Source organism: Candidatus Paceibacterota bacterium (genome assembly GCA_035438625.1).
Lineage (GTDB): Bacteria > Patescibacteriota > Minisyncoccia > Phycocordibacterales > DAORIS01 > DAORIS01.
The window spans coordinates 1-57,671 of sequence record DAORIS010000001.1; the positions used below are offsets into that span (position 1 = coordinate 1).

The 57,671-nt window shown below is 40.9% G+C and carries 61 protein-coding genes (1 of these 61 running past the window's edge); 51 read left to right on the top strand and 10 right to left on the bottom strand.

All coding sequences use genetic code 11. From position 1 onward, the window contains the following. The first annotated feature begins 307 nt into the window (after positions 1-307). Genes PLF31_00005 through PLF31_00020 form a run of 4 tightly spaced genes read left to right on the top strand, consistent with a single transcriptional unit; the run spans position 308 to position 6,506 of the window. Complete coding sequence (locus PLF31_00005; protein ID HRH25845.1) at positions 308-2,383, top strand: sodium:proton antiporter; 2,076 nt, start codon at positions 308-310, stop codon at positions 2,381-2,383. A 37-nt stretch (positions 2,384-2,420) separates the two neighbouring features. Then, positions 2,421-3,980 carry an NAD(P)/FAD-dependent oxidoreductase gene (locus tag PLF31_00010; protein HRH25846.1) on the top strand — a complete coding sequence of 520 codons (1,560 nt, stop codon included), beginning with the start codon at positions 2,421-2,423 and terminating at the stop codon, positions 3,978-3,980. Continuing rightward, positions 3,964-5,658: a hypothetical protein gene (locus PLF31_00015; GenBank protein ID HRH25847.1), complete on the top strand. Its 1,695-nt coding sequence runs from the start codon at positions 3,964-3,966 to the stop codon at positions 5,656-5,658. Before PLF31_00010 ends, PLF31_00015 begins: the two co-directional genes overlap by 17 nt. Further along, complete coding sequence (locus tag PLF31_00020) at positions 5,655-6,506, top strand: ROK family protein (protein HRH25848.1); 852 nt, start codon at positions 5,655-5,657, stop codon at positions 6,504-6,506. Before PLF31_00015 ends, PLF31_00020 begins: the two co-directional genes overlap by 4 nt. Here PLF31_00020 and PLF31_00025 read toward each other — a convergent pair. Next, complete coding sequence (locus tag PLF31_00025; protein ID HRH25849.1) at positions 6,480-8,117, bottom strand: alpha-amylase family glycosyl hydrolase; 1,638 nt, start codon at positions 8,115-8,117, stop codon at positions 6,480-6,482. The genes PLF31_00020 and PLF31_00025 overlap by 27 nt on opposite strands. 29 nt (positions 8,118-8,146) lie before the next feature. Between PLF31_00025 and PLF31_00030 the strand changes: the two genes are divergently transcribed. Beyond that, a complete protein-coding gene (locus PLF31_00030) occupies positions 8,147-8,851 on the top strand; it encodes a glycosyltransferase (GenBank protein HRH25850.1) in 705 nt (234 codons plus the stop codon). Here PLF31_00030 and PLF31_00035 read toward each other — a convergent pair. The 4 genes from PLF31_00035 to PLF31_00050 are packed head-to-tail and all read right to left on the bottom strand — an operon-like array spanning position 8,848 to position 13,293. Then, positions 8,848-9,939, bottom strand: a complete 1,092-nt coding sequence (locus PLF31_00035) for a glycosyltransferase family 4 protein (GenBank protein ID HRH25851.1) — start codon at positions 9,937-9,939, stop codon at positions 8,848-8,850. The two genes, PLF31_00030 and PLF31_00035, sit on opposite strands and share 4 nt — an antisense overlap. Further along, positions 9,926-11,119, bottom strand: coding sequence for a hypothetical protein (locus PLF31_00040; GenBank protein HRH25852.1), 1,194 nt, complete (start codon positions 11,117-11,119; stop codon positions 9,926-9,928). Before PLF31_00040 ends, PLF31_00035 begins: the two co-directional genes overlap by 14 nt. A 3-nt stretch (positions 11,120-11,122) precedes the next feature. Beyond that, complete coding sequence (locus PLF31_00045) at positions 11,123-12,619, bottom strand: glycogen/starch synthase (protein HRH25853.1); 1,497 nt, start codon at positions 12,617-12,619, stop codon at positions 11,123-11,125. A gap of 41 nt (positions 12,620-12,660) precedes the next feature. Then, positions 12,661-13,293: a glucose-6-phosphate isomerase family protein gene (locus PLF31_00050; protein ID HRH25854.1), complete on the bottom strand. Its 633-nt coding sequence runs from the start codon at positions 13,291-13,293 to the stop codon at positions 12,661-12,663. A gap of 360 nt (positions 13,294-13,653) precedes the next feature. Between PLF31_00050 and PLF31_00055 the strand changes: the two genes are divergently transcribed. Beyond that, positions 13,654-14,931, top strand: coding sequence for a hypothetical protein (locus PLF31_00055; GenBank protein HRH25855.1), 1,278 nt, complete (start codon positions 13,654-13,656; stop codon positions 14,929-14,931). A gap of 24 nt (positions 14,932-14,955) precedes the next feature. Next, a complete protein-coding gene (locus PLF31_00060) occupies positions 14,956-15,180 on the top strand; it encodes a hypothetical protein (protein HRH25856.1) in 225 nt (74 codons plus the stop codon). Here the strand turns inward: PLF31_00060 and PLF31_00065 are convergent. From PLF31_00065 to PLF31_00075, 3 genes are read right to left on the bottom strand one after another with little or no spacing between them, the layout of a single operon-like run. After that, the gene (locus PLF31_00065; protein HRH25857.1) at positions 15,177-15,878 is read right to left on the bottom strand and encodes an FAD-binding oxidoreductase; all 702 of its coding nucleotides are present in this window, start codon (positions 15,876-15,878) and stop codon (positions 15,177-15,179) included. The two genes, PLF31_00060 and PLF31_00065, sit on opposite strands and share 4 nt — an antisense overlap. Beyond that, on the bottom strand, positions 15,875-16,495 hold the full coding sequence (locus tag PLF31_00070) for a hypothetical protein (protein HRH25858.1): 621 nt from the start codon (positions 16,493-16,495) through the stop codon (positions 15,875-15,877). Before PLF31_00070 ends, PLF31_00065 begins: the two co-directional genes overlap by 4 nt. A gap of 7 nt (positions 16,496-16,502) precedes the next feature. Next, the gene (locus PLF31_00075; protein ID HRH25859.1) at positions 16,503-17,405 is read right to left on the bottom strand and encodes an FAD:protein FMN transferase; all 903 of its coding nucleotides are present in this window, start codon (positions 17,403-17,405) and stop codon (positions 16,503-16,505) included. 58 nt (positions 17,406-17,463) lie between these two features. On the opposite strand from PLF31_00075, the gene PLF31_00080 reads away from it, so the two are divergent. The 16 genes from PLF31_00080 to PLF31_00155 all read left to right on the top strand — a co-directional run bounded on the left by PLF31_00080 (position 17,464) and on the right by PLF31_00155 (position 33,929). Further along, a complete protein-coding gene (locus PLF31_00080; GenBank protein ID HRH25860.1) occupies positions 17,464-18,132 on the top strand; it encodes a response regulator transcription factor in 669 nt (222 codons plus the stop codon). Then, complete coding sequence (locus PLF31_00085) at positions 18,077-19,090, top strand: ATP-binding protein (GenBank protein ID HRH25861.1); 1,014 nt, start codon at positions 18,077-18,079, stop codon at positions 19,088-19,090. The genes PLF31_00080 and PLF31_00085 overlap by 56 nt, the downstream gene beginning before the upstream one ends. Positions 19,091-19,132: 42 nt before the next feature. After that, positions 19,133-19,303, top strand: coding sequence for a rubredoxin (locus PLF31_00090; protein ID HRH25862.1), 171 nt, complete (start codon positions 19,133-19,135; stop codon positions 19,301-19,303). A 6-nt stretch (positions 19,304-19,309) separates the two neighbouring features. After that, positions 19,310-19,768, top strand: a complete 459-nt coding sequence (locus PLF31_00095; protein HRH25863.1) for a hypothetical protein — start codon at positions 19,310-19,312, stop codon at positions 19,766-19,768. 40 nt (positions 19,769-19,808) lie between these two features. After that, entirely contained in the window at positions 19,809-20,909 is a 1,101-nt protein-coding gene (gene ychF / locus PLF31_00100; GenBank protein HRH25864.1) for a redox-regulated ATPase YchF, read from the top strand. A gap of 23 nt (positions 20,910-20,932) precedes the next feature. Further along, on the top strand, positions 20,933-21,361 hold the full coding sequence (locus PLF31_00105; protein HRH25865.1) for an NUDIX domain-containing protein: 429 nt from the start codon (positions 20,933-20,935) through the stop codon (positions 21,359-21,361). A 538-nt stretch (positions 21,362-21,899) separates the two neighbouring features. Further along, the gene (locus PLF31_00110) at positions 21,900-23,675 is read left to right on the top strand and encodes a M3 family oligoendopeptidase (GenBank protein HRH25866.1); all 1,776 of its coding nucleotides are present in this window, start codon (positions 21,900-21,902) and stop codon (positions 23,673-23,675) included. A gap of 10 nt (positions 23,676-23,685) precedes the next feature. After that, the gene (locus PLF31_00115; protein HRH25867.1) at positions 23,686-24,672 is read left to right on the top strand and encodes a DUF5671 domain-containing protein; all 987 of its coding nucleotides are present in this window, start codon (positions 23,686-23,688) and stop codon (positions 24,670-24,672) included. Further along, positions 24,656-27,214, top strand: coding sequence for a leucine--tRNA ligase (gene leuS / locus PLF31_00120; GenBank protein ID HRH25868.1), 2,559 nt, complete (start codon positions 24,656-24,658; stop codon positions 27,212-27,214). The genes PLF31_00115 and leuS overlap by 17 nt, the downstream gene beginning before the upstream one ends. Positions 27,215-27,294: 80 nt before the next feature. Further along, positions 27,295-28,332, top strand: coding sequence for a sigma factor-like helix-turn-helix DNA-binding protein (locus PLF31_00125; protein HRH25869.1), 1,038 nt, complete (start codon positions 27,295-27,297; stop codon positions 28,330-28,332). A gap of 62 nt (positions 28,333-28,394) precedes the next feature. Next, complete coding sequence (locus PLF31_00130; protein ID HRH25870.1) at positions 28,395-29,630, top strand: hypothetical protein; 1,236 nt, start codon at positions 28,395-28,397, stop codon at positions 29,628-29,630. Between the two features lies 1 nt (position 29,631). After that, positions 29,632-30,582 carry an endolytic transglycosylase MltG gene (gene mltG, locus PLF31_00135; protein HRH25871.1) on the top strand — a complete coding sequence of 317 codons (951 nt, stop codon included), beginning with the start codon at positions 29,632-29,634 and terminating at the stop codon, positions 30,580-30,582. Between the two features lie 9 nt (positions 30,583-30,591). Beyond that, positions 30,592-31,656: a tRNA 2-thiouridine(34) synthase MnmA gene (mnmA, locus tag PLF31_00140; protein ID HRH25872.1), complete on the top strand. Its 1,065-nt coding sequence runs from the start codon at positions 30,592-30,594 to the stop codon at positions 31,654-31,656. Beyond that, positions 31,644-32,483 (top strand): YraN family protein, encoded by an 840-nt coding sequence (locus PLF31_00145; protein ID HRH25873.1) that lies wholly within the window; start codon positions 31,644-31,646, stop codon positions 32,481-32,483. The genes mnmA and PLF31_00145 overlap by 13 nt, the downstream gene beginning before the upstream one ends. 28 nt (positions 32,484-32,511) lie before the next feature. Continuing rightward, positions 32,512-33,036 carry a hypothetical protein gene (locus PLF31_00150; protein ID HRH25874.1) on the top strand — a complete coding sequence of 175 codons (525 nt, stop codon included), beginning with the start codon at positions 32,512-32,514 and terminating at the stop codon, positions 33,034-33,036. 20 nt (positions 33,037-33,056) lie between these two features. Then, positions 33,057-33,929 (top strand): PD-(D/E)XK nuclease family protein, encoded by an 873-nt coding sequence (locus PLF31_00155; protein HRH25875.1) that lies wholly within the window; start codon positions 33,057-33,059, stop codon positions 33,927-33,929. Positions 33,930-33,985: 56 nt separating this feature from the next. Here PLF31_00155 and PLF31_00160 read toward each other — a convergent pair whose 3' ends face one another. After that, complete coding sequence (locus tag PLF31_00160) at positions 33,986-34,225, bottom strand: hypothetical protein (protein HRH25876.1); 240 nt, start codon at positions 34,223-34,225, stop codon at positions 33,986-33,988. Positions 34,226-34,359: 134 nt separating this feature from the next. Between PLF31_00160 and PLF31_00165 the strand changes: the two genes are divergently transcribed. The 23 genes from PLF31_00165 to aspS all read left to right on the top strand — a co-directional run bounded on the left by PLF31_00165 (position 34,360) and on the right by aspS (position 52,876). Next, positions 34,360-34,962, top strand: a complete 603-nt coding sequence (locus tag PLF31_00165) for a uracil-DNA glycosylase (protein ID HRH25877.1) — start codon at positions 34,360-34,362, stop codon at positions 34,960-34,962. A 56-nt stretch (positions 34,963-35,018) separates the two neighbouring features. After that, positions 35,019-35,465, top strand: a complete 447-nt coding sequence (locus tag PLF31_00170) for a hypothetical protein (protein HRH25878.1) — start codon at positions 35,019-35,021, stop codon at positions 35,463-35,465. 87 nt (positions 35,466-35,552) lie between these two features. After that, the gene (locus tag PLF31_00175; protein ID HRH25879.1) at positions 35,553-37,328 is read left to right on the top strand and encodes an alanine--tRNA ligase; all 1,776 of its coding nucleotides are present in this window, start codon (positions 35,553-35,555) and stop codon (positions 37,326-37,328) included. 39 nt (positions 37,329-37,367) lie between these two features. Beyond that, the gene (locus PLF31_00180) at positions 37,368-38,516 is read left to right on the top strand and encodes a hypothetical protein (GenBank protein ID HRH25880.1); all 1,149 of its coding nucleotides are present in this window, start codon (positions 37,368-37,370) and stop codon (positions 38,514-38,516) included. A gap of 37 nt (positions 38,517-38,553) precedes the next feature. After that, positions 38,554-39,987, top strand: a complete 1,434-nt coding sequence (locus PLF31_00185; GenBank protein ID HRH25881.1) for a hypothetical protein — start codon at positions 38,554-38,556, stop codon at positions 39,985-39,987. A 60-nt stretch (positions 39,988-40,047) separates the two neighbouring features. Then, positions 40,048-40,281, top strand: coding sequence for a translation initiation factor IF-1 (infA, locus tag PLF31_00190; protein HRH25882.1), 234 nt, complete (start codon positions 40,048-40,050; stop codon positions 40,279-40,281). A gap of 14 nt (positions 40,282-40,295) precedes the next feature. Then, a complete protein-coding gene (gene rpmJ, locus PLF31_00195; GenBank protein HRH25883.1) occupies positions 40,296-40,412 on the top strand; it encodes a 50S ribosomal protein L36 in 117 nt (38 codons plus the stop codon). A 36-nt stretch (positions 40,413-40,448) separates the two neighbouring features. Continuing rightward, positions 40,449-40,826: a 30S ribosomal protein S13 gene (gene rpsM, locus PLF31_00200; protein HRH25884.1), complete on the top strand. Its 378-nt coding sequence runs from the start codon at positions 40,449-40,451 to the stop codon at positions 40,824-40,826. A gap of 19 nt (positions 40,827-40,845) precedes the next feature. Beyond that, on the top strand, positions 40,846-41,295 hold the full coding sequence (gene rpsK, locus PLF31_00205; GenBank protein ID HRH25885.1) for a 30S ribosomal protein S11: 450 nt from the start codon (positions 40,846-40,848) through the stop codon (positions 41,293-41,295). 35 nt (positions 41,296-41,330) lie between these two features. After that, positions 41,331-41,933 carry a 30S ribosomal protein S4 gene (gene rpsD, locus PLF31_00210; GenBank protein ID HRH25886.1) on the top strand — a complete coding sequence of 201 codons (603 nt, stop codon included), beginning with the start codon at positions 41,331-41,333 and terminating at the stop codon, positions 41,931-41,933. A 56-nt stretch (positions 41,934-41,989) separates the two neighbouring features. Continuing rightward, entirely contained in the window at positions 41,990-42,958 is a 969-nt protein-coding gene (locus PLF31_00215; protein HRH25887.1) for a DNA-directed RNA polymerase subunit alpha, read from the top strand. Between the two features lies 1 nt (position 42,959). Further along, positions 42,960-43,310 carry a 50S ribosomal protein L17 gene (gene rplQ, locus PLF31_00220; protein ID HRH25888.1) on the top strand — a complete coding sequence of 117 codons (351 nt, stop codon included), beginning with the start codon at positions 42,960-42,962 and terminating at the stop codon, positions 43,308-43,310. 9 nt (positions 43,311-43,319) lie between these two features. Then, complete coding sequence (locus PLF31_00225) at positions 43,320-43,667, top strand: uL13 family ribosomal protein (GenBank protein HRH25889.1); 348 nt, start codon at positions 43,320-43,322, stop codon at positions 43,665-43,667. A 9-nt stretch (positions 43,668-43,676) separates the two neighbouring features. Continuing rightward, entirely contained in the window at positions 43,677-44,075 is a 399-nt protein-coding gene (gene rpsI, locus PLF31_00230) for a 30S ribosomal protein S9 (protein ID HRH25890.1), read from the top strand. Positions 44,076-44,162: 87 nt separating this feature from the next. Next, on the top strand, positions 44,163-44,930 hold the full coding sequence (locus PLF31_00235) for a hypothetical protein (protein ID HRH25891.1): 768 nt from the start codon (positions 44,163-44,165) through the stop codon (positions 44,928-44,930). Between the two features lie 155 nt (positions 44,931-45,085). Next, entirely contained in the window at positions 45,086-45,412 is a 327-nt protein-coding gene (locus tag PLF31_00240) for a hypothetical protein (protein ID HRH25892.1), read from the top strand. Between the two features lie 149 nt (positions 45,413-45,561). After that, positions 45,562-46,188, top strand: a complete 627-nt coding sequence (locus PLF31_00245) for a nucleotide exchange factor GrpE (protein HRH25893.1) — start codon at positions 45,562-45,564, stop codon at positions 46,186-46,188. Between the two features lie 24 nt (positions 46,189-46,212). Further along, positions 46,213-46,557: a hypothetical protein gene (locus PLF31_00250; GenBank protein ID HRH25894.1), complete on the top strand. Its 345-nt coding sequence runs from the start codon at positions 46,213-46,215 to the stop codon at positions 46,555-46,557. Between the two features lie 73 nt (positions 46,558-46,630). After that, the gene (gene dnaK, locus PLF31_00255; GenBank protein HRH25895.1) at positions 46,631-48,517 is read left to right on the top strand and encodes a molecular chaperone DnaK; all 1,887 of its coding nucleotides are present in this window, start codon (positions 46,631-46,633) and stop codon (positions 48,515-48,517) included. Positions 48,518-48,738: 221 nt separating this feature from the next. After that, positions 48,739-49,794 carry a molecular chaperone DnaJ gene (gene dnaJ / locus PLF31_00260; GenBank protein HRH25896.1) on the top strand — a complete coding sequence of 352 codons (1,056 nt, stop codon included), beginning with the start codon at positions 48,739-48,741 and terminating at the stop codon, positions 49,792-49,794. 71 nt (positions 49,795-49,865) lie between these two features. Then, entirely contained in the window at positions 49,866-50,630 is a 765-nt protein-coding gene (locus PLF31_00265; GenBank protein ID HRH25897.1) for a YHYH domain-containing protein, read from the top strand. Between the two features lie 44 nt (positions 50,631-50,674). Continuing rightward, positions 50,675-51,136 (top strand): hypothetical protein, encoded by a 462-nt coding sequence (locus PLF31_00270; GenBank protein ID HRH25898.1) that lies wholly within the window; start codon positions 50,675-50,677, stop codon positions 51,134-51,136. Between the two features lie 411 nt (positions 51,137-51,547). Continuing rightward, positions 51,548-52,876: an aspartate--tRNA(Asn) ligase gene (aspS, locus tag PLF31_00275; protein ID HRH25899.1), complete on the top strand. Its 1,329-nt coding sequence runs from the start codon at positions 51,548-51,550 to the stop codon at positions 52,874-52,876. 107 nt (positions 52,877-52,983) lie between these two features. Here the strand turns inward: aspS and PLF31_00280 are convergent, their stop codons facing one another. After that, on the bottom strand, positions 52,984-53,196 hold the full coding sequence (locus PLF31_00280; GenBank protein HRH25900.1) for a hypothetical protein: 213 nt from the start codon (positions 53,194-53,196) through the stop codon (positions 52,984-52,986). A gap of 711 nt (positions 53,197-53,907) precedes the next feature. Here PLF31_00280 and PLF31_00285 point away from each other — a divergent pair. From PLF31_00285 to PLF31_00305, 5 genes are all read left to right on the top strand, one after another. Continuing rightward, the gene (locus PLF31_00285; protein ID HRH25901.1) at positions 53,908-54,111 is read left to right on the top strand and encodes a hypothetical protein; all 204 of its coding nucleotides are present in this window, start codon (positions 53,908-53,910) and stop codon (positions 54,109-54,111) included. Positions 54,112-54,253: 142 nt separating this feature from the next. Next, positions 54,254-55,099: a bifunctional 5,10-methylenetetrahydrofolate dehydrogenase/5,10-methenyltetrahydrofolate cyclohydrolase gene (locus PLF31_00290; GenBank protein HRH25902.1), complete on the top strand. Its 846-nt coding sequence runs from the start codon at positions 54,254-54,256 to the stop codon at positions 55,097-55,099. Between the two features lie 26 nt (positions 55,100-55,125). Then, positions 55,126-55,503, top strand: coding sequence for a hypothetical protein (locus PLF31_00295; GenBank protein ID HRH25903.1), 378 nt, complete (start codon positions 55,126-55,128; stop codon positions 55,501-55,503). Positions 55,504-55,754: 251 nt separating this feature from the next. After that, on the top strand, positions 55,755-56,684 hold the full coding sequence (locus PLF31_00300; GenBank protein ID HRH25904.1) for an EamA family transporter: 930 nt from the start codon (positions 55,755-55,757) through the stop codon (positions 56,682-56,684). A gap of 49 nt (positions 56,685-56,733) precedes the next feature. Then, on the top strand, positions 56,734-57,671 hold the 5' portion of the coding sequence (locus PLF31_00305; protein ID HRH25905.1) for a hypothetical protein. Its footprint extends 427 nt past the window's final position; the window shows 938 of its 1,365 coding nt (coding positions 1-938); the start codon lies at positions 56,734-56,736; the stop codon falls past the right edge of the window.

Genomic DNA, 57,671 nt, shown 5'->3' on the forward strand with positions numbered 1-57,671 from the left:
GTCCACAATGTTGACAGTAGGACAGAAAAATATATAGTTAATTTTGGTAAGGTTTGAGATCAGAAAACACCGGCTTAAACGCCGGTGTTTTCGTTTGAAAGAAAATTCATACTCACTTTCATATACTCATCTACGGTATGAAATGGTAACTCATATCGAGGGCACGCTAGTGATCTAGATCTCAAACCTTACCATTTTGGGATTGCGGGTTTGATTCCCGTCGTGTCCACAGTTTATGATAAAAGTGGATATCTTTTTGACACTTTTTAAAATCGTTGTACTATTGCAATTTCGTACGTAAATATTTATGGAAATCTCAATTGAGTCCGTACTCGCGCTTTTTTCGTTCCTCACAGTATCTAGCGGGGTGTATTTATTGTCTCGAAAGATAAAGATCCCGTATTCAGTCTTGCTTGTTATTGCTGGACTTTTGCTTGTTCCACTTTCTCAAATTGGAGCTTTTTCATTTATTAGAGAATTTAGTCTTACGCCTGAACTTCTTTTCTATATCATTCTTCCAATCCTCATCTTTGAGTCTGGGTATGGGATGAATGCTCGAAAGATTTTTGAAAACATCACCTCGATCTCATTACTTTCAATCGTAGGTTTTTTGGTATCAGCTGCTTTGGTTGCTCTTGGAATATGGTGGGTACTTGGGTTGATCGGATATGGAATTCCATTTATGTTCGCACTTCTGTTTGGTGCGCTGATTTCTTCAACGGATCCTGTTGCTGTACTTGCACTATTTAAAGAATACGGCGCTCCACGACGCCTGGCACTTATCTTTGAAGGAGAATCTCTTTTTAATGACGGTACTTCATATGCATTGTTTTTGATTGTACTTGGAGTTGCACTTGAAGGATTTAATGGAAGCCTGTCAATCATTGAAGGAATACTAATGTTTGCAACTATGATTGCTGGTGGTTGCTTGATTGGACTCTTTACAGGGTGGCTCTTTGCAAAGTTGATTGGTTTTGCCCGGGCAAGTGATGCGGTAAGTATTACATTGACAATTGCACTGGCACACTTAACGTTTATCGGAAGTGAGCTCATTTCTTCGCACCTTCATCTCTTTGGTCAGGATATTAAGATTTCGTCCATCATTGCTACATCGGTTGCCTCAATTGTTATGGGTAATTACGGACGATACAAATTGTCACCAAAAATTACTGAATTTGTGGAGCAGTTTTGGGGTCAGTTTGCCTTTCTTGCTAACTCGCTTGTGTTTCTCCTGCTTGGACTTTTGTTTGTTCAAATTGAAATTTCATTGTGGGTATTTATTCTTCCAATTCTTGCTGCGATCGCGGTGGTGATGATTGCACGTTCACTTTCAATATATCCAATTGTCGCGCTTCTTAATGTTATTAAAATTGAAGAGAACATTCCTCGTCCGTGGCAACATTTACTCGCGTGGGGAAGTCTTCGGGGTGCACTCGCGATTACAATGGTGTTGCTCATTCCAGACTCTCTGTATTTTGAAGGATGGCAGTATGCCTTTACTCCAAAAGATTTTCTCTTAGCCCTCACTATTGGCTGTATTTTCTTCACTTTGTTTGTAAAGGCACTAACTATTGGCCCACTCATAAGGCGCCTCAAGATTGACCGTTTTTCGGCCCTAGAAGAGCTTGAGAAGGCAGAAACACTCGTACTTATTTACACGACTGTTTTAAAGCGTATAAAGGGATTGAATGAAAAAGGGTACATTGATGCCGATACATATACTGAGTTAGATACAAAATATACTTTACTCCTCACCGACTCTCTTTCTGAATGTGGAACATTACATAAACACACTGACCCAAGATTATTTGCACGAATTTTACGCCTCTACGCAATTGGAATTGAAAAGTATTTCCTACGCCAATTGTATTCGTACGGTGAAATTAGCGAGCGTGCGATGCGTCGTGTGTCTATTAAACTAGAGTTACAACGAGAACAAGCTGAGCGTGGATCAGAAGAACAAGCAATTCGACTCGCCGACCTTCCGATGGGACTTCAAGTGTTTCATAGAATTCAGGAGAAGTTAGTTCCTGGTGTAGAGATTGGTGAGCGATATATGTACTACCGAGCACAAGCAATCATCGCTCGAAAAGTTGTCAAAGAATTAATGACGCTGTTGGAAAGTGAACACAAGGAAATATTTAACGCTGAGGCAATTAATAAGACGATTGCATTGTATAAAGAGTTTCGTGAAGGTTCACTGGCAAAAATGAATGAGGTATTAGAAGCCAACCCCGAGCTTGTTAAAAAAATCAATAAAGATTTGGCACTTCGAAGTGTACTAACCGTTGAGTCAGTAATGCTCCATAAATTTGCTGACGAGGAGTTCATTACCCCTAAGGTAAATGTCTCATTGCGCGACATGTTTGAGCAGATTTCATAGATAAAAAAAGCCTCTACCACTATGGTACAGTTATACAGTGAAAAAAACGGCCATAATTATAGGCGCAGGACCAGCAGGCCTTACAGCTGCGTATGAACTTCTCCATAGTTCGGCAGATATAACGCCTATCATTATTGAGGCTTCAAATATGGTTGGTGGAATATCCCGAACCGAAGATTATAAGGGTCATAAAATTGATATTGGAGGGCATCGATTCTTTTCAAAATCAGAGAAAGTTCTTTCGTGGTGGAATAATATTTTACCCCTTCAAGCAGTTCACACAATTGATGAAGATATCAGTATTTCATACCAAGGAAAGAAACATACAATCTCACTTCCTGAAATTGGACCCGATCCGGACCTACATGATGAGGTGATGCTCATTAGAAAACGTAAGTCCAGGATATTTTTTGCTGGAAATTTTTTCGATTACCCACTATCACTTTCGTTCGAGACATTGCGAAAGTTAGGATTTGTACGAACTATTCGTGTTGGCTGGAGTTACCTGCTTGCAAAATTGTTTAAGCGAAAAGAAAAAACTCTAGAGGACTTCTTTATCAATAGATTTGGAAAAGAGTTGTACGAAACATTTTTTAAAGAATACACAGAAAAAGTATGGGGTATGAAGTGTACAGAAATTAAACCTGATTGGGGTCACCAGCGTGTAAAGGCATTATCGCTCGGTGCTGCTATTGGTAGTGCACTTCGTTCTTGGTGGCATAAAGTGTTTAGGTTCTATAAAGCAAAGGAAACACACACGAGTCTCATAGAACATTTTATGTACCCAAAGTATGGGCCGGGACATCTATGGGAGACAGTTGCGAAACGGGTAGTTGAAAAAGGTGGACAAATTCATTTTGGAAAAGAAGTGTATGAAATTCATACAGACGGTGATGTGGTCACAGGAGTGAAAGTAAAAGACGCGTCAGGTATAACCGAAACACTACCGGCACAAGTGGTAATTTCATCGATGCCAATTAAACATCTCGTTAAGGCACTTGGAAGTCATGCACCACAAGAAGTACATACAATTGCTTCGGGGTTACCGTACCGAGACTTTTTAACCGTCGGCATTCTGGCTCGAAAAGGTGATACTACAGAAATTCCGGATGATACATGGATGTATGTACAGGAAAAAGGAATGCATGCGGGAAGAGTACAACTCTTTAATAACTGGAGTCCGTATCTCAATCCTCACGACGATAAGATATGGATTGGTGTTGAATATTTTTGTAGAGAAGGAGATTCTCTGTGGAGTATGAATGATGAATCGCTGAGAGAACTTGCAGTGAAAGAATTGGCTCTGATGGGATTAGTTACAGAAGAACATGTATTAGACGGTACAGTAATACGACAACCAAAGGCATATCCTGCATATACGGGAACATATGAGCGATTCGATGAATTACGTACGTATGTTGATACAATAAAAAATCTATATTTAGTGGGTAGAAATGGAATGCATAAGTACAACAACCAAGATCACTCAATGTTAACTGCAATGGCAGCGGTAGAAAACATAGTCTCTGGTAATTCAAACAAAGATCACATTTGGGCAATCAATACTGACCAGGAATATCATGAATCCAGAAGTTAGTTCAAAAACAGGAAAGTTTCACCTCGTCACCGCAATTCTATTATTCTTATTGTATTTCGGCTTGTCATTGAATGTTATACAACCAAAGATCTCTGAAATAGATTTTCATAACATTGATGAGTACCTGCACTCAGCGATTTCTGCAAACATCTTGCGAGACCCGTTTCCACCACAAGTCAGAATAAATGCACTCGATAGCGATGATACCAGGTGGACAGAGAATCAATACTGGCAACACATCCCACCGTTTTATACGTACATTCCTGTCCCGGTATTTCTGCTTGATGGGGAACCCAATGCAGATGCAAGAAGAATTACATATGCTGCATTGCTTGGTATAGGAGGAATGTTGTTTATTTTCATCGTCTGGTTCTATGAGCGGAATCGTTTTTCAACATATGCCGCGGGAATTGCTGCGTGTATATGGATCATTACTCCCTTTACACGAGATTTGATAACTGGACATGCGTTTAATCATTCAGATGTGTTACTCGCTCTGCTTATTATTTGTAGTTTCGGAGCAATACTCTGGTATCAAAAAGATATTCATCAAGAAAGAAAATTATACTCACTCTGGAAAATTTCTCTTATTGCTTTCGTTGTGACCCTGCCGGTAGTTGCAAAAAGTGCCCTTGGAGCAATTCCACTGGCAACATTTGTACTCTTACTTATTCGCGACCACATGCGAATTAACACTCGCGTAATTTGCGGGTTTAGTACTGCTTTTGTACTACTTCTTCTTTCTTACGGTATGTTATTTCTCAGTCACCCGGATACATTTATCAGAGAGATTTGGACACCATTCCTTCACTTTGATAACTACGAAGGGTGGTCACGCCCGTGGCATTATTTCGTAACTGGATACTTACCCGAACAGTATCTTCCGCACGTATGGACACTATATTTTGCTGGACTTGTAACTGGAATTGTATTTTTTGTTCGATTTGGTGATTCGTTTGCTCGGAGAAGAAAACTATTACTCTCGTTTAGTATTTTATGGTTTATGTGGAACCTTGGTGCAATTTCTCTCGTTGAAGCAAAATCTCCAAATTTTATATACCAAACATACCTACTCTCGTTATTCTTTGTAATCTTGTGCGGCGGAATGTTCATTCGGTATATATTCAGAACTATTCAGTTTGAAACAAGGACTGTAACTGCTTCAGCTGCACGTGTGCTCTTAGGAATACTTGTTGTAGTGAATTGTGTTTTGTTTATATCGTTTTTCCATAGAGTTCTCGAAGCAAGAAAGGAGGTACCTGCACACGTTTCCTCTGGTGTACAGTATGACTCACTCGCAAAAAAACTTCGTGGAGATGGAGTGGGACTTCGGGATATTTTCCTCCTCTCGTACTCATACGATGATTGTTACATGAAGTACCATATTATTTTTAAAACCGGTGCGGAGACAAAGACGTTACAGGAAACAAACCTTGTCCAGTTAAAACATGCGCTCAGTGTAGGGCAGTATGATCAAGTACATATTGTGTTTCGTACTGGCAGACCAATTCCACCAGAGTATGAACAATTTAATTCATATACCGATGCGAGCTTTAAAATTATTACATTCCCGAAAGAGACGTTTTCTGATGATATTTCACGATGGATGGACCGTATGAGGCCGGATATTTCATCAGCAGAGCAGTGTATGACGTTGCCTGATACAATACACCCATGATTTTCATGATAGATATTGGGGGTTCAAATATCCGTATGGGCCACTCCCTCGATGGTGAAAAAATTATCGGCGCAGAGATTGGAAACACCCCCCAAACGTATGGAGATATTCTTTCACATCTTGCAAAGGGCGCAGACCGTGTAAAACATGCGTCAGCAACTGCTGTAATTAAAACTGTCGTTGTGGGTATTCCTGGTACCCGTGATACGGAAGGAAACGTTACATCATGTCCGTTTATTTCCTCTCTTGTGGGGAAAAATATTAAGAAGGATGTCTCAGACATTTTTTTGGGTGCTCACGTGTATGTTATTAACGATGCGTATCTTGTTGGACTAGGAGAAGCATTGCACGGAGCAGGGATTGGAAGTTCCGCAAAGACATTTGCATATATGACGATCAGTACAGGCGTAGGTGGTGCATTCATTTCTCTTGATCCATCAAATATCCCTCAATTGATTGACGGTACAACACAGTTTGAACCTGGAAGGCAAATTTTAGATCACTATTCACACCAGACTCTGGAAGAGCTTGTGTCTGGGTCAGCAGTGGAAAAAAAGGTTGGGGCAAAACCACGTTCAATTACTAACGAAGATTTTTGGAGGCATTCTGCAGAAATTACCGCTGTCGGTATCTGGAATATGGTTACCGAGTGGTCACCAGACGTATTTATCATTGGTGGACCAATGGTTGTTAGAAAACCAGGAATTGACTTCGACATGATTGTCTCAGAGGTCAAAAAAATCAATACCACCAATGTTCGATTGCCAGAATTTAAATTGGCAACACTTGAAGACTTTGGAGGGTTATATGGTGGGCTTGCGTTAGCTAAGCTTCAAGATAACGCCTGAGTGAGCTGGAAGGAAGAGTGCGTTGTCTGTGATGGTGCAACCTGGATCTGTTTGAATTGTAACAGAAACTTTCCTTTCTCCAATGATCGTCTCTAGGTTTTCTGTTCCAGCAGTATTCGTAAAATTGAGGTATACAGCATGCGAGTTATCCTCTCCTCGATAATATGCAAGAAAGCCTTCTTGTGCGTCTATAAACGAAATATGAGGCAAGGAGAGTGTACTGTCAGCCCTACGCAATGCGATTAAAGATTTATACAGCGAAAGTAGGGAATTTGGATCAGTTCTCTGATCAGAAACAGTAATATTGTTGAGAGAATCAAGTGAAGGAGTTGGTAGCCATGGGGTTCCCGTACTAAATCCAACGCCACTCTCTTGATTCCATTGCATTGGAGTTCTAGATTCATCTCGATTCCACCCACCGCTTTCAGAGGTGAATCCATCTTTTGCGAGCTCAGGGTATGGGTGTGGCCCAGCAGAGGTATCAACATTTCGCATGCCGATTTCTTCACCGTAATAAATAAAAGGAATACCAGGAAGCGTTAATTGGAACAGTGCAGCAATGCGAATAAATTCTTGTCCGAGGCGATTTGATGCTCGTGGTTGGTCATGATTTCCAAGTACGGTGATGCGGATATTTTTTGGCGATAGGAGAGACTCATATTTCTCAATTGAACTTCGCATTGAGCTTGGATTAAATCGCTCTGTAATCAAAAAGAAGTTAAATGGTGCGTGGTTTTGATACGGCGACATGTCGTAGAGCTTTTTTAAGCCTTCAGGACCTAGATATGTTTCACTGACGATAAATTGGTTTGCTTTGTGGGCTTTTGTTGAGAGCAGAGAAACTGCTTCTTGGAGTGATGGTTGGTCTTTACTATATACATGGAGCAATGCCTCATACGACGCATTTGCAATCACTCCAGGTGATGCTCTGTACCGGGGATTAGCAGGTTCGTCTTTAAAATCTGGATCTTCGTAAATATGGCTTAGTGCATCAAGACGGAATCCGCTGACTCCTTTTCTTGTCCAAAAATCAATAACTTCAGACATTGCTTTAACCACTTCAGGGTTTCTCCAGTTTAAATCAGGTTGTTCGGGTAAGAATTGGTGGAGGTAATATTCACCAGTTGTCTTATCGAGTGTCCACGCTGAGCTTCCTGGAACGCTTGTCCAGTTATTTGGCAAACCTCCCTCATGTGGTTGTTTCCAGATATACCAGTCACGCTTAGGATTATTTTTTGAGCTTCTGGATTCCTTAAACCAAGGATGGTCTGACGATGTGTGGTTTGTCACAAGGTCGATCAATACTTTAATACCTCGTGTGTTTGCTTCTTGTACCAACTCCTCAAAATCTTCCATGGTGCCAAAACGTGGATCAATTCCACAATAATCAGAGATGTCGTATCCGTGATCCTTCATTGGAGAAGGAAAAAAGGGGCAGAGCCATATTCCTGTTACTCCAAGTGAGTCAGGTTTTCCAGCAAGATGGTCAAGGGAGTTAATGATGCCTCGCAAATCACCTATTCCGTCACCGTCTGAGTCTTTAAAGCTTAATGGGTAAATTTGGTATATGATGGCGTCTTGGTACCACGCGGACTCACTGGATGTTTTCATTAGTACAATTATATCTGAATACTAACAATATGCTCTATATTCCTAAAATTTTCCATCACATCTGGCTCGGAAACGCTCCGCTTCCTGAGAAGTTTTCTTTGTGGTTATCACAGTGGGAAGAAATGAATCCTGGGTGGACGGTAATGCGCTGGACTGACCAGAATTTGCCTGAAATCACTAACAGGAAAGAGTTTGACGAGGCTGACCGTATGGCCAAGAAAAGCGATATTTTGCGCTATGAAGTCTGTTTACAATATGGTGGTGTATATATTGACGCTGATTTTGAACCTTTGAAACCAATTGAACCAATTTTAGATGGTGTTCATGCATTTATTGCCGACGAGCATCCAGGTATTCCATGTAACGCACTCATTGGGTGTGAAGCGGGACAACCTTTCTTTAAGGTATTGGTGGATAGGCTTCCAGAATCAATCCGGCACGGAATGGAAACGGGAGGAGACATTGTTGAGCAAACTGGTCCTAAGTTTTTAAAGCGATGTTTAGATGAATATGAGGGTAATGATCAAGTACCTGTTCCGTCAGATGCGCCGGGCGTTTTAGGTAGAAGGGTAGAAATTAGGTCTTCTGATGGTACAAAGTCAGTTCATTTATTTGAATACTCTGTTTTCTATCCATACTATTACACTGAGCCTGAGAAAGAAGATACTGTGTTTCCTGAGGCATTTGGAAAACACCACTGGACTGCCAGTTGGTGGAAAAATGGAGGAATTTAAGCCTTTTTATCTGAAGCGAGTCTTAGGTATAGCGCTTCGTACTCATCAGCCATACGTTTTACATCAAGCTCAGTTTCAGCGTGTAGTCGAGTGGTCTTTCTTGAAATAGTATCAATTTTTGCCATTGCTTTAATAAACTGCTTAAAGGTATCAACGACGAATCCTGTTTCCCCGTCTTTAATAATTTCTGGAGCAGCACCTTTCCTGAATGCAATGACTGGTGTTCCGCACGCCTGTGACTCAGCGAGTGTAAGACCAAACGGCTCATCCCATTGAAGTGGTGCAAGCATCGCCTTTGCGTTTTTATAGAGTTCAACTTTATCTTTAAAGCCAACGGGTCCTACATATTTAATTTTACGAGAAAGGTGTGGCTTGATGTGTTTTTTAAAGAATGCTTCGCACCCGTAATTATTTCCGGCAATAATGAGCTTCGATCCTGTTTCGACTGCTGCTTTTACTGCAATGTGTGCTCCTTTATCTTCATTTACATATCCAATATACAGAAAATAGTCTTTTGGATTTTCTTCATAGGTAAATTGATCAACGGGAATACCGTTTCGGATAACCGTGTAATTTTTAAAGAATGTTTCTTGTGCTGGAAGGAAAGCGTCAGCTTGCTTTTGACTTATTGCAGCGTAATTAATTTTTGAATATTGATCAAAAATATATTTCATCTGGCTCTTATAGGGCTCATTTAAAAGTTTTGGTTTCCAGAATTCATCTCTAATGGCATGGTGAAGCGTCTGGACAACTGGTGTTTTGATAAAGGGAAGAAAAAAATTAAGTGCGGCAGAGTGGGTGTGTATTACATCAAATTTATCAGCCTCTGCAGCGACAAACGATGCATTCCAGATGGCACGAGTTGGTTGATACCAAGACATTTCATCCTGGTTCATGAGTGATTGAGGAATGAGTGAGCGCTTGGTCGCTTTAGTTATTGAGTTGTCTGTTGCGTAGAGTGTTACCTCGTGTCCGCGTCGAACCAGCTCTTCAGTCAACCAGGAAACCATAAATTCCAATCCACTTTGAAATAATGGCGGAACGTCAATATCGAGTCGTGTCAGTTGTGCGATTTTAAGCTTCTTCATTGTCGGTTATTTCATCATTAATTTCTCCGTTTTCTTTTCCGAAACGTTTCCAGTGCTCGTTCCAGACCATTTCAAGTAGTGCGTGATATTCATGCTCAATAGCAGCGTGGGTTTTTACTGGAAGTTTTTTCAGTGTTCGTGCTGCGTTGTTGATACGTTTAACCCCTTTTTCAATCTCGGTTGGGTTCCACGTTAGTGGAGAAAATGGACCGAGTCTTCGTTCGCTTGCCCACCACCATGCGCAACTCGCAAGACCTTTACTGTATTCACGCCTTGCGTCACCAATATGAGGGTCTTTAGTTTTCTTTTCAAGTACGTTGCCAACCGATGTTGCAAAGGCCCATAAACTTTTTCGAACAATACTATCTGGATGATCCCACAATGAATATGGAATTCCGAGAGCTAGTTCTTCTTCGGTTGATTCCCAACTTGCTGGTCTGAGGACTAGAGGCTCTACCTTCTTGTCTCTCATGGAATCGATATACTCCGAAATTAACTGAAAAGCAATTTCTTTGTTGGTAAGTATGTGAGAATAAAAGCCCATATCATCCTTATGCCAATGCCCATAGAGCTCTCCATCGTGGGCAATGATTACTGTTTTGTTTTTAAATTGTGAGAAGTTTTCAGTTACATATTGAGGAGGGAATGTCTTAGAAGTTGTTCGGTCACGAAATACAACTTTGAGGCCAGACGCTGCGTCTTTGTAGGGAGTTTCAGGTGAGACTGATTCTTTGGAGTGAATTTCATCAAGGATTATCCATTCATATCCACGTTCCTTAATGAGTACTGCCATGTTTGCGTCATATGCCATCTCAGGGAAGTAAAATCCTCTAAGTTTTACATCTCCAAAGACGCGCTTTAGAGCTTCTTCTTGAAATGTAATTTGCCTCGAAGCCTCTTCAATAGAGATCTTTGGCATCAGTGGGTGATACATCACACTTCCGACAAGTTCTATTTGGCTACTTTCTACTAACTTTTTAATACGCGAAAGAATTACAGTTTCTTTATATTGTTCGAGTAGTTCAATTAAAGAACCAGAAAGGTTAATGGTGGATTTAAGATGCGGATACTCTTCATGAAGTGCACAGATTCGGTCGTAACTCTCCCGCGAAACAGTTTTAACCACAGTTTCATCCTGTGATGGTGGTTGGTATAGGTGATGAAATTGAATCCACTTCATATATTAAATATCCGAAGAACGTTTTTTAATTCGTAAGGTCTTATAGTACAGGTCAATGTACTTTTGTGCTGGGATGAGCCATGAGTTAGCTTCATTCATATCTGATTTAATAAGTGCATTCCATGCAGAGCGATGTTTAAATGTCTCGGTCGCTCGTGCGATTGCCACAAGCAGTTCACGTGATGAATACCTATCAAACACGAATCCATTTCCAGTTTTTTCTAACGGATCATAATCAGTCACGGTGTCTGCAAGTCCTCCGATGTGGTGAACAATCGGTACACATCCATATCTCATAGCAATTAATTGATTGATGCCACACGGCTCAAATCGTGACGGAAGCAAGAACATATCAGAACCAGCATAGAGTGATGTCTCACGAAGGTTGTCGTATGGAACGATAGTGAATTGTTTTGGAAACTTTTTTGCGATACTGCTAAAGAAGGATTGCATTTCCTTGTCTCCGTCACCCATAATAATCATTTGGATTGGGATACGTACGAGACTCAACATCACGCTCATGATGAGGCGAAAACCCTTTTGTTCCACGATGCGGGACGTCATACAGATGAGCGGGATGCTGTCATCTTGCTCTAATCCGTAGAATTTTTGTAGTGCACGTTTGTTCACCTTCCGTCTACCAAGAGAGCTACTACTATAATGCCTGAAGAGACCAGGGTCTGTAAGTGGATTATACGCATCAAAGTCAATTCCATTTACAATACCGAAGAAAATATTTTGTCTGTTTTTAAGGGTCCTGTGTAGTTCTTGCCCAAAGTCTTTGGTCATGATTTCCGTACGGTACGTTTCAGAGACAGCGTTAATACTGTCTGCGTTTAATATTGCACGCTTTGCAAAGTTGATTCGTTCAAGTGAGGGGTCGTTAAAATGGGGAAGTTGTGAACGGCCAAGGTCGCGCTCCTCAACGGGAATTTCCCACCAGTTGTGACCAAGTTGGTATGTAAGGTTGTGGATGGTAAATACGGTGGCAGTATTTTTCCAGTATGAATCACGGCCGTATCTGCCTTTAAGAAAATATGGAATAAGTCCTGCGTGCCAATCATGACAGTTAATAATGTCAGGATGAATATCTAGGAATTTAAGAAGGTGTAAAGATGCAACATTAAATAACATAAAACGAGCATTCTCACGTTCGTATCCGTACAGTTTCTCTTCTCCACCGAAAAATGTTGAGTTTCGGATGAAATACTTTGCGATTCCATTAAATCCGTTATCGTTTTGGATTGGTTGTGCTACGAGAAAATCTACGTGTTCAAAGTGGTCTTTTGAAACTTCAATAGGTACGTCTTCTGCAATGACATCAAACGTAAATCGATTTGTGTCGATGTGTCGCTCATAAAAAGGAGTGATGGTAAGTACGAAGTGACCTAGGTCGTGTTGTGTTTTTGGGAGGGAACCCAAAACGACACCAAGTCCTCCGCTTTTAGAAAAAGGATGAATTTCCGCTGCTACATGGGCGATAGTGAGCCGTTTTTGCATGTGCAATAGAGCCCACGCTTCAGTTGTCGGAAATCGACAGCCTAGGCATGGGCAATGAATTGATTGAACTCGGTTACACTATCAAAAAAACGCACTTCTGGCAATGTAGTGTAAGTAGAATTTTTTACAAATTCGATAGCGTTTTTCTCGCCTTCAAGTAGATAGTATCCAAAACCTTTTTGGGTTCTGATTGGTTCATAATCAGCATGTGAAGGAGCATCTGCTTCTTTTGAATCAGAATTATTATTTGGAACAGAAACAGGACTATCATCAACTGTAACTAGCCATTCAATACCGGTGTTAATCATGCCGTGACCCCAGAAGGCTGGAATAGAAATTGATTGTCCTTTAGTAAGTTTAACTGCAATAAATGACTCGAGTACGTCATTAGTATTTCCACGCTTTTGCATCACCATTACCCCTTCACCATTAATTACCGTGTATGTTTCGACAAAATCAGTGATGTGGTAGTGACCAAAAGCTTTTATATACTCACCACCAATTGTTCCCGGAACCCATGCGGTGATATTACCGAGCTGGCTTCCACCACGAATCATGTAGTAGTGGGTGTTGGGACCAGTTGCGTCAGGTGCAAAGAGTACCGGTTTCATTTCTTCGTGTGAGCGTTCTGCAGCTCCTGCAATTCCTGTTGGAAATTTTGATTGCGCGTTCATGCAACTATGATAGCATCATATTCCGGACGAGATTTTCAGTAACAAGGAGTTACCGAGTAGTCACGTTCATCATTTCTTTCTGCCCTCCCGGGCAATTTCGAAGGGAGACTCTCTATGAGTCGATCGCCGAAGCATGTAGGTCCGTGTGTTAACAAACGGTCTGGCCCAACGATGGACATTCGTTGTGTGCTCAAGGAAATGTCTGATAAGTCGTGTAACACACGACGTCAGGGATTCTGTAATCGCTCGCGTTCTGTGGCTGTTTCGCGACGGTAATCCACCGCGCTAACACTCCACTCACATTTCAATTCGAGAGGAGACCCCAAAGGTCTCCTCTTTTTATTTGTATATAATGGGCATATGAAGGATTTTGTACTCTATGGAGCAACTGGAGACTTGGCTGTAAAGAAAATTATTCCAGCACTTTTTGAACTATGGAATTCAAAAAGACTTTCCCAGATCTTACGGATATATTTAGTTTCTAGGCGCGACTGGAACTCAGATGATTTTTTACGATTTCTTTTGGATAAAAGTCCAGTACTTGTTTCAGAAGAAAGATTTAAGGATTTTTATTCTTCACTCTGTGAGTATGTTCAAGCTGACGCAGATGAACCTGTACATTTTTGTGAATTTGCACAAAAGTTATCCAAAGCAACAATTTTCTTTTGGTCGGTATCTCCTGACTTGTATGAAGGATTGATCCACAAATTTTCTATTCCACAGTTTGCTCATGTATTTTCTAACCCAGACACCAAGGTACTGGTAGAAAAGCCATTTGGTCACTCTGTGGAAACAGCAGAGCGACTCGAGCAGCTATTTGAGAGTTTAATTACAAAGGATCAGCTCTATAGAATCGATCACTATCTTGCAAAAGCTCAGGCAATTGAACTTGAGAAAATTACCGCTAGTTCAGTATTTAAAGAGTTTGCAGCTCTACATCCAATAGCCTCAATAACTGTTTCACTATTTGAATCTAAAGGAATTGACGATCGTGGAGGATTCTATGACCGAGTCGGTGCACTAAAAGACGTTGGTCAAAACCACGCATTAATGCTTGGAAGTACCGCTGTAGGAGCAATTTCACGAAACACACTTCTCTCGTCGCTTATCCCAGCTACTCCTGGAAAATGGGTATTTGGACAATACGAGGGATATCATCAAGAAAAAGGGGTTCATGGTGAGTCCCGAACAGAAACTTTTTTTGATATCTCAGCTGAGTCTCGTTCTTCGGAAACGGGTTTTGAGTATATTTCTTGGAGATTTATTGGAGGGAAAGCAATTGTCCCTGAAGGGGTATCAGTACATATGATATTTAAAAATATTCCTGGAGTGATCCATATTAGAGTTCAACCAAAGCGATCTGTTTTAATTGATGAGTCTATTCGAACAGAAATGTCGAAAGAACTTCAGGGTATGTTTGATCTGCTACACGCCGAAGACGCTGGAGAAGATGCGTACGTACGAGTAATTCAGGAAGTGTTTGATGAGAACAGCTCTGTATTCCCCTCATTTGATGAAATTTACTCGTCCTGGGTATTTACTGACAAAGTACTAGTGATGAGGAAGGAAAACATCGTTGCTCCTATTGTGTACAGAAAGGGAACAGACCCGGCGACATGGGGAATCGTTGGAAAGTAACAGAAAATAAGCTAGGATTGTCACATGATCAAGAATTTCATAATGAAGCAGATGCTTAAGTCGAAGATGAAGGACGTTCCTCCAGAAATGCAGGATAAGATTATTGGTGCTATGGAAAAGAATCCACAGCTATTTACATCCCTTGCTGCTGAGATTCAGCAGGAAATGAAGAGTGGTAAAGACCAAATGACTGCCGCTATGGCAGTTATGCAGAAACACAAGGACGAACTTCAAGGACTCCTTGGTTAGTGAAATCCCTCAACAAAATAGTTTGAATGGACTGGATTAATTTGCTTAATTTTTTCAATTAGTGTTTCGCATGCAGCTTCTTGGCCGCATGTATATATATCTGCGTTGTTAAAATCCAACCCGTTAATATGGTCTTGAATGTACCCTGTATTTAGTGTTGTTGGTACCTGAGGTTTTGAAATTACATATTCAATTGAAACCGAGTGATTTTTTTTAGCAAGATGATCAAAATATTCTTTATATACGATCTCATTTTCAGTTCTACTGCCAGTTATGATATGCACTTCCTCGGCAGGTTTAGTATTGATGAAGTAATCTGCGAGGGACTTAACAACTCCAGCTCCAATGCCAAAAGCAAAAAGATAAATCTTATTATGCGTCATTTTGTCTGCGGTATTAAGTCCAAGTGGGCCCATCACTTCAACTCGCGTGCCAATAACATTCGTATTCCAAAATATAGGGCTCATTGCTCCTTCTGGGTTTAATCTAACAGCAACAGAAATGGTACGCTGATCTCTTTGAGAAGAGGATATTGAATATGCACGTCTAGTGGTGATGCCGTTAATATTCATAAAAATATTAACAAAGCTACCTGCAATGAATTCAATTGGAGTATCAAGCGTTATTGTTAATTCTTTTGAGGTAACAGTAAGGCTTGTGCAATTGGTTATTATTCCTCCAGTTTTAATTATTTTCATAATGCTTGTGCTCTTAAGTTACGCATTTCTTTATTCTTTACATATGCAAGTACGGTAAGAGTGGTAACTATAAACATTGAAAGCAGCATCCAGTAATCAGTTAGTACAAGGAGTACATACAACGAACTCGCATAGAAATATACGTAGGAAAGTTTTTGTATCTTTTTCCACCATCCACCAAGGACTTTTTTTGATAAGTTGTTTGATGTGACAATCAATATGACAGCAGATACATCAGCCAAGTGAGCGAAGAGTGCAAAATTGGTCATTGACCAATATGGAAATGTGCCGAGAGATGCAATGTAGCCAAACGGGTCAACTATGGTCTTTGAGAGTATGAAAGATACGATGATTGAAGCAGAAAGTACGCCGACTTCTTTTCTAAGGATTACAAGTGGTCGAATCAGTGTTGTGCCACGGAATAAGTCAGCAAGTGGTCGAATGCACATTACAAAAAATACTGCTAGGTGAGAAATGCCATATAGCCAAAGTATTGTTTTGTCCGTGATTAACTCAGGTCTAAAGACAAGTAGGAGAGGCAAAGTTAACATTAGTAGGATTGAAATTCCTAAAAATGCTGTTTGCAGAATTTTTATAGTTCGTAAATAAAGTTTCATAGTGGTTTTAAATATTTCTAACTAACTCACCAGTATTTGTAATTAAGATGTATCCAATATCTTCTGGTTTGAGTATCTGTAATGCCCTATCCTTTTCAATTGATAAAAGTACTTTGGCAAAAGCTTCTGCTTTTCCACCATCTGGGTGAATTACGCTAGAGGACACAATCGCTGTTTCTGGATTTTTTATGCCGGAGATGTCTAAGATATGGTTTGTTTGCACACCATCGCTTTTCCAAATTCTTTTGTATGTTCCGCTAGTTGCTAATGCGCTGTTAAAAATTGGAATGGTGGTATCGTCACTTTGAGTAATTGGGTTATAAATATCAAAAAGAAATGTTTCTCCATTGCTATCTTTCCCTTCGGTATATAAGTCCCCTCCAATGTTTACAATTGCTCCAGTTATGTGTGGAGAGCTTGTCATAATTTGTTTGCACAATAATTCTGCTAGGTATCCTTTAAGAAATCCACCAAAATCCAATTGTTGTCCATCTTGTAGTACAACCTTATGATTTTTGGAGTCAATTAAGGTTGAAGAAAAATCAATATTATATTCTTCTAGATTTTCATTCAGTAATTGAGCACTATCTTCTATTTCAGAAAAATCTTTTGTATATCCAAATCGTTTAATTTGCACTAATGGATTAAAAATTCCCCCTGTGAGTACAAATAGTGTGTATGATTTTTCTATTACATCCATGAATTCATTGGAGACAATCATGTCTTTTTCTTCGTTTATTCTTGAAAGTTCGCTTTGTGGGATGAAACGGGAAAACCTTGATTCATATTCATGTATAGAATCAATTGCATTTTTTGAAGCAGCATCGGCTGCAGGGAAATAATCTGAAATTATTGCAATAGAAAATTCTGTTCCCATCGCTTTACCTGAAAATTCATATTCTTTTTTCATGGGGTGACAGTATCAAGTGAAAATGAATCTTAGATGAATAAGGCGTATACTCTTCGGTATGAGGATTCTTCTAGTTGAAGATAATGAAAAATTAGCCAAATACACCAAGCAAATGCTTGAGGAAGAGGGATATGCTGTTGATCAGGTAGGAGATGGAAAGACGGGAGAGCGAATGGCTCGCTCTGGCTCACATGACCTGGTTATTTTAGATGTAATGCTTCCAGAAAAAGATGGGATGGATGTCTGTAAAAGTTTACGAGAGGATAATATCAATCTACCTGTAATTATGATTACAGCTAAAGGTGAGATTGAGGATCGTGTAGAGGGGTTAGATAGTGGTGCCGATGATTACCTGGTGAAGCCGTTTGATATGAAGGAATTGATTGCTCGGACTCGTGCTTTATTGCGTAGGCCACAGAAAGCGTTTGTTGATAAGTTGGAGGTGCAAGACATTGTGTTAGACAGTAATACGCACATAGTCACAAAACACGGGAAACCCCTCTCTCTAACAATGAAAGAGTACTCCATTTTGGAATACCTCATGAGAAATTCAGGAATGGTTGTTACAAGAGAGTTGCTCCTTGAACATTGCTGGGACTTTGCATATAGTGCATTTAGTAATATTACTGATGTGTATATCAAACAGCTTCGAAAAAAGCTGAAAGATGACAATGAAACATATATTGAAACAATCAGAGGTGTCGGTTACAAATTCAAAACAGAGTGAATTTAGGGCGGCAGTATTCCGCTTGACCGCATTTTATAGCGCAGGAGTATTTTTTATACTCGTTGTATTTAGTGTTTTGGTTTATGGACTGTTCGTCAAAAACGTAAATGAAGATGTACGAGAAGATCGAGAAAACGGTATGGAAGAAACTGAATTTCACGAAGAGGCAGCAGAGAATCTTTTTAATATATTACTTTTCTCTGACTTGGTTCTTTCAATACTAACTGTTATTGTGTCATACACACTTTCGAAGAAAACCCTTGAGCCACTTGAAAAGGCACATATAAAACAAAAAAGATTTGTGGCTGATGTTGCACATGAACTTCGCACACCACTGGCAGTATTAAAAGCTGGGTCAGAGGTGTTACTTTCACAAGATAGAAGTGTTGACGATTATAAACGATTTACAGAGGAATCGTTGGAAGAAACTGAAAGATTAATTGCTCTGTCAAATGATCTATTGTTTCTTGCCCAGGATGTACGTACCACAACTCATGTACATAGTAAGGTTTCACTTTCGGATATTTGTATTAAAACTATACAGTTGCTGAAGTCGTACGGAGAAAGTAAAAATATCACTATTGAAGAACATGTTTCTGTAAATGTGTCTGTAATAGGTAGTGCAGATGATTTAGTGAGGTTGCTATTGAATCTGGTTAAAAATGCTATTGATTACAATAAGCCAAAGGGTAATATTATTGTCTCTCTCAATAAAAAGGGTGGTAATGCAATATTAACGGTTAAAGATACGGGTATCGGGATACCACAAAAGGATATTGGTAATATTTTTAATCGGTTTTATAAAGTTGATACAGCAAGAAGCCACACTGGAGTTGTTGGAGCTGGATTGGGTTTGTCTATTGTAAAAACCATAGTTGAACAGCATGATGGTGAAATAACTGTTACGAGCACTAGTGGAGAAGGATCATCTTTTGAGGTGCAATTGCCGCTGGCATAAAGTATTCATCTAATTTTCATACTATATATATATGATGCCAGTATGGCTCAATATATATGTTTAGATTGTGGTTGGATTTACGACGAAGCAAGGGGGTTTCCTGAACGTGGAATTCCACCTGGAACAAAATGGGAAGATCTTCCCGATGATTTTAAGTGTGCAGAGTGCGATGTACGAAAAAGCGATACGCACATGTGGCAAAAACTTGAATAAAAATATATGAAAAAAGATATAAAAAATGTGTTGGTAACGTTTATGCTTGTTGGTTTGATGCTCGTTGGAGGAATTATCTTACACAATAGAAAAATATTGGCTGAAGAAGCTCTAATTAGTAAGCAGTTAATACAAAAGCAGATTGAGATTGCTCAAGAACACGAGTTATATGAGAAACAGCGTGAAGAACAAGAAAAGGCTGCTCGTGCAGAAGAAGAGCGTCTTGAGCAAGAACAAAAGTTGGTCCTTGCCCAAAAAGCAACAGATGAAAAACAAAAGAAAGCTGCAGAGGCTCAATTTAAGATGCAGCAAGCAGCGCTAGCACAAAAACAGGCTCAAGAAGCTGCTGCACATGCAAATCAACAGGCACAGGCACAAGCGTTGGCGCAACAAAAAGCAGCAGAACAGCAGGTACAGAAGGTTGCACAGCAAAAAAAGGCGAGTAGAAAATCTAGAGCAAGCTAACTTTCATTTATGGAAACATTAATGTTAGTATCAACAATCTATGGCAAAGTTATCGATCGGTATTGTTGGGCTTCCAAATGTTGGTAAATCAACGCTCTTTAATGCACTTACAAAGAAGAGTGTGCTAGCAGCGAACTATCCGTTTGCAACCATTGATCCATCGGTGGGTGTCGTTGAGGTACCTGATGAACGACTACATAAATTAGCTAGATTTTCTAGTTCGGTTAAAGCAATTCCAGCTGCGGTTGAATTCGTAGATATCGCTGGTCTCGTTAAAGGGGCCTCTGAAGGTGAGGGACTTGGTAACCAATTCCTACAAAACATTCGTGAGACGGATGCAATTGCACAGGTAGTACGTATCTTTGAAGACGATAATATCATCCACGTTGATGGAAAGATTGATCCACTTAAAGACATTGAAGTAATTAACCTTGAGCTTATCCTCGCAGACCTCCAAACAGTATCAAAGCGAAAAAACAATATCCAACGTGAAGTTAAGCGTGGAGACAAGGATGCAATCGTTGAAGAAGGATTAATTACAAAATTAATTGCTGCGTTTGAAGCAGGAAACCCTGCACGGACAGTGCACATGGATGAAAAAGAGGCTTTGGCTGTAAAAAATCTCCATCTCCTTACCATGAAGCCCATTCTCTATGTGTTGAATAAAAAAGGTGGAGGAAAGAATCTTGATGAGGTAAATGACGAGCGTTACGTAGCGCTTATAGATTTTATTAAAAAATCAGGTGCGGGATATGTCCTAGTAGATGCTCGCATCGAAGAAGAGCTAAAGGATATGGAAGGTGACGAGAAAGAAATGTTTCGTACTGAGTTAGGAGGTAAAGATGATGGAATTAATAACTTAATTCGTGAAGGATACGAACTCCTTGGACTCATTACGTATTTCACTACCGGAGAAACTGAAACTCGTGCTTGGACGATTATAAAAGGTTGGACAGCGCCCCTTGCTGGGACAGCAATTCACACTGACTTCAAAGACAAATTTGTTCGTGCAGAAGTTGTCTATTGGAAAGATCTACTTGATTCTGGCTCATATGGAAAAGCTCGTGAACAAGGTCTAGTTCGTACCGAAGGAAAAGAGTATGTGGTGAAGGATGGGGATGTGATTGAGTTTAAGATCTAGGAAAATTCTGATACAATATTTCCATGGAAAAAACTTATCCAAAAATCGGAGTCAATGTATTTGTACTCAAAAATGGAAAGCTTTTACTAGGAAAGCGTATTGGAAAGACTGGATATGGAACTTGGTGCCTACCTGGGGGTCACTTCGAATGGGGTGAATCACTTGCAGGTGCTGCAGCAAGAGAGTTGGAGGAAGAGACAAGTATAAAGTCCAACGATCTTCAGTTTCTACATCTAGTTAATGAACCTAGAAAAGATACTCATTATGTCCATATAGATTTTTTTGCAAAAAATTGGGAAGGTGAACCTAAGGTTACTGAACCAGAAAAATTTGCAGAATGGAATTGGTTTGATTTAAATAATCTACCAGATCCAATCTTTGCTGGACATCAAAAACTCATACCCGCTTTCATTCAAAAAATTACTTTCCAGGACAATAATCAGCAAAAGTAAGGAATTGGAAGATGGTGGTGTGATAGAGTTTAGGATTTAGACAAAAAAACACCCCTCGAAACCGAAGTTTCGAGGGGGTTGTCCACGGGCACCCTTGTGGGCTGGGACTGCCGAAAATCTTGATCAACTGATCAAGGATTAGTATAGCATATCCATGATATCTGTCAAGTAGAAGATGTCGGTATCATAGTGTTTAAAATTTTGATAGTAAAAAACCGCAAGAATGTGTCAGGGCGGTGTGTACAAGTCGTTCACTTGTCGCTACTAGACCCCTGACTCTTGCGGTAACCTTCTCATGTCATCTCTAAGCGGATAGCCGGTTAGAGAAATAGAAAGATTGGTCAGTCTCTCTAAGAGTGATCAAATTATATAATACTTTCTAAAGAAAAACCGTTCTCGGTGTGTGACGTTCACACTACCGAGAACGGTGGAGGGAGAGAAAATGCGCCATGCGAACCTGTCTAAATGTAACGATAGCAGTTACTAAGTAATATTCAACATGGCATGTGCATAACTCAATGTAGTACACTTGGAATGTATGAAAACTAAACAGAAAAATATCACTTGGAACCTGTCACTTCTATATAAAGATCTCAATGATCCACAGATTGAGAAAGACATTCAAGTTGCAGAAAAAGTATATGCAACATTTGCACAAAAATATTCTGAAAACACAACATACCTGACCGAAGAATCAGAACTTCTTTCCGCGCTCACTGATTACGAAACACTATATGGAGAACTCGATACTGAAAAACCAATTAGATATTTCATGTATCGCACACACCTCAATAGTGCTGATGTAGAAGCTGAAGCAAAATTAACTGCACTTTCTCAAAGGTATAGTGAACTTTCAAATAAAATACTATTTTTCCCAATAGCACTTTCAAGAATTTCAAAAGATAAGCAGGAGGTGTTTCTTAAAAGTGAATCACTAAAGAAATTTACATATTTTTTACAGCAAATTTTTGATCATGCGAAATATGTTCTTTCTGAGCCAGAAGAAAAGATTTTAAACCTAAAAAATCTTCCTGCACATGAATTGTGGGTTCGGGGTAACGAAAAACTATTAGGTAAACAAGAAATTAAGTGGAAAGGAAAGAAAATGCCCCTTACAGAAGCGGGTGGAATCCTTTCGTCACTTCCTACAAAAGATCGACATACACTAGGTGCTTTGATTAGTACTCAACTTAAATCCTTATCAGACTTTGCAGAAAGTGAATTAAATGCAGTCGTAACTGACAAAAAGATTGAAGATCAGCTTCGTGGATATGAAAAACCATATTCAGCTACCATTCTAGGTTATCAAAACGAGCCAGAGACTGTAGAGAGGCTTGTTCAAACAGTTACAAAGCATTTTCCCATTGCCCACCGGTTTTATGCAGTAAAAGCAAAAATGCTTGGACTTAAGAAGCTTACATACGCAGATCGTAGTGCCCAGGTTGCAATGAAAGGTGTAAAAAAGCGCGCTATTCCGTTTGATGAGGCGGTAGAAATTGTAAAAGCTGGGCTTGGAAAAGTTGGAAATGAATATGAAAAAACGTTTCATGAATTTCTAGTCAACGGTCAAATCGATGTCTTTCCAAGAAAAGGAAAGCACGGGGGTGCATATTGCTCTTCAGGACGGAACATGCCGACATTTGTACTTTTAAACCATGTTCCTGACTTTAATTCGGTCACTACAATGGCGCATGAAATGGGTCACGCACTCCATTCAAAGTTTTCTTCTGAAAATCAACCTGCATTATATGAAGACTATTCAACTGCAACTGCAGAAGTGGCTAGTACCTTCTTTGAAAACTTTGCGTTTGACCAGGTGTTCCCAACACTTTCAAAAAAGGAACAGATTTTTGCACTCCATGACAGAATCCAAGGGTCTATCTCTACAGTATTTAGGCAGATTGCCTGCTTTAACTTTGAAGTAGAGCTCCATGAACAGATTAGAGCAAAGGGAAGCCTGTCAAAAGAGGAGATTGCAGTGTTATTAAACAAACACATGTCCTCGTATCTCGGACCCAAGGTTTCTTTAACCGAAGATGACGGGTATTTCTTTGTATTCTGGTCACACCTGCGAAATTTCTTCTATGTATACTCATATGCATTTGGAGAAATCATTTCTACGGCACTCTATGAAATGTTCATGAGTGGAAAAATTAATGAATCTACAATCAGACAATTTCTTTCTGCAGGATCAAATGCGTCCCCGGAAGACATTTTTGCAGCAGCGGGAATTAATGTTCGAGATGATTTATTCTTTGAAGAAGGACTCAAGAAAATAGAGCGGGATATAGCCAAGCTTGAGGAATTGCTGTAGCATTTCTCTCATGAATACACATTCCGGGCGTTCTTTCTTTATCCACATGGGCATGTTGTGGGGACTCGTAGTTACTGTTTTTGCATTACTCAGCATTGATTTTTCAGCTATTAATCTTAATTTTCCTGACTCATTAGACCGGTACGGAAATTACTACTACTCATATAAATCAACACTTGATGCAATGCGTATGGCAGTTTCTGTCCTTGTATTTGCACTTCCTGTATACCTCATTCTTGCGTGGCTAGGTTATAGGACTGTTAAAAGTGGTGCACCTGTAGTTGATGGTGTGAATCGTTTTCCAATTCTTGGTGTGTCTCGCTGGATTGTGTATCTCCTTGTCTCTGTCACAATCGCAATTGCACTTGGAACGCTTTCAACGCTTGTGTATAAGTTCCTCGGAGGAGAAGTGACAACTCGATTTGTACTTAAGTGTCTTGTTCTACTTGTGGTAATGGCAGTTTCAACTGTGTATTACTTCGAGTCTCTCCGTCTCGGACAATCAAAACTCGCGCTCCAGATTCACTCTGCTATTATCGCGCTTCTTGTGATCATCTCTGTTGTTATTGGTTTCGTGTACATTGGTTCCCCAATGGATCAACGAGCACTCGAGCTTGATGAGCAACGTTCAAGCGCGTTGTCACAAGTTGATCAAGCAATACAAATGTTTGCTGAGTCTCAGCGTAAACTACCAACAACAGTTGACGAGGCAAATATTGCGAACTATGGAGGAAAAACAAACTTTACTGACCCTGTTACAGGTAAGGAGTTTGAATACAAAGTGGTTTCTAGCACCGAATACCAAGTTTGTGCCACGTTTGAAGTTGATACAACACGCTTTGAGGATATGGACAATTCAGGGATGTATGGAGGATATGAAACTTTCATATCTCACCCAGCTGGCAAGCACTGCTTTGATCGATCGGTGGTATTTCCACAGACGAATAATGGCTTTGTGCAGCCAATAATGCCTGCACCATATGAAGTACGACCATAATAAAGTAGAAAAACAAACACAACGACAGTGGGAAAAAGATAAAACGTACCAAGCACCTAAAAAACCCAGAGATGGTAAGAAGTTTTTTGGGTTGATCGAGTTCCCGTACCCATCAGGAGAAGGTCTTCACGTTGGCCACATTCGTAGTAACACGGCTATGGATATCATTTCCCGCAAACGTCGCATGGAAGGATTTGATGTTTTGTACCCAATCGGTTGGGATGCCTTTGGGTTACCAACTGAGCAATACGCCATCAAGACAGGAATACATCCAAAGATAGTTACAAAGAAAAATACTGATAACTTCAGGAAGCAATTAAAGGCACTCGGCTTTTCTTTTGATTGGAGCAGAGAAATAAATACTACAGATCCAGAATATTACAAATTCACCCAGTGGATTTTCCTTCAATTGTTCAAGCACGGACTCGCATTCCAAAAGGAAACATTGGTGTGGTGGTGTGACGCACTTGGTACTGTACTTGCAAACGAAGAAGTTATAGATGGAAAAAGTGAACGAGGTGGTTTCCCGTGTGTACGTATTCCACTTTCACAGTGGATGCTCGCGATTACTAAATATGCTGCTCGACTTGATGCTGATCTTGAAGGAACAAACTTCCTTGAAAATATCAAAACCCAACAGAGAAATTGGATTGGTAAAAGTGAAGGTGGAGGATTCTCGTTTCCAATCGAAGGCTCATCTGAATCAATTGATATATTCACGTCACGACCGGATACACTTTATGGAGTTACATACCTCGTGGTTGCCCCAGAGCACCCGTTAGTTTCTCGACTCATTACAAACGAGGTTCCTAAAGTAACACTTACAAACATCCCAGCAGTTGAGAAATACATCCGAGAAGCACATTTAAAGAGTGATTTAGAGCGTGCTGAGGCGAAGACAAAAAGTGGTGTAGTGCTTGAAGGGGTATATGTACTTCATCCAGCAACCGGTGAGCGTGTTTCTGTGTGGGTAGCTGACTATGTCCTTGCTGATTATGGAACTGGAGCGATTATGGCAGTTCCTGCACACGATGAACGAGATCTAGAGTTCGCAAAGTTATATAACTTACCGGTAAAGACGGTGGTTGTTGATGATGCACTTGTTGACTCAAAAGAATTTTCTGGAACGACGACGCAAGAGGCAAAGAAAAAAATTACTGAAAAATTTGGAAAGGCAGTTACCACCTTTAAGTTACGTGACTGGGTATTTTCACGGCAGCGATATTGGGGAGAACCATTTCCAATTGTATGGATCAGTGCTGAGGACTACACGAAAATTTCAGTTGACTCAAAAGTTGGAGCCATACTTCCAAAAGAAGCAGTTACCGCAAGAAAGGGTGGCAAAGAAGTTCGCGCTGTCCCTATTCCTGAAAAATTCTTACCAGTTGAACTACCTAACGTAAAAGATTTTGCACCAAAAGGAGATGGTAAAAGTGCCCTTGGAACTGCAGAAGATTGGTTGCATGTATTCTATAACCTAGAAACTGGAGAAACTATTCCTGTTAAGTCACTTAAAGGAAAGACAATTACCAAAAACAAGGCCAAGAATGTGCCCGCAAGCTCCAAATGGGCTCTAGGTGTGAGGGAAACTGACACTATGCCTAACTGGGCGGGTTCAAGTTGGTACTGGCTCAGATTTGCTGATTCAAAAAATAGCAAAGCTATCGGTGCTCCTGAAGTGCTTTCAGCGTGGAATCCAGTGGATTGGTACAACGGTGGAATGGAGCATGTGACATTACACCTCCTTTATTCACGTTTCTGGCACAAATTTCTTTTTGATATTGGTGTAGTTCCAACATCAGAACCGTTTGCTAAAAGAACTGCCCACGGCATGATTTTGGCTGAAGGTGGAGTGAAGATGTCTAAGTCACTTGGTAACGTAGTCTCACCAGATAGTCTAGTTAAACTCTATGGAGCTGACACACTCCGTGTGTATGAGATGTTTGCTGGTCCATTTGACCAACCATTTGCTTGGAGTACTGAAAACATGATCGGTTCACGCCGGTTTATTGAACGTGTCTGGAAGTGTGGAATCTTGATTAAAAATGCCTCTGCCTCAAAAGCGCAGCCAAGTGAAGTGTTGGAGCGGATCGTAAATCTTGCCATACAAAAGATTGGAGCGGACATTGAGAACATGCAATTCAATACAGCAATTTCAACACTTATGATTGCAATTAACGCCTTTGATGATGAGTTGAAAAATGGAACCTCTGTGCCAAAGGTCTTATATGTGGAATATCTAAAACTTGTAGCTCCATTTGCACCTCATATTGCTGAAGTACTTTGGAAGCATTTGGGAGGAAAAGGCACAATCCATCTTGCTCCATGGCCACAATTTGACCCTACAAAGATTGTTGAAAAGACAAAAATAGTAGTAGTGCAAGTTAACGGGAAGGTGCGAGGGGAGATGGCAATTTCTCCTGATGCAACCCAAGAGCTGGTTGAAAAAGAGGCAGCAGACATCGTTAAACAATGGCTCCTTGGGAAGGAGATCAGGAAGGTGATCTATGTGCCAGGAAGGATTGTGAATTTTGTTCTGTAATACCTGTTAGAAGTTATCCACATTTGTCCAGATAGTGTCTATATTTGACACTTTATGTAATTTGTAGTAAATTATTATCCATGCCAACCGCAACACTAACCATAAAGCCTAAGCAGGTCGTCAAAAAGCTTGTTTCTGTGCTCTCAGAACGTGCCCGTGATGTGATTATTTCCCGTTATGGTCTTGGAAAGGACAATGAACGGATGACGCTTGACGCTATTGGAAAGCGTTACGGTATTACCCGTGAACGTGTTCGACAGATCGAAAACCATGCTCTCATGGCAATTCGTAAGTCAAAGCCATATACTGATGAACAACCTGCATTTGCAGAGCTTGAAAAGGCAATTAAGGACTTTGGTGGTATCACTACTGAAGCAGATATTCTCGCGCACATCAGTAAAGACAAGAGTGTTCAAAACCACCTCCACCTCATCTTGGTACTAGGACAGCAATTCAAGAAACTCAAAGAAGACGATCATTTTAATGAACGATGGCACATCGACGATAACCTTGCGGATATTGTCCACATGTCACTCCATAAGCTCTACGAAAGCCTCACGGATGAAGAACTCATTGCTGAGCAAGACATTATTGGAAAATTCCTTGAAAACCTCACAACAGTAGGTGCTGAATATAAAAACGAAGAAATCCTTAAGCGATGGCTTCGAATTTCAAAGCGTATCGGCAAAAACCCACTCGGTGAATGGGGTGTTGCTCACTCTCCAAACGTAAACGCTAAAGGTATGCGTGACTATGCATTCCTTGTGCTACGAAAACATGGTTCTCCAATTCACTTCACAGAAGTTGCAAAGAAAATTAGCAAAGTGTTCGGAAAGAAGGCACACGTTGCCACAACTCATAACGAGCTTATCAAGGATCCTCGATTCGTACTCGTTGGACGAGGACTCTATGCACTTAAGGAATGGGGATACATCTCAGGAGTTGTTAAGGATGTTATCCAGAAAGTTTTAAGTGAACACGGACCACTTAAAAAGGAAGATATTATCGACCGAGTACTCAAAGAGCGATATGTTAAAGAAAATACTATCCTTGTAAATCTCCAGAACCAAAAGCTGTTCAAGAGAGATAAAGAAGGAAGGTACTCACTCTCTAACTAATAGACTGATTCACAGAAATACAAACCGACCGCAAGGTCGGTTTTGTGTACATGCTAATATATATGGACATGGACTTTGCGTTCGGATTTCTGTCAGACATTTTCAACGGGCTACGCCTTGTCGCCCCATTTATTCCTGTATTACTTTTCGTAGCAGCTATACTTATTTTCTGGGACGCCTGGAAAGATTATGCGCAAGCAAAGTTTGCAGATAAAAATCCCAAAATACTCCTTGAGGTAAAGCTTCCTCAAAACATCTTAAAAACCCCACTCGCGATGGAGTTGTTCTTGACGTCACTGTATATGACTTCTCGTGAGTCGACATGGATAGATAGAAACATTAAAGGGCAGTCACGCCCAATATTTTCCCTTGAACTCGTGTCTCTCGGTGGAGAGATTCACTTTTTCATTTGGACCGAGCAAGGTCTTAAGGATATTGTTGAATCTCAAATTTACGCACAATACCCAGACGTTGAAATATCTGAAATTGTAGATTACACAAAAGCAATTAGCTTTACTCCTGGTCAAAACGATCTGTTCGGTATCGAATTTACCAAGCTCGCTGCAAGTCCTATTCCAATTAAGACATATATCGATTACGGCCTAGATAAGCAACAAGAAGAAGAGAACAAGATTGACCCAATGACACCACTTTTGGAATTCCTTGGATCGCTCAGGCCTGGAGAACAAGTGTGGATCCAAATTGTCATGCGAGCGCACAAGAAGGAAAAAACAGTATTTGTGAAAGACAAAAAGACAGGTAAAACTTCTCGAAAAAAGGTGGACTGGGCAGACGAAGCACAAAAAGAAAAGCAGAAGATTTTGGATTCTCTTGCAAGTGATAAGGAAAAATTTCCTCGTATCGCAACCAAAGGTGAAGCTGATAAGCTCGCTGCAATTGATCGAAGCGTGTCCAAGCTTCCATTTGATGCTGGAATTCGGGCAATTTACTACGGTGAAACCCCAACTGCGCTTCGTGGTGTAGGTCGTGGGGGGCTCATGGGATCTGTACGACAATTTAATTCGAATACGATGAATAGCTTTGGACCAAACAATGGAACAAACTACGATTACCCATGGCAAGATTTTAAAAACATGCGAGTGAACAAAGACAAGAAGAAAATGCTTGATTTGTATAAGCGCCGTGCGTTCTTTGGTGTTTGGAAGCGAAAAACATTTGTCATGAATACTGAAGAGATCGCAACCATGTTCCACTTCCCAGGTCTTGTTGCTACAACTCCAAACTTGCCACGCATTATGTCTAAGCGTTCAAATCCACCATCAAATTTGCCTATATAGCATGATGTACGCAAAAAAAAGATATCTCATTGTAGGAATTGCTATTGCCTGTGTATGTATACTTGCCGCGCTATACACGGTGATCCCTGTTCGTGTTCCTGAAAACACGGTTATAGAAATTTCTCCAGGTATGTCACTTGACGCTGCTGCGTCTCGCCTTAAGGACGGTGGGGTAATTAGAAGTGAATCATTTTTTAAGATCCTGGTAATCCTTGAAGCAAAAGAAAAAGGAATTCGAGAAGGATTTTATACATTCAGTGGAACAATTGGAACCCCAACAGTTGCACGCCGCGTGATCGATGGTGAGTATGGAATTGAATCTATCTCTATAACAATTCCAGAAGGTACTCCACGAAAAGACATGGCAAGTATATTTGAAAAACAGTTGCGTGGATTTTCTGCTGATGAATTTATGACATTAACAGAAGGAAAAGAAGGATACCTATTCCCAGATACCTATATTTTCCTTCCACAAGCTCGTACAGATGATGTAATTAGGAAACTCGAGGAAACATACAAAGAAAAAGTTGCCTCTCTCCAAGGTGAAATTCAACGTTCAGGAAGGACTGAGGAAGATATTATTACAATGGCATCAATCCTCGAAGGTGAAGCGCGTCAATATGAAACACGTCGTATTGTTGCAGGAATTTTATGGAAACGGATTAAAGAAGGAATGCCGCTTCAAGTTGATGCAGTATTTGTCTACAGCATTGGAAAAAACTCAGCAGAATTATCAGAAGCAGACCTCTTGGCTGATTTTCCATACAATACATACACAAGAAAAGGTTTACCTCCGACTCCAATTGGAAACCCAGGTGTTGAGTCAATTCAAGCAGCGCTTCGTCCACAGGCAACGCCATACTATTACTTCCTCACAGACGATGATGGAAACATGCGATACGCACGTACTCACGACGAACACGTGCTTAACAAGCGGAAGTATCTAGATTAAGATACGCGGATGAAGAAACGGGCACTAAAAGTCTTTGTTGGCCTCTCAGGAGGGGTAGACAGTGCTGTTTCAGCGTACCTACTACAAAAAGCTGGGCACGACGTTACAGGTGTGTTTATCAAGGGCTGGTACCCAGAGTGGCTTCCATGTACTTGGAGAGAAGAGAGAAGAGACGCAATGCGTGTTGCTGCACACCTCGGGATTTCATTTCTAACATGCGACGCTGAAGCAGAGTATCGAGATTCTGTGGCACACCATATGATTGCTGAATATAAAGCAGGAAGGACACCGAATCCGGATGTGCTTTGTAACAAAGAAATTAAATTTGGAACTTTTTTTCGCTTTGCGCTCAATCATGGAGCTGATGTAATTGCCACTGGCCACTATGCACAAGTTTCAGATGGGGTACTCAAAGAAGGAGTGGACAAAGAAAAAGATCAAAGTTATTTTCTATGGACTATTCCTGGAGAGATACTACAGAAAGTTATGTTTCCAATTGGAGGATATAAAAAATCTGTCGTACGAACGTTTGCTACAAAGGCTGGATTGCCAAATGCACAAAAAAAAGACAGTCAAGGAATCTGCTTCTTGGGTGAAGTAGACATGAAAGAATTCTTACGACATTACATCCCATCCGAAAAGGGTCTGGTGTTCGATGTACACGGAAACACCATTGGTGAACACGATGGTGCTACATTTTTTACAATCGGAGAAAGACACGGCTTTATCCTCTACACCCCATCACCAACACCACTCTATGTGGTCGCAAAAGATATTGCCGCAAACACAATTACCGTATCCGCTCGAATTACAGGAGATGTTTCAACAAAGACAAAAAAGATCGAACTACAAGATCTTGTCCTTCGAAAGGAACTCACTGAGTCAGATACTGTGTTAGTGCGCATTAGATATAGACAAGAGCCACAGACAGGCACTTTAAAACATGTAGGGTCAGGAAGTATGACAATAACTTTTGATACAGCACAAGACGGAGTGGCGCCAGGGCAATCGGCAGTTATCTACATCAAAGACGAATGTGTTGGAGGAGGTATAATCCGTACATGCAGATCATAAAGTCGGGAGGAGGAAAGGAAGATTTCAGCAGAGAAAAATTACTACGTTTTTTACGAGCTACTGGTGCGGCTTCAGCGATTGCTGAAGAAATTGCTGGGAATATTGAATTGAAATTACATGAGGGGATGACTACCTCAGAAATTTATGAGTTGGCGTACCATGAACTTAAGTCAAAAGGTAGCTTCCATCCACCAAAGTATTCACTCAAACATGCGGTCTCAATGCTCGGGCCAACTGGATTTCCTTTTGAGCAGTTTGTAGCAAGAGTGTTTGAGCAACAAGGATATAAAGTTCTATTAGATCAATATCTCCGCGGTGAGTGCGCGATGCATGAAGTTGATGTTATTGCGTTTAATGACAAGGAATTAATTGTATGTGAAATTAAATTCCATAATGAACTTGGTATTAAGTCTGATTTGAAAGTTGCGCTCTATGTAAAGGCGCGTTTCGATGACTTACTCAACCAATCGATCGATATTCTTGGTGTACCACGAAAAATGACAACAGGAATGCTTATTACCAATACAAAATTTACACTTTCCGCACTTGAGTATGCAATGTGTAAAGGATTAAACTTGATTGGGTGGAACACTCCACCAGGAAAGGGGTTGGAATATTTCATTACCACCTTGAATTTATATCCAATCACACTCATTTCAACTCTTTCGCATGTTCAAAAGCAGCAGCTCATTGCTCAGGGAATGATGCTTGTTTCAGATATATTAGATAAGCAGGAGATTGTTGAAAAAGTCCTTCAGTTGACCCCTGAGGACACCCAGGCGGTGCTTGCCGAGGCTCGCTCGCTTTTCCCAACAAAAGGTCTATAATTACCCCTGTAATTAGTAATAAAACCGTATGAATAAAAACACAGCAACAATCGTTATTTCAGGACTGATCGGTCTAATTGTGGGTATTGCACTTACATGGGGCTTTATGCAAGACGACCAGAAAATGCCGGAAAGACTAGATGATACTGAAAACGCATCTACAACAGTAACAGTTTCAGAAAACACAGATACAACAGCAAATACAACAAACAATACAAATACAAGTTCTCCAGCATCAGTAAATACTGATCTTGAAGTTGCTGACCAAGATGCAGGAATGAGTGTACTTGCAAAGGCAACAGTCTCAGTTCCAACATGGGTTGTAATTACTGAAGATGTTTCAGGTCAACAAGGAAGGATTCTTGGAGCACGACTATATTTCCCCGGTTCACCAGAAGGAAAAGTTGAACTTCTACGTGCTACTACAGAAGGTGCAACATACCACGCTGTAATTTACACAGACAATGGTGACAAAAAGTTTGATCACAAAGTAGATGCTCCAGCACGAACATCAACTGGTGCTTTTCTTGAAGAGACATTTAAGGCTGAATAGTATAATTATTCTTCGAACGAGTGGCAGATTCATTTAAAAAAGGTTACTTTAGAAGAACAAGAGGGCTCTTCGATCCTGCATCGAAAGAGCCTTTTCGTTTAAGTAGATCAAAGGTTGACCTTTTTATTGAGTGTCCACGTTGTTTTTACCTAGACCAACGACTTGGCATTGGCCGCCCAAAGTCATTTCCATTTAACCTCAACAATGCAGTTGATACACTCTTAAAGAAAGAGTTTGATACTCACCGTGCCGCAGAAACTCCGCATCCATTAATGGAACAATACGGTATTAAAGCTGTTCCATTCAAAGACCCCAGGATGGAAGAGTGGCGTGATGCTTTAAAGCGAGGTGTCAGTTATAACTACAGGCCAGCAAACCTCATTCTTCGTGGAGGAATCGATGATGCGTGGATGGGTGAAGATGGCTCACTTATCATTGTTGACTACAAAGCGACAAGCAAGGATGGGGAAGTTAATATTGATGCTGAGTGGCAACACGGATACAAGCGCCAGATGGAGATATATCAATGGCTCTTTAAGATGAATGATTTTAAAGTCTCACCGATTGGATATTTCGTATATGTAAATGGAAAAACTGACGCAGCAGCTTTTGATGCGAAGTTAGAGTTTGACGTAAGTGTCATTCCATACGAGGGTTCAACGGATTGGATTCCAGCAACACTTGAAACACTGGCAAAGTGTTTACGTGACGATCGTATTCCAAAGCGAAAGGACACCTGTGAATATTGTGGATACTCAGAAGCCTTATTGTCAGTTTCCGCACCAGTTACTTCTCAAAAAGTACAAGTTACGGAAGAGAAGGTACCAACGAAAGGAAGTAAGGTGACTAAAAAGACACCTGATATTAAAACAGTTGATTCGCTATTTGAATAAGGAAACCCGCCACTTGTTATGGCGGGTGAATGGGGGGGTGGAACAATCCAATCTTCTTATGAGATTGGTTCACCGAGTTTTTCTTTCAGCATCCTGAACCGGTTATACCGTTCAGGAAGAATGGTGAATGTAATCATCCACATTCTTCTTGTGCAATCTCGGTGCGTGTCGTTGCTAATACTAGCGAACTCCAGGAGTAGACTCTTGATTTCTTCCTGAGTCTGAGTCAGGTCCGCATTCAATTCTTCCGTTGTCGGAAACCAGTGTCGACGGATGTTGTGTACCCGGGTTGCCACAGTCGCAATAAGGATAGCAAGCATAGCTCTCCTTTGTTTGAACTTATGATATATATTATACCATATATACTTGTTGATAGTCAATGGATTAATTAAATTATACGTATAAAAACGTTTGATACGATACATATGCAATGAAAGACCTCACATGTAAAAAAACAGAATTGATGAAAGAGGTTAGAGATGAAATTCTTGCTTTTAAAAAATCTCCTTTATACAAACATCGAATTGAAAATAACTATTTTCCTGTAATTGGCGAAGGTAGCTACGATGCATCTATTGTTTTCATAGGCGAAGCCCCAGGAAAAAACGAAGCACTTACAGCAAAACCATTTTGTGGGGCATCAGGAAGAATACTCGACGAACTTCTTGCGCCAATCGGAATGGATAGGACAAAAATTTATGTAACAAATATTGTAAAAGATAGACCTCCAGAAAATAGAGATCCGACTCCTAGGGAAATCGCACTATACTCACCATTTCTTGATAGACAAATTGAAATCATCCAACCTAAGGTAATTGTGACCTTAGGTAGATTCTCTATGCTACATATCATGAATTCATATGGGGTACCTATCGAACCAATTTCAAAAGCACATGGAAAAAAGTTTGTAGCCAGGGCACCTCATGGGGAAGTTGATTTTATCCCGCTATACCACCCCGCTATGGCGCTATACAACCCAAATCTAAAAAAAACACTGATTGAAGATGCGAAAATACTTATAGAATATATCTAACTGTAATATTGACAAATCAATATTTAATGGTATTCTTGTAACTAAAGGAGGTTTGTGTGGATAAACAAACCGAAATTCGCGGAAAGATCTTTCAAATTAAAAAGGAGCTACATACGTGGCTCGTACAACAAAAACTAATTAACAAAGGAGACAGGATTCCAATGGAAGTTGTGATTGAGTTAACATCACAACTAACATCTAACGGCCCAAGTTCAGTAGAATTTTCAGGCTTGCTAAAGATGAAAATTCTAGACTTCTTCACTGAAGAACGAATGACTCTTGCTGGCGTTAACACGAGCTACCTTGCTCGCATCAAGTTCTTGGAGGATCCTAAGCGGTACGTCAAGTGTGATTCGAGTGATTGCGCGCCGGAGATTGTGCTTGTTCAAGACCTCTACACCGCAGGTGCTACTAAGATCTTGAGATTCGCAAGTTTTGGAACTTCAACACTCCAAATGATGAGCCAGGTACTTGTTTCGGTAGGACTCAAGGAAATTACATAGGGGAGTTGTTCTTAAGGGCGCGTTCAATGAACACGCCTTTTTTGTTATATATTATCGAAATTTTTATGCTAGATTAGTGTGATCAATATGACATCTAAAGAAGTACGAAACCGGTTCTTGGCTTTTTTTGAAAAACGCGGACATGCAATATTACCGTCTGCGTCGTTAGTGCCTGAAAACGACCCAACAGTTCTCTTCAATACTGCTGGTATGCAGCCATTGGTTCCATATCTTATGGGAAGACCGCATCCACTAGGAGACAAACTCGCAAATATTCAGAAATGTGTCCGAACAGGTGACATTGATGATATTGGAGACAATACCCACTTAACATTTTTTGAAATGATGGGTAACTGGTCTTTAGGCAGCTATTTTAAAGAAGATGCTATTAAATGGAGCTTCGAACTCCTTACATCTAAAGAGGAAGGTTTTGGTCTTGATCCAAAACGCTTGTACGTAACAGTATTTGCAGGTGATGAGAATGCTGATCGTGATGAAGAAGCTGCAAGCATCTGGGAGTCCGTTGGTGTTCCACGACACAGAATATATTTTAAAGATGCAACCGCTAACTGGTGGCCAGCTGTAAAAGGAAAAGACACATGGACAGGCCCAACAGGACCTTGCACTGAGATGTTTTACGACCTAACAGTGGAAGGTTTGGGTGATTTAACGCCTGAGGAATATAACCAAGCTGACGAAGAACAAAAACTTGTCGAGATCTGGAACGATGTGTTCATGGAATTTGAAAAAAAAGAAGGAAAGATTGTTCGAAAGCTTGAAAAGAAAAATGTTGATACTGGATCAGGGCTAGAACGTATTTCCGCAGTACTGCAGAAAAAATCAAATGTCTTTGATACTGATGTGTTTAAACCAATCATGCACGTTGCCAAAGAACTTACAAGCGATATCCGAAAACAACGTATCATTTCAGACCATATTCGCACGGCAACATTCATGATTGCTGATGGTGTAATTCCTGCAAATACAGATCAAGGATATGTTCTACGTAGGATTATCCGTCGTATGGTGTTTAATACTGACTCAAAAACACTCTCCCAGACACATATCGAACGGTTGGTGACCATTCTTACTCAAAACTACGGTGAGTTTTATCCAAACATCGAGAACAATGGCGCTGTAATTGTTGCCGAGATCGCAAAAGAAGCAGAGAAATTCACAAAAGCACTTGATCAGGGAATGAAAGAGTTTGAAAAGATTTCTAAAGAGAATATTTCCGGTATAGATGCGTTCACTCTTTTCTCAAGCTATGGATTTCCAGTCGATTTAACAATTGAGCTAGCCAAGGCAAAAGGAGTCTCTGTTGATAAAGATGGATTTGATCTTGAACTTAAAAAACACCAAGATCTGTCACGAGTTGGTTCTGAGAAAAAATTTAAAGGAGGTCTCGGTGGCACAAGCCCTATGGAAGTGCGCTTTCACACAGCAACACATTTACTCAACGCTGCACTTAGAAACATATTAGGTGACCATGTGAGCCAACGTGGAAGCAATATCACTCCAGAACGACTACGTTTTGACTTCTCTCATACAGATAAACTTTCTCCTGAACAGAAAACTGCAGTTGAAACACTAGTCAACGGGTGGATCACGCAAGAACTAGACGTGACTCACGAAGAAATGAATAAGGATGTTGCACTTGAAAGTGGTGCAACACATGCATTTGGGGATAAATATGGTGATGTAGTCACCGTTTACACAATTGGACCCGTAAACTCTCCGATAAGTAAAGAATTTTGTGGCGGACCTCATGTTACAAACACACGTGAACTTGGAATATTTTCAATTCTCAAAGAAGAAGCAGTTGCCTCAGGTGTCCGCAGAATAAAAGCAGTGCTTAAGTAGCACACCTGATTTATTCTTGGTGCTATACTAATCTTTGAAATGGCATTTGATGTGCTACATGCGCTTTTTGATATACAGTCTGCATCCGTAGGTGCGATTGCTTTCACTCGTACCGCAGAAAACAAATTAAAAATATTTTTCTCACAAAGAGAAACTATCTCTGTCTCACTTACATCGTCTGAAGATGAGCGAATTGTAAAAACACGTCTTGCGTGTAAATCGCTTGGAGAGCAGATGGCGAAAGTACTGCCATCATTTCCGGTATCTCTTGGATCAAGCCGTGCAATTCAATCAGCAACAATTGTATATAGTCCACTATGGAGCACGCTCCAGCCAATTCGTATAGATATTTTTAGAGATATGCCGTTTCTAGTTACAGAACGGTTTCTTTCATCACTTGCATCAAAGGAAAAGGAAGGAATAGCGAATGAACACAACATGAGGATGGTAAGGATGAGTTATGAACATGTACTTGTTAATGGGTATAAACTCCAGGACCCAGTTGGAAAGCAAGCGAATCGAATCCAAGGATTCATGCAGGTATCCTCTGTACACGAGAGGTTATCATCTGAAGTCGAGCGAACGATTCGATCTGCACTAAATATCCACGATATTGATGAATACACCGTCGGTGAGCTATATGCAAAAAGTATTGCAAAGATCGCTTCAACTCCATCCGGCCACTCAGGTTTAATCTATGTAGATGATGATATTACCTCCATTTTCTTCATCGATGACGCGTGCGTAACTGGTCAAAGTGACTTTCCAGCAGGATTACATCACCTCGCAAAAGAACTTTCACCAAACGATGACACACATTCAGTTGCTCTTTCTCTCTCACGACTTGGTCTTGATGGTGTAGGAGAGCCACAATGGACTGGCTCCATTAGAGCAAAGATTGAAAAACACGTTCAAGACTGGAAAGATTCATTTGAAACATCCCTCAGGCAAATGAAATCATCCGCAGTGGTCCCGCACACATTCTTCCTCATTGGAAGTGAGGGTTCTGTGTATATTTCTGAAGCGGTAAAAGAAGTTGAAACTGCATCATATGCAGGAAACCACGCTGACGAAATATCTATGGTTGAAATTGGAAAAGAGCTCTGCGCAGGCTTTATAGATCCTTCATCACCGCAAGCAGATCCTGCAGTTGTGTTTGCTGCGTGCGCGTTAAACACAGGAAAATAGTTGCGTATATCAATACTGGCGTATAATTATAAACATCATGCAAGACATCATTCCTCCAGATAAGCGATCAATTAGAAATGTTTCACTCCCAGGTCGTCCTCCGCAGCGAACAAGTGCCCCTGCCGAGCGACTATCATACCCTGGTTCAGAGGGGATTGTTTTTGATGAGGTCCATCAGTTAGATAAACCAAAAGAAGAGCAGCCAATCCAAGCTCCAAAAACTGATTACAGTCGACCGCATGTATATCAAGCTCCAATGTACGCACAGACTCCAGTTCCCGTTAAGACAGCTGCCCCCGCTCAATCGACTTCAGGATATGAATATGAAGGATATGAAAAGAAAAGTTCTTCTATTCGCTCATCAATTCGCTTTGGAATAACAGTTCTCGCGATTCTTGCATTTGCTGGTGCTGGATTTTATGCATATGCACAATATTACGGCGGTGCAACCGTCACTGTTCGTCCAAAACAAGAGCAAATCACCATTTCTGGCACCTATGAATTTAAAGAAGGAGAATTTAGGCACGATGAATCAGTTGAACAGGTGCAATTCACTGTTTTAGCCGGTGAGCCTGAGCAAGTGACAGAGCGAGCTGAAGGAACTATTACTATATATAACGAATTTGGCACAGGATCTCAGACATTTGTAAAAAACACTCGCTTCCAAACTCCATCAGGAAAGATATACAGAATACAGAATGCAGTTGTTGTGCCTGGATATAAGATGGTGGCAGGAAAGAAAGTGGCTGGGTCAGTTGACGCAGTAGTTACAGCTGATGCACCTGGAGAAGCATATAACCTTGCAACAGGTGATTTTAAGATTCCAGGACTTGAAGGTGATGAGCGATATGCAGGATTTTACGCGAAAGTTAAAACTCCTATCCAGGGCGGCTTTAGTGGTACACGAAATAAGGTGTCTCAAGCTGACGTGGCTGAAGCATATGCAACTGCAATTGAAAGCAGAAAGACAATAATGGCAGCTTCTGCCGGAGGGGATGGATTTGTAGCAATCCCATCACTTGTATTTACTGAACAAGATTCACCAAAGCAAACTGAAGTTTCAACTGCTGGAGAAGCAACATTTGTTGGAACCCTACGCACGCACTCAATCCGTCTTTCTGAAGAAGTACTCTCTGATTACCTTCTTGCACTCTCAAAAAAGAAGCAGACTAACGATGAACGTATTATGGTTAGCTCAGTAGACACCGTTACAGCAGAACCTGAGAAGAAAACACAAAGCCCTTGGACTGATACCGTACAGCGTCTAAGAATTTCAGGATCTGTCCCTGTTACGTGGTACTTTAATGAACAAAAACTTACCGAAGACCTAGCTGGAAAATCAAAAGACAACCTCTCAGGAGTGCTCGCAGCCTACACTGGAATTGAAGAAGCTGAGGCAATTGTAAGGCCATTTTGGAAAACTTCTTTCCCTACAGAACCGGGAGAAATTGAGGTAGTAAAGGCGGAATAATAGGTAACTGTTGACTACTAGCCCTGTTTTCTGATAGTATACATCGCACTGCCAAGACCAATGGATACCCAAGACAAAAAGACTCCGGCCGAAACACAAGGTATCGTGACGGAAGCACTTCCAAATACGCTCTTTAGGGTACGACTTGGTTCCGAGGAAGGCGAGGCTCAAGAGATTCTCGCATACCTCGCTGGAAAGATGAGGCTGAATAGGATCCGAGTACTCGTAGGAGACACGGTGAGCATTCAACTTGATCCGTACGGCGGCAAAGGACGTATTGTACGTCGCATGTAGCACGAAAAAACACAATGAAAGTAAAAGCATCAGTCAAAAAAATCTGCGCGAAGTGCAAGGTGGTCCGAAGAAAGGGCTACGTATATGTCATTTGCAGTGGAAATCCTCGCCATAAACAGCGTCAGGGATAGTTTATATATTTAAAGATAATTTTTTAATACAAGTTCATGAGAATCTCGGGTATCACACTTCCTGATAACAAGCGACTAGAAATCGCACTTACTGCTATTTACGGCATTGGTCGTCCACGCGCCCAAAAAATCCTAACTGAAGCTGGTGTTGCTTTTGGAATGAAAGCTACAGAAATTACTCCTGCTGACGAAAACAAGATTCGAGCACTTATCGAAGGTGTGAAAATTGAAGGTGACCTTAAGCGAGAAGTTTCTCAAAACATCAAGCGCCTTAAAGATATTAAGAGCTACCGTGGAATGAGACACTCTCGTGGTCTTCCAGTTCGAGGACAGAGAACAAAGACTAACGCTCGAACTCGTAAGGGTCCTAGAAAGACTATGGGAAGCGGACGAAAGAAGGCTGATAAGAAATAAAGCATAGCTAATAATTATTATGGGAAAGAAGCGAATTACAACTGATAAAAAAACTGAAGGCGTTAAGAAAGATGCGGCTCAAGAGCCTGCTGTTGCCGTTGCTGGAAAAAACAAGCGCCGTTCTATCGAAGGACCGACACTTCACGTTGACGCTACATACAACAACACTAAAGCTATGCTTTCTGACAAGAAAGGTAACGCTATTATCTGGTCTTCAGCCGGAACTCTAGGATTTAAGGGTGCTAAGAAAGGAACACCATTCGCAGCTGCAAAGCTCGGAGAGGTGCTTGCTGAAAAGGCACTTGAACTCGGAATCAAGGAAATTGATGTTATTATCCGAGGTGTAGGATCCGGCCGAGAATCAGCTGTTCGCAGCTTTATCGCCAAGGGTCTTTCTGTTAATACCATCAAGGACGTCACTCCGGTTCCTCACAACGGTCCAAAGCCTAAGAAGCCTCGTCGCGTCTAAGGCTTATTTATTAGCTACAGTATAGATCATCAGGTATGCAAATCCGCTCAAAATATAAAATCGCACGCAGAGTCGGCGCCCCTGTCTTTGAAAAGACGCAGACGCAGAAATTTGCTGCGCGAGAAGCTCGACGCGAGCGCCGAAATCCTTCACGAAGTGATTACGGTATTCAGCTCGTTGAAAAGCAGAAAGTTCGTTTTACATATGTAATTACAGCAAAGATGCTTGCTAAGTACATTAAGCAGGCACTTGCAAAGAAGTCTAACAATCCTCAAGAGCTCCTCTTTACAATGCTCGAAAATCGACTTGATAACGTTGTGTATCGAGTAGGATTTGCACCAACACGTCTAGCTGCACGCCAAATGGTATCTCACGGCCATGTCATTGTTAATGGACGAAAACTTAATATCTCTTCGTACCAAGTGAAGCAGGGAGATGTTATCGCTGTTCGACCACAAAGCATGGTATCAAGCAAGCTCTTTTCAAAACTTGAAGAGCGCCTTGCGACTGTTACTGTTCCAGGTTGGATTTCATACAAGAAAGAGGACGGTGCAGCAACAATTAAGGGCCTACCGAAGCTTGCAGAATCAGAGGTAATGTTTAACCTTGGCCAGGCAATTGAGTTCCATAGCCGTTAGTCTTGCGTTCGTCATAAAAGTGATGTATAGTCTTTAAAATAATTTTGCCCGCGTATATGCTTGATCAAAACATTGTTCTGCCTTCAAAACCACGCATCGTCCGTGAAGATGGGATGTCTGGTACCTATGAAATCGACGGTTTTTATCCTGGATACGGTCACACTATCGGAAACTCCCTACGTCGTATCATCCTAGCCTCAATCCCTGGAGCTGCTATTACTATGGTTCGGATCAAAGGTGCTGAACACGAGTTTTCTACACTTCCTGGTGTCAAAGAAGATGTTATTAACATCCTCCTCAATCTTAAGAAAGTACGAATGAAGGTTCTATCAAAAGAACCTCAAACACTTCGCCTTAAGATCAAAGGATCAAAGGAAGTTAAGGCTTCTGATATTGAAATTGTTGGACAGGTTGAAATTCTTACGCCTGACGCATACATCGCAACAGTAACTGACAAGAACACAGAACTCGACATTGAAATCACTGTTGAGCATGGTCTTGGATATGTTCCACGCGAAGTTCACAGAAAGGAGCGAGTTGATATCGGAACAATCTCACTTGATGCTATTTTTACACCCATCCGACGCGCATCATACGAAGTTGAAAACATGCGAGTTGGTGATCGAACAGACTTCAACCGACTACGAGTATTCATTGAAACAGATGGAACTCTTACACCACGAGAAGCGCTTGAATCATCAATCAACGTTATGATCCACCAACTTAAGGCTATTGTTGGCTTTAAGGAGGAATCAGAAGACGAAGCACGTGAAGTGAGTGATCTTGAAAGCGGAACAGAGAGCAAGGACAAGAAAGAAATTGATCCTGAATCTCTAAAGAACCGTATCGAGTCACTAGGACTTGGTGCTCGCACAATGAACGCACTTGCAAACGCAAATATTCGAACTGTTGGAGGACTTGCACGTAAGAAAGTCTCTGACCTCGAAGAAATTGAAGGACTTGGCTCAAAGGGAATCGTCGAAATCCGTGAAGCACTTGAGCACATGGGCATTTTCTTAAAATAATATGAATCACCACAAGAGAACTAGGAGTTTCGGATTGAGTAAAACACAGCGCGCAGCGCTCCTTCGTTCGCTTGCACGAAGTTTGGTTTCAAAGAGCAGAATTACTACTACCGAAGCAAAAGCAAAAGAACTCCGACCATTCGTCGAGAGGATTGTTACTAAGGCAAAAACTGATACACTAGCTAGCCGACGATACATCATCGAACGACTCGGTTCAGAAACAGGTGCTACAAAGCTTCTTAAAGAAGTTGGACCTAAGTATGCTGAACGAGCAGGTGGATACACACGCATTGTTAAGCTCCCTCAGAGAAAGTCAGATGGTAGCCCAATGGCAATAATTGAATTTGTATAAGAATTATATATGGAGAAATACACAATAAACGCCGAGGGAAAGAAGTTGGGACGAGTTGCCACAGAAGCTGCTAAGCTTTTGATGGCTAAAAATCATCCTGCATACGCAGCGAACGTTGTTCCTAACGTGCAAGTTGAAATCGTTAATGCTTCAAAAGCTGACATCTCAACTGAAAAGCTTCAAGCACGTTATCACCGTGCATACTCTGGATTTGCTGGAGGATACAAGGAAACAACATGGGAAATGACAGTTGCGAAAAAAGGATATGGAGAGCTCTTCAAGATAGCAATCGATGGAATGCTTCCAAAGAACAAGCTACGAGCGAAGATTATTAAGAACCTCACGGTTACAGAATAGTAATTTATTATGGCAGAAGGAACATACATACAGGCAGTAGGACGACGCAAGACATCAGTGGCTCGCGTTCGCATGGAAGAAGCTTCAAAGGCATCATTTATCGTAAATGAAAAGCCACTTGAAGAGTTTTTCCCAACAGCTATTCTCCAAAAGACCGTGATGTCTCCATTTACAGTTGGAAATGTCCCTGGAAAGTACAAGATCACTGTTAAGACAACAGGGGGTGGCGTAAGTTCACAAGCACAAGCTGTACGACACGGCATTGCACGAGCCCTTATTAAGCAAGATCCAGAACTCCGAAAAGTTCTTAAGGCTGATGGACTCCTCATGCGAGACCCTCGCTCAAAGGAACGCCGAAAGTTCGGTCTCAAAAAGGCCCGCAAGAGCCCTCAGTGGTCAAAGCGTTAGTCTCTACCTTCCACACAAAAAAACACTTCTTTTCAGAAGTGTTTTTTTGTGTGTGTTATTCTTTAATTATTAATCCTAAGCTTTTATATGAAAAGAGTTATATTTCTTTGTCTATTTAGTATCGCTTTGATACCTGCAGTAACAGTTGCCGCAAACAACTCAGTTGCAGTCAGTCCTGCACCATATCTTGCTGTTACAAGTCCATCTGGAGGGGAAATGTTTTATAAAAATAAAAAGATGACTATCACATGGGATCAGGCGGCTTTAAAGGGTACAAAGCTTGATCTTCAGGTCTATAATCCATATGGGAAAATTATTGTTAAAAAGGCAATAAAGATTAAAAAGAATCAGACATCAGGCGGTATCTCAATAAAACTACCGAAAAACAGTCCTACCAGTAACAACTACATGATCTACTTGTGTGATAAAAAAACCCCACACCCATACGACTCATCAAAACCACTTTGTGTATATTCTGCTGGTGAATTCACAATACAGGGAACTGGTAGTGACGCATTACCTCCTCTTGAAATACTAGATCTAGATGCAATTCCCAAAATTACCCCGGAACGTATTACTGTCCCATCTGGAACAACAGTAACTTTTAATTTTCAGTACCCCACAGGTACCGCTAGTGGTCAGTTATATTTGTATTGTCCAGCTGGATTAAGTGCATTTGTCGGTCAAACAAATGTTTGCAACACATACCAATACTTATTTGTTACTCAATCTGTGTATTCAGTTCGATTCGTAAATTCAACAAACCAAAGTATAAATGCAGTCCCAAACCTATATGGATTTGGTTCATATGTGCCAGCAGGAAAAGCATCTGGAGTGACTGTGTTACCACAATAGCGATCAATTCAACCACCTCACAAAAAACCGGTCTTCGATCGGTTTTTTGTGTACATAGTACTTTGACAAAATATATATTTGTTATATAATATTAACTTGATGACGCAAGCAATGGATGCTTGTATCAAACCTGTACCTTTAGAAGGGCGGATTGCATGCGAAGACTTCACGCTCCACTTCCCGATGGTTTGAAGAACTACATGCGTTGGTATGGTCCTGAACGATGGTTCCTGTGGTGTTTTTTGATCATCGCCATTTCAGGGCTAACCGGTTTCCTTATCCCAAAGGACTATGGGAATATGCTGATGATGATCGGGGTTGCAATTTTCCTAACTGCAGCCTCAGTAACATGTCAAAACCATTTCTCAAGAAAGCGGTTTTGTAGGTATTACAGTGAGATGACTGAGACCGTCCAAGAATCATCGGAAGTTGAGATTCGAAATATCGAACATCGTACTTCAGACATTGCACGGAGTAACTGATCCAGATTCAGAATGCATTGATGGAGGGGTTTAGAGGTAGTCACTTCGGTCATCATGCATTTCTGGGGCCTCGTCACATGTGTGTGACGAGGCTTTTTTATTTCCTAAAATATTGAACGAAGTGATTTTTTCTGTATAATACCTCCACTATGGATCCTAAAGATATTCCTCAAGAAAATACTGACGACGTTGTGTTTGACGTTGATGCTGAAGCAAACGACGAAAGCGTACTAAAGAAGGCAAAATTCCGCCCAAGTGCGTCACATGATGAAAGTGGAAGTCAGCCACTAGTAGACGAAATTGCTGAGCTAAAAGAAAAGAATAAAGTTCTTGCTGCAGAGAAACAACAATATCTTGATAGCTGGCAGCGTGCTCAAGCTGAGTTTATGAACGTGCGCCGAAGAGAGGAGGAGGAGCGCAAAGAATTTACAAAATATGCAGCTGAAAAAGTGATTGCAGATCTACTCCCAACACTTGAAAGTTTCTCTCTTGCTCGCTCGAACAAAGATGCATGGGACAAGCTCGATCCACAATGGCGTGCTGGTATGGATAGCGTGTATAACCAACTCGTTTCAACACTTAAGAAGCACGGGGTAGAGGAGGTTGACCCAATTGGAGAGCCATTTGATCCAAGTTTACACGAAGCTGTCACACAAATTCCCGTGACCGATAAAGCACAAGACCATACTATCGTGCAGGTAGTCCAGAAGGGATATAGTCTTAATGGTAAGCCAGTACGCATTCCAAAAGTGATCATTGGAAATTTTGAAGGGTAGAAAATAAATGGTATAATACTCAGAATGAATTCTCTGGTATCACAACGGTATGTAAAGATGATGACCGTCGAAAAGGCGGCCGGTACTTATGTTATTGGTTGTGTCTGTGAGCGCATAGACGGTATTGAGGTGTGTGTTTCTGAGCCTCGTATTATCCGTTTTGTTGCAAGAAGCGTTCACCAACACCTTCTTGCCGCACCTGAAGTTAAAGCACTACGTAAGGCTATTTTGAGCCTCCCAGGCCCCGTTGGGGCCGCACTCGCAGCAAGTCACGACTATATCGTTTCTCCTTTTTATTCTCATATTCCATCACTCCTTTCAGTTGATTTTGTACTAGCATCTCAAGGTCCTCGTCCTCCAACTCGATAACCATAGTTTTTAAGGTTCCGTACTAAACGGTGCCTATTTGTGCGTATTTATTTGTTTAAACTATTTTTACACTATGGCGAAAGTAATTGGAATTGACCTCGGAACAACAAACTCTGCGGTCGCAATAATGGAAGTTGGAGAACCAAAGATTCTGGATAACGCAGAAGGTGCACGAACAACTCCTTCGATCGTTGCTCAATCAAAAACTGGCGACAAGATCGTTGGACTACTTGCACGACGACAGGCTGTTACAAACCCACGTAACACTGTCTTCCAGATCAAGCGATTCATTGGACACAACTTCGATGAACCTATGGTTCAGAAAGATCTTAAGTCAGTACCATTCGAGATGCGAAAGTCATCTAATGGAGGTATTGAAGTGAAGATGGGTGAAAACTGGTACCGACCAGAAGAAGTATCAGCAATGATCATCCAGAAACTCAAGGCTGATGCAGAAGCTCGTCTTGGAGAAAAAATTACAGAAGCAGTCATTACCGTTCCTGCGTACTTTAACGACTCACAACGTCAAGCAACAAAAGATGCTGGAAAGATCGCTGGACTTGATGTGAAGCGAATCATCAACGAACCAACTGCGGCAGCGCTCGCATACGGATTCAACAAGAAAAAGGACGAGAAAATTGCAGTCTTCGACTTCGGAGGAGGAACATTTGATATCTCTATCCTTGAAGTTGGTGATGATGTAGTTGAAGTGAAATCAACAGATGGAGATGCTCACCTCGGAGGAAAGGACATCGACCAGAAGATTATCGGCTGGCTTGCTGACACGTTCAAGAAAGAAACTGGAATCGATCTCATGAAGGATCCTTTGGCAGTACAGCGATTGGACGAAGCAGCTGAAAAGGCAAAGATTGAACTTTCGACAGCCGTGCAGTCTGAAATCAACATCCCATTCATCTCATCAGGAACTGATGGCCCACAACACTTGCTTGTAACACTCACACGAGCAAAGCTTGAAGAACTCACCGCTGAATTTATCGAGCGAGCAATGCAAATCAGCAAACGAGCAATGGAGGCATCACCATTTAAGATCAATGAGATCAATGAGGTGATCCTTGTTGGAGGACAGACTCGAATGCCAGCGATCCAAAAGGCTGTGAAGGAATACTTCGGCAAAGAGCCACACATGGGAGTTAACCCTGATGAAGTGGTTGCAATCGGTGCTGCAATTCAAGGAGGAATCATCTCGGGAGACGTTAAAGACATTTTGCTTCTTGATGTTATTCCGCTCTCACTTGGTCTTGAGACACTTGGAGGTGTTGCGACAAAGTTGATTGAGAAGAACATGACCATTCCTGCTTCAAAGTCCCAGGTGTTCTCAACTGCTGCTGATAACCAGACATCGGTAGAGATTCACGTAGTACAAGGTGAACGAGCAATGGCAAGTGATAACAAGTCACTCGGACGATTTGTACTTGATGGAGTTCCACCAGCACCACGTGGTATGCCGCAAGTTGAAGTTACATTCGACATCGATGCAAACGGAATCCTAAACGTTAAAGCAAAAGACAAAGCTTCAGGAAAAGAGCAGTCAATCACCATCCAAGGTAGCTCTGGTCTTACAAAAGAAGATATCGAGCGCATGCAAAAAGACGCTGAAGCAAACGCTTCAACTGACCAAGCAAAGCGTGATCTTGTTGAAGCAAAGAACCTTGCTGAACAACTTGTATACACAGCAGAAAAAGCATTAAAGGATGCTGGAGATAAGGTTCCAGCTGATGTGAAAAGTGGGGTTGAAACAAAGGTTGCAGATCTTAAGAAAGCAAAGGAGGGATCTGATCTTCCAACGATCAAGAGTGCCACCGAACTCCTTTCAGGAGAATTACAGAAGATTGGCCAACACATGAACCAAGCAAACCAACAAGCAACTCCAGAAGCAGAAAACAAAGGAGACGCTGGTGAGGGAGCTTCGGGAAACGTTCGAGACGCGGAGACAAAATAACGAAAAGCCACACATATGTGTGCGGCTGACGGAGAGCAAATACTAAACCTTCTTTCGAAAGAAAAAGACCAGAGCCCCGACAGAGAACACAGCAGTCAGTCCGATAAACACAAGTCCCGTAAGAAGAGGGAAAGGGGTTGCTGCGAGGATAGCCATGTAGTCTCCTTAGAAAGAACCAGAATCATTCAATTCCACATTAACCACAAAGTCAAATAGCCCATATGGCCAAAGATTATTACCAAACCCTCGGCATAGACAAAAACGCGTCTCAAGACGAGGTTAAGAAAGCGTTCCGTAAACTAGCGCATAAGTACCATCCAGACAAGTCTGATGGTGACGCTGCAAAGTTTAAGGAGATAAATGAGGCGTATAGCGTCTTGTCTGACGATAAAAAGCGTCAGCAATACGATACGTACGGATCAGGTGGGCCAGGAGGTGGTGGTTTTGACTGGTCAAATATGGCAGGTGGCTTTGGTGGACAGGGAGTGGAATTTGATTTTGGTAATATCGGAGAAATATTCGGAGACTTCTTTGGTGGAGGAAGACAGCGTACAAAGCGTGGTCATGATATCTCAATTGATATTGAACTTACCTTTGAAGAGTCAATCTTCGGAACAGAAAGAAAGGTGTCGCTGAATAAAACGTCTGTCTGTGATACATGTAAGGGAACACGCGCTGCACCTGGAACAAACGTTAAGACATGTAGTACATGTAACGGTAAAGGAAAAGTGCAGGAAACACGCCAAACCTTTATTGGTGCCATGAGTAGTGTGAAGGTATGTACTGCATGTTCTGGAACAGGAAAGATTCCTGAAACTCCATGTGGAACATGTAAAGGAGCTGGAGTATTCAAGCGAACTGAAGACATTACCATCAAGATTCCCTCGGGAGTTGAAGATGGTGAAATGGTTCGACTACCAGGAGGCGGTGAAGCTGTAGCTGGAGGTCAGTCAGGTGACTTATATGCAAAACTTCATGTCGAAGAGCACGAGACCCTTCGAAAAGCCGGGAACAACCTGGTAACTGATCGCGCGATCAAACTTACTACCGCCATCCTTGGTGGCGAAGAAACCATTAATACACTTGATGGTGATATGGACGTGAAAATTCCTCAAGGAATTACTCACGGAGAAACGCTTCGGGTAAGAGGGAAAGGGGTTCCAATGGAATCTGGAAAGCGAGGAGATCTACTCATTAACATTGCAGTAGACATACCGGCAAAACTCTCCAAGAAAGCTTCGAAGCTTATTGAAGAATTAAAGGAAGAGGGAATCTAACAAACTATAGCCGCCGAAAGGCGGTTTTAGTTTTATAATTTGTGTAATGTATAAGTGGTATTATTATATCCATGAATAAATTCATTGCACTTATTGCTTTCTTATTCTTCTTTTCCTATTTTATTGTAAATGCACATCCGGGAAACACAGACACAGCAGGATGTCATACTTGTAAAACTAACTGTCCAAACTGGGGCTTAAGTTATGGTGAATACCACTGTCATAACAATAAAGGTGTTGCACAACCCTCTCATCCTGTGAGAAGTACTTACGGGGCAAGTGGAACCGGGTATACATCACCAGCACCTTATTACGCAGCACCTACCACTTATAATTGTCCCTCAATGTCTTCATATGATTTTCTATCAGGCAGTTGTAAATGTAATAGTGGTTATATTGTCTCTGAGGATTATTTAGGTAACGAATCGTGTGTAAATGCTAATTCATACTGCATGACTAAGGTTGACCTCATGTCTGAGTACAATAGTTTTTCTAATCAGTGTGAATGCAGAAGTGGCTATGAATTTGACGGGTTCTCATGTAAATACAAAAAATCTGCATTTAGTTCTCAATCTTACTCTACAGGAAATAACATAGTTTTTACAAAAAATTTAGATACAGTACAGATTAAAAAGTTAGAAAAAAAATATAATACTGAATGTAATAAAAATTTATCTTCAGAAAAATGTAGAGATGCACTTAGTGCATATACGGATGCGTTAGTAAATGCACCGTCAATTCAAAAATACGTTAAGAAAAATGGGAAAATACTTACATGTAAGAGTGGTACAAACGTCGATCGAATAAAAGAAAAATGTGTCAAACAAGAGCAATAAATTTGATTCAATTGTCTTCAACTATTTAATGCTAGTATTTACGTATGATCTCACTCATCGCTATTTGTATAGTCGGTATCACCGCTCTCGCAACATACTTTCTCTCTAACGGATTCGGTGTTGCGCTCTTTGCTGGTTTCTCTATAACCACCCTCGCATTCTCAGGATCACCTCTAATTGGATCGCTCGTGGATAATTTTGGAAGCGTAGAGACTCAAGAATACGCAGTAATTGGTTTGTTTTTGCTATTCAGCTTTGTCATTGCATATCTTCTTCGTGAATATATGACATCAAGGAGAACTCGTAGCTTCATCAGCCGTATCATCCTTGCAGTTGTTACAGGTATTGTTATCGGAGGACTTGCTATAATCCTTCTTCGAAATGTCCTAGGTGTCACACAAGTACTTTCAATACCTAATTCACTCTCTTCAATTACAGGTGGCGATTACGCAGTTCTATATTGGCTTGTTGCATCTCTACTCACGTCATACTTTGGTGCTAGATAACAAAATACTGTGACTAAGTCATAGTATTTTCTGTTGAGCATGTTCAAAGGTTAAAACCAATAACCCGATTAACACACCGAGAACTGTTGGAAGAACAATTAACGTTCCGGCAAAAAGTACCACACGGAGAATCATTTACGCTCCCTTATTAAACTTACTATATCTAAGCACACGAAATAAATTTGTCGATCTATTGCATTTATATATCCAAGTACATATACTAGTAACACCAATGACCCGGCTGACACCGGAGAGGTGAGGGAAGAACGCGAAAGCTAGTAGACCCCTCCGGTACTGCACCGTTTGCAGGCAAGAGATATAAAACAGGGTGGCACCGCGACGAAATCGCCCCTGCGAATTTATTAGACTAATGAATTCGGAGGGGCTTTTTTGTTTCTCCGACAAACACATATGGAACGAACATACATTAAAGACTTGAGCGGTGCAGTCGGCAATGAGGTAACAATTGCAGGATACATCGATGTGAGGCGTGATCAAGGAAAGTTAATCTTCCTTGATATACGAGATATGACTGGATCAGTACAGGGAGTAATCCTTCCAAGTGCAAAAGAAGCATTGGAAGTTGGAAAAGAACTTCGACACGAATGGGTAGTTGAGATCAAAGGAAAGATCAACAAGCGCCCAGATAAAAATATCCAGGCTGGAAAACAGAATGGTGACATTGAAGTAGAAATACTCGGTATCACCATTCTTGGTCGTGCAAAAGAGCTACCGTTCGAGAAAGATGCTGAAATAAACCTTGATACATATCTAGACTTTCTTCCTCTTACACTTCGTCGTGAAAAGCAGCGAGCAGTATTTAAGGTACAAGCAGAAATCGTACGACTGTATAGAGATTTTCTTGTAAGCGAAGGATTCACTGAATTTCAGGCACCAAAACTAATTGGAGAAGATGCTGAAGGTGGAGCAAATTCATTCAACATTGAATACTTTGGTCACACTGCACACCTTGCACAAAGTCCTCAGCTCTATAAGCAGATTATGGTTGGAGTCTTTGAACGAGTATTCTCAGCTGGAAACGTGTATCGCGCAGAGAAACATAGTACATCTCGACACATTAACGAGTACACAAGCCTCGACATAGAGATGGGATTCATCAAAGACCACACTGACATTATGAAAATGGAGAATAAACTCCTCATTTATATTGTTAAAGGATTGACTGAGACCTGCGCAAAGGAGTTCGAACTAATGGGAGCAACTATTCCAACAATTCCAGAATCGATCCCAGCGTTTAAGCTTCGTAAAGCACAGGAGATTATTAAAAAGGAATACGGAGCAGATTGCTCAAACGAACCAGACCTCGAGCCACAACACGAGCGATGGCTTTGTGAGTATGCACAAAAGAACTTTGGCTCAGACTTTATCTTTGTAACTCACTTCCCAGTGTCAAAACGTCCGTTCTATACCTACGAAGATGAATCGGATCCAGGGTATACAAAAGGATTTGACCTACTCTTCCGAGGTATTGAAATTACTACCGGTGCACAGCGAATTCATGACTACGACATACTTGTAGCGGGACTTGAAAAGAAGAAGCTAGATCCTGAAAAGTTTGCGTACTACCTCCAAGCCTTCAAATATGGAATGCCACCACACGGCGGATTTGGAATGGGACTTGAACGACTTACAGCAAAGTTCTTGGGACTTGATAACGTGAAAGAGGCAACACTCTTCCCACGAGATATCAACCGTATCGACGGATTATTGTCAAAATAGAAACTGTATAAGTATGGTTTATAAAAGAGCCTTTAGGCTCTTTTATATTTTATACAAAAAGAAGCCGCTTCGGAGGGAAAAGCGGCTTCGGGTGCTGCGAGGAGGAGTTACGCAGCGGAAACAGTTGGTGCCGAATGATCAGCACGGATGATGAGTATCGACTCAGTTTTGGTATGTGGTGATTCAATCACATCACAAGTCTCGTTACACACGAGACAATGTCCAAGAAATTGAATCGGTGTCTCTCCTGTAAGATCGAGAAGTGCTTCGAGAATAGCCGCGTCCTTGTTCTTCACTACAGAATAAAACCCTTCCGTCATGGTTCACCTTCCTTTTAGTGGGACTGCTTCACATACAATGCTCCTGTAATTACCTCGTGTCAAAAGAGTTATACACTTTTACCCAAAACAAAAAGCCATCGTGCAGATTCCCATAAGGTTTCTACACGATAGCTTGTCTTCAGTTGTATGCATTCTCTCCACCGTTCGATCGATCAGGCGCCATTCTGTTCGGATTCGCCGGCGGGCGACTCTTCGTCAGTCTTCGCCTGGTCGACGTCGACCTTTTCTTCGGAAACATCGCTTCCATCGCCGCCAGGCATTGTTTCTTCAAGGACCTTCAGCTCATGACTTCTTTTGGGTCGACGGGATGCGCGGAACCTGGACCAGAGGTTAGCTCGGACATTGTGCACATCCTTGTGCTATGCCAACAAGAGGAGAAAGAGACAATCAAACACTAGAAATACAGTAGGTCATATTTATTGTTTTGTTAACAGAAAGAAATATATGAGATTTACTGAGTTTTACATTTTTGACTTCATTAAATCTTTATCGCCTAGCTGTTTTTGCTATTGAGCTTCTATAAACGAGCATAGTACAATCAAACACATCTCACTACTTTGGGTTTTGACCCGCCGCTAATGTTAAAAGGACATTAGCTCAAGCCGCAGAGATTGCGGCTGTCACAGGCGTCGTTAAAACTTATTGAAGCGGGGTTCTTCAACTATGCACCGCCGAATGTATGTACTTCACATGCTCAAAAAAGAGCAGAGCACAGACCTTGTCTGTGCTACATGTGCAGATGAGAACTCCATTACAACTACATTAATCAATGAAGTTGAGAATCTAACACGGGCACACCAAGAAACAGGCCGTACCGCTGATGAAAGAACTGAGTATCAAGATAATCCACAAGAAGAGGAACATCCGTTTCAGCGACCACCTAACGATCGTTAATATATGATAGTCATTGTATCCATCATCTCACTTGCAGTAGGCCTCCTTGCAGGGGTTACCTTATGTATTCTTACCTTTATGATTTGGACAGGTAACTGGCCAGATAACTGGAAGTTATAGATACGAGTGGTAGAGTTGTTAGATGTCACACCTCCTTAATGGTCGGGTAATTAGCGACGAGATCGCAATTGAACTGACTCAAAAAATAACCGAGCATGGTCTCAAGCCAAAGCTTGTAATTGTCCAAATTGGAAACAAAGAGGAGTCCAATACCTACATTTCGCATAAAATTCGTTTTGCTGAGCGAATTGGCATTATTGCTGAGTTACTACAATACCCAGAAGATACTTCTACTGAAGCGGTAATTGAAGGTATTAAGAAGGTAAATAGTGATAAGTATGTACACGGCATCATTGTGCAATTACCGATTCCAGAAAATTTATCCAAAAACGACATCTTAGAAGCAATCGACCCCAAAAAAGACGTCGATGGATTAACCTCAACAAGTATCAAACATATGTTTGATGGTGAAAAAGGATTTTTGCCAGGTGCAACTAAAGCCATTCTCGTGCTACTTGAAAAAGAACGTATTGATGTAAAAGGAAAAAAGGTGGTCATTGTTGGACAATCATCACTGGTTGGAAAACCCGCAGCGCTTGCAATGCTTGGACTTGATGCCACAGTGACCGTATGTAACGAACACACAAACGATCTTGCACAAGAGACAACGCAAGCAAATATTCTCATCACAGCAACTGGTGTTCCAGGACTTATCACAGCAAAGCATGTGTCTGCTGATCAAATAGTAATTGATATTGGGATTACTGTTATTCCTGATCCAAGTATTCCAACAGGAAAGAAAGTGGTGGGGGATGTTGATTTTGAGAGCGTAAAGGATGTTGTAAAAGCAATCACACCAGTTCCTGGTGGTGTTGGTCCAATTACCATTGCGTGTTTAATGCAAAATATTGTTGAGGCTGTAAACTAATTTAGTGGTTAGTATGATAATTTTTTATGGAAAATAACGCTAAACTAATCCACACCATGAAAAAAGTGGACCAGGAACTTCGTTTCAAAGCAAAAGAGGCAGCGGATAATGGTGACCCTCAACCAAACATGTATAACTACATGGTATACCTTGCAGATGCCGTACATAACACTCGAATTTGGAAACTAATACATGAAAATGGTTTTCCAACTTCGAATACATACGATAAAGAAATAATGAAGGATTTCTGGCTATTGATTCAGCATCAGGATCTTGACCTCACACTTCAGCAACAATGTTTAGAAAATTGTCATTTTGAAGAAACTGAACATAATCACTTAGAAGACAGAGTACTGATTAATCAGGGTAAACCTCAAAAACATAGCACTCAATATCAATCGTAATTTCACTAAATAAAATTCTTTCTTAAGCAGAAAAGTTACCGCATAATTCATACGGAACAGTATTGCCTCATTTGCCAACATGTCTTATACTGTAAAACCATGGGGAAGGATCGAAGGCGTAGCGGCATAGCTGCGGCAGTTTACAGAAAAAGCGCTCCCAACGGCGCCTTGACTTTTCTTCCCGTCTCAAAACTCTAGACCTTGTCTAGGGTGTTTTTTTATACCCACACAAGAAAAGACTTAAGAAATAAATGGAATCGGTTCACTGGATAATACTTGCAGCAGGAGCTCCGCTCCTATGGGCGATCGTAAATCATATCGACAAGTATTTTTTGTCGGACAGATTCTCACATGCAAAGGTTGGAATAAGTGGGGGTCTGATGATTTTTTCAACCCTATTCAGTGTTGTGGTCTTGCCGATTACATACTTTCTCTCTCATGATGTTTTTTCCCTCTCACTACAGGCCATTACCATTTTAATTCTTGTTGGTTTACTTAATTCATTTTCCATTCTTCTGTACCTTCAGGCTTTGGATAAGGATGAGGCAAGTATTGTTGTTCCAATCTATCAAACCATACCTTTTTTTAGTTTTATATTTAGTTATCTACTTTTAGGTGAAACCTTGACTCTGTTACAAGTCATTGGGGGAGTGTTTATTGTTTTTTCAAGTATTATCCTTACGCTTGAACTTGACTCAGAATCAGGAATAAAAATAAAAAGGAATATTTTATTTTTAATGCTTTCAGCTGCTGCACTAGTCGGACTATCAGACAGTATGTTTAAGTTCGGTGCGGTAACTTACAATGTTACTCAAGCATTTTTTTGGGAGAATGTCGGATTGTTTATGTTTGGTCTAATTCTTTTATTTTTCAAAAAATATCGATTGAGTTTCATCAGTTTAGTTAAGAAAAGCCCGGGAAGAACTACTGCATTAAACCTGGCTAGTGAGGGATTAACAGCCTTTGGTAACTTTCTTATTAGAGTAGCGATGCTAATTGCACCCGTTGCATTAGTTACTTCAGTAAGCAGTGTTCAGCCGCTTTTTGTTTTCATTATTAGTGTTTTATTAACAATCTTTTTTCCATTCATTTCTAAGGAAAAAATTTCCAGAAAGCACTTGATACATAAAGTTTCCTGCATTACATGCATTGTCATTGGTGCAATTATATTATCGCTGTAACTTGATTTTTTAATATTATGTGGTATAATACACTAACCAAACTAATTTCATGAGAATTCTATTCATTTCGAAAGATATGATTGCCGGTGACCTCTCGAGAAAACTCAAGGAAGAGGGTCATGATGTAAAGTTATTTATTGACACAAAAGACGGTAAACACTGTCTTGACGGCTTTGTTAATAAAACTCAAAACTGGAGAAGTGAACTTTCTTGGGTAGGAAAAGAAGGCTTAATAGTATTTGATGATACTGGATACGGAAAAGTTCAAGACAAATTGCGCCAAGAAGGCTACGTTGTTTTTGGCGGATCAGAAATCGGAGAAAAAATCGAGATTGATCGTGAGTACGGTCAGGAAATTTTCGCTCAATACGGAATAAAAACAGTGCCGCTGAAAGATTTTTTTGATGTAAGCGAAGCAATTGAGTTCATTAAACAAAATCCAGGGAAGTGGGTTCTAAAACACAACGAACACCTTAATAAGCATTTGACCTACACCGGAATTCTTGATGATGGTAGCGATGTAATTGATGTACTTGAAAATCATAGGAAAAATCACACATTGAGTGAAAAAACTATAACTTTACAAAAACTCTTAGAAGGAATTGAGATTGGAGTAGGAAGATTTTTTAATGGAAATGACTGGGTTGGGCCAATAGAAATGAATATTGAGCATACACGATTGTTTCCAGGTGATGTTGGTCCAATTACTAGTGAAATGGGTACATTAGCTTGGTATGATGATAGCGATTCAAATAAACTCTTTCAAGAAACACTTGCTAAGCTCAAACCATTCCTAAAAAGCACTGATTACCGTGGGGATGTTGCAATTAATTGTATTGTAAATTCAGACGGCGCATTTCCACTTGAAGCAACTATGCGTCTCGGAACTCCTATAGTTCATCTACAATCCGAGATTCACTCATCTCCATGGGGAGAATTTCTTCACGCAATAGCTTCCGGGGAAGAATATGATTTAAAGTGGAAAGT

Excerpts from the sequence above, each read along its gene's own strand:
- PLF31_00005 (HRH25845.1), top strand. The coding sequence starts at position 308 with ATGGAAATCTCAATTGAGTCCGTACTCGCGCTTTTTTCGTTCCTCACA.
- PLF31_00015 (HRH25847.1), top strand. The coding sequence starts at position 3,964 with ATGAATCCAGAAGTTAGTTCAAAAACAGGAAAGTTTCACCTCGTCACC.
- PLF31_00020 (HRH25848.1), top strand. The coding sequence starts at position 5,655 with ATGATTTTCATGATAGATATTGGGGGTTCAAATATCCGTATGGGCCAC.
- PLF31_00025 (HRH25849.1), bottom strand. The coding sequence starts at position 8,117 with ATGAAAACATCCAGTGAGTCCGCGTGGTACCAAGACGCCATCATATAC.
- PLF31_00030 (HRH25850.1), top strand. The coding sequence starts at position 8,147 with ATGCTCTATATTCCTAAAATTTTCCATCACATCTGGCTCGGAAACGCT.
- PLF31_00035 (HRH25851.1), bottom strand. The coding sequence starts at position 9,939 with ATGAAGAAGCTTAAAATCGCACAACTGACACGACTCGATATTGACGTT.
- PLF31_00040 (HRH25852.1), bottom strand. The coding sequence starts at position 11,119 with ATGAAGTGGATTCAATTTCATCACCTATACCAACCACCATCACAGGAT.
- PLF31_00045 (HRH25853.1), bottom strand. The coding sequence starts at position 12,619 with ATGCAAAAACGGCTCACTATCGCCCATGTAGCAGCGGAAATTCATCCT.
- PLF31_00050 (HRH25854.1), bottom strand. The coding sequence starts at position 13,293 with ATGAACGCGCAATCAAAATTTCCAACAGGAATTGCAGGAGCTGCAGAA.
- PLF31_00055 (HRH25855.1), top strand. The coding sequence starts at position 13,654 with ATGAAGGATTTTGTACTCTATGGAGCAACTGGAGACTTGGCTGTAAAG.
- PLF31_00060 (HRH25856.1), top strand. The coding sequence starts at position 14,956 with ATGATCAAGAATTTCATAATGAAGCAGATGCTTAAGTCGAAGATGAAG.
- PLF31_00065 (HRH25857.1), bottom strand. The coding sequence starts at position 15,878 with ATGAAAATAATTAAAACTGGAGGAATAATAACCAATTGCACAAGCCTT.
- PLF31_00070 (HRH25858.1), bottom strand. The coding sequence starts at position 16,495 with ATGAAACTTTATTTACGAACTATAAAAATTCTGCAAACAGCATTTTTA.
- PLF31_00075 (HRH25859.1), bottom strand. The coding sequence starts at position 17,405 with ATGAAAAAAGAATATGAATTTTCAGGTAAAGCGATGGGAACAGAATTT.
- PLF31_00080 (HRH25860.1), top strand. The coding sequence starts at position 17,464 with ATGAGGATTCTTCTAGTTGAAGATAATGAAAAATTAGCCAAATACACC.
- PLF31_00085 (HRH25861.1), top strand. The coding sequence starts at position 18,077 with ATGAAACATATATTGAAACAATCAGAGGTGTCGGTTACAAATTCAAAA.
- PLF31_00090 (HRH25862.1), top strand. The coding sequence starts at position 19,133 with ATGGCTCAATATATATGTTTAGATTGTGGTTGGATTTACGACGAAGCA.
- PLF31_00095 (HRH25863.1), top strand. The coding sequence starts at position 19,310 with ATGAAAAAAGATATAAAAAATGTGTTGGTAACGTTTATGCTTGTTGGT.
- ychF (HRH25864.1), top strand. The coding sequence starts at position 19,809 with ATGGCAAAGTTATCGATCGGTATTGTTGGGCTTCCAAATGTTGGTAAA.
- PLF31_00105 (HRH25865.1), top strand. The coding sequence starts at position 20,933 with ATGGAAAAAACTTATCCAAAAATCGGAGTCAATGTATTTGTACTCAAA.
- PLF31_00110 (HRH25866.1), top strand. The coding sequence starts at position 21,900 with ATGAAAACTAAACAGAAAAATATCACTTGGAACCTGTCACTTCTATAT.
- PLF31_00115 (HRH25867.1), top strand. The coding sequence starts at position 23,686 with ATGAATACACATTCCGGGCGTTCTTTCTTTATCCACATGGGCATGTTG.
- leuS (HRH25868.1), top strand. The coding sequence starts at position 24,656 with ATGAAGTACGACCATAATAAAGTAGAAAAACAAACACAACGACAGTGG.
- PLF31_00125 (HRH25869.1), top strand. The coding sequence starts at position 27,295 with ATGCCAACCGCAACACTAACCATAAAGCCTAAGCAGGTCGTCAAAAAG.
- PLF31_00130 (HRH25870.1), top strand. The coding sequence starts at position 28,395 with ATGGACATGGACTTTGCGTTCGGATTTCTGTCAGACATTTTCAACGGG.
- mltG (HRH25871.1), top strand. The coding sequence starts at position 29,632 with ATGATGTACGCAAAAAAAAGATATCTCATTGTAGGAATTGCTATTGCC.
- mnmA (HRH25872.1), top strand. The coding sequence starts at position 30,592 with ATGAAGAAACGGGCACTAAAAGTCTTTGTTGGCCTCTCAGGAGGGGTA.
- PLF31_00145 (HRH25873.1), top strand. The coding sequence starts at position 31,644 with ATGCAGATCATAAAGTCGGGAGGAGGAAAGGAAGATTTCAGCAGAGAA.
- PLF31_00150 (HRH25874.1), top strand. The coding sequence starts at position 32,512 with ATGAATAAAAACACAGCAACAATCGTTATTTCAGGACTGATCGGTCTA.
- PLF31_00165 (HRH25877.1), top strand. The coding sequence starts at position 34,360 with ATGAAAGACCTCACATGTAAAAAAACAGAATTGATGAAAGAGGTTAGA.
- PLF31_00175 (HRH25879.1), top strand. The coding sequence starts at position 35,553 with ATGACATCTAAAGAAGTACGAAACCGGTTCTTGGCTTTTTTTGAAAAA.
- PLF31_00180 (HRH25880.1), top strand. The coding sequence starts at position 37,368 with ATGGCATTTGATGTGCTACATGCGCTTTTTGATATACAGTCTGCATCC.
- PLF31_00185 (HRH25881.1), top strand. The coding sequence starts at position 38,554 with ATGCAAGACATCATTCCTCCAGATAAGCGATCAATTAGAAATGTTTCA.
- infA (HRH25882.1), top strand. The coding sequence starts at position 40,048 with ATGGATACCCAAGACAAAAAGACTCCGGCCGAAACACAAGGTATCGTG.
- rpmJ (HRH25883.1), top strand. The coding sequence starts at position 40,296 with ATGAAAGTAAAAGCATCAGTCAAAAAAATCTGCGCGAAGTGCAAGGTG.
- rpsM (HRH25884.1), top strand. The coding sequence starts at position 40,449 with ATGAGAATCTCGGGTATCACACTTCCTGATAACAAGCGACTAGAAATC.
- rpsK (HRH25885.1), top strand. The coding sequence starts at position 40,846 with ATGGGAAAGAAGCGAATTACAACTGATAAAAAAACTGAAGGCGTTAAG.
- rpsD (HRH25886.1), top strand. The coding sequence starts at position 41,331 with ATGCAAATCCGCTCAAAATATAAAATCGCACGCAGAGTCGGCGCCCCT.
- PLF31_00215 (HRH25887.1), top strand. The coding sequence starts at position 41,990 with ATGCTTGATCAAAACATTGTTCTGCCTTCAAAACCACGCATCGTCCGT.
- rplQ (HRH25888.1), top strand. The coding sequence starts at position 42,960 with ATGAATCACCACAAGAGAACTAGGAGTTTCGGATTGAGTAAAACACAG.
- PLF31_00225 (HRH25889.1), top strand. The coding sequence starts at position 43,320 with ATGGAGAAATACACAATAAACGCCGAGGGAAAGAAGTTGGGACGAGTT.
- rpsI (HRH25890.1), top strand. The coding sequence starts at position 43,677 with ATGGCAGAAGGAACATACATACAGGCAGTAGGACGACGCAAGACATCA.
- PLF31_00235 (HRH25891.1), top strand. The coding sequence starts at position 44,163 with ATGAAAAGAGTTATATTTCTTTGTCTATTTAGTATCGCTTTGATACCT.
- PLF31_00240 (HRH25892.1), top strand. The coding sequence starts at position 45,086 with ATGCGAAGACTTCACGCTCCACTTCCCGATGGTTTGAAGAACTACATG.
- PLF31_00245 (HRH25893.1), top strand. The coding sequence starts at position 45,562 with ATGGATCCTAAAGATATTCCTCAAGAAAATACTGACGACGTTGTGTTT.
- PLF31_00250 (HRH25894.1), top strand. The coding sequence starts at position 46,213 with ATGAATTCTCTGGTATCACAACGGTATGTAAAGATGATGACCGTCGAA.
- dnaK (HRH25895.1), top strand. The coding sequence starts at position 46,631 with ATGGCGAAAGTAATTGGAATTGACCTCGGAACAACAAACTCTGCGGTC.
- dnaJ (HRH25896.1), top strand. The coding sequence starts at position 48,739 with ATGGCCAAAGATTATTACCAAACCCTCGGCATAGACAAAAACGCGTCT.
- PLF31_00265 (HRH25897.1), top strand. The coding sequence starts at position 49,866 with ATGAATAAATTCATTGCACTTATTGCTTTCTTATTCTTCTTTTCCTAT.
- PLF31_00270 (HRH25898.1), top strand. The coding sequence starts at position 50,675 with ATGATCTCACTCATCGCTATTTGTATAGTCGGTATCACCGCTCTCGCA.
- aspS (HRH25899.1), top strand. The coding sequence starts at position 51,548 with ATGGAACGAACATACATTAAAGACTTGAGCGGTGCAGTCGGCAATGAG.
- PLF31_00280 (HRH25900.1), bottom strand. The coding sequence starts at position 53,196 with ATGACGGAAGGGTTTTATTCTGTAGTGAAGAACAAGGACGCGGCTATT.
- PLF31_00285 (HRH25901.1), top strand. The coding sequence starts at position 53,908 with ATGCTCAAAAAAGAGCAGAGCACAGACCTTGTCTGTGCTACATGTGCA.
- PLF31_00290 (HRH25902.1), top strand. The coding sequence starts at position 54,254 with ATGTCACACCTCCTTAATGGTCGGGTAATTAGCGACGAGATCGCAATT.
- PLF31_00295 (HRH25903.1), top strand. The coding sequence starts at position 55,126 with ATGGAAAATAACGCTAAACTAATCCACACCATGAAAAAAGTGGACCAG.
- PLF31_00300 (HRH25904.1), top strand. The coding sequence starts at position 55,755 with ATGGAATCGGTTCACTGGATAATACTTGCAGCAGGAGCTCCGCTCCTA.